Raw genomic sequence first — 54247 nt, forward strand, 5'->3', positions numbered from 1 at the left:
GAAGAAGATGAAGGAGCTGGGGATATTCCAGGAGGCCGTGATGGTCCAGGTGTCCCGCTCCCGCGAGCTGGTGGGCGATATCATGTTCAAGCCGCTCGACCCCGTATTCGTGATCGTAGGAGGAAGGACATGCTGATCGGTATTGGTCTGGGCCCGGGCGACAAGGAATTGTTGACCCTTCGGGCGGTTAGGCTGTTGAAGGAAGCGGACAAGGTCTTCGTTCCCGGGAAGATGGCCAAGGACCTCGTGGCGCCATACACCGAAGCCGAGGTCCTGGAGTTCCCGATGTCCAATGACGAGGATGTGATCCGCGCCGCGCTGGAGCGCAATGCGGAGCGCATAGCTCCCGCCGCCAGGAACGGCACGGCGGTCCTGGGCATGATCGGCGACCCCAGCTTCTACTCCACGTTCTCCCGGCAGGTCGAGATCATGAGGGCGAGCCATCCGGACATCGAAACGGAAGTGGAGCCCGGCATCAGCTCCATCACCGCCTTCGCTTCGAGAGCGAAGCTCGCCATAAACGGAGGGTTCGTCGTTACGGACGGTGAACACCCTGATGCCATGATCATGCTCAAGGTGAAGAAGCCGGGAGAGCTGATGCGCAGCCTTCAGAGGGAAGGATATCGTGAGTTCGTCCTCGCCGAGAGGGTGTTCCAGGATGAGGAGCGCATCTACAGCGGCGAGCAGATCCCGGAACAGAGCGACTATTTCAGCATAATGTACGCGAGGAAGTAAAATGTACAAAGTATTCTTCGTAGGCGCGGGACCCGGGGACCCCGGTCTCATAACCGTCAAGGGAATGGATCTTCTGAAGAACGCCGAGGTGCTGGTATACACCGGCTCCCTGGTGAACCCTGAGCTGGTGGAGAGGTCCCCGGCAGCGGTGAAGCTCAACAGCTGGGGCATGAATCTGGAGGAGACGGGCGACGCCATCGAGTCGGCGGTGAAGCAGGGGAAGAGGGTCGTCCGGCTGCACTCCGGCGACCCCTCGATATTCGGCTCCATCGTGGAGCAGATCGACGACCTCTCCAAGAGGGGCATCGAGGTGGAGATCGTTCCAGGGGTCTCGTCGATGTTCGCCGCCGCGGCAGCGCTGCAGACCCAGCTCACCCTTAAGGGCGTCGCGGACACGCTGGTGATCACCAGGCCCGCCGGGGAGACCCTGGAGGTCGACGAGCTTCCCGAGCTGGCTAAGCCCGGCCGCTCCCTGGTGGTGTTCCTCGGCACCGGTCATCTCGAAAAGGTGATGAGCAGGGTCAGCTACCCCCAGGACACCCCCGCCGCGGTGGTCTATCATGCGTCGTGGCCGGACCAGAAGGTGCTCAAGGGCACTGTCGCGGACATCGCCGCCAAGGCCAAGGCGGCCGGGATCGACAAGACCGCGCTGATCCTGGTCGGCGGCATTGTGGAACCGTTCTCGCGGTACCACAGGTCGGTGCTGTATTCATGAAAGACACGGCCATTATCGCCCTTGATCAGGAGAAGGCAGCAAAGCTGGCCTCATTACTGGACGCCGATCTGCTGCCGTACCGCGAGGGCGTGTTTACGGAGGTGTTCGAGAGCTACCGGCGCATCGTGGCCATCATGGCCATGGGCATCGTCATTCGCGGCATCGCCCCGCTGGTCAAAAGCAAGTGGGAGGATCCGGCAGTGGTGTTGGTGACGCCGGACCTTCGGTTCGCCGTGCCCATGCTGGGCGGCCACCACGGCGCCAACGAACTGGCGAAGGAGCTGGGCGAGAAAGGCCTCGTGCCGGTCCTCTCCACCGCCACCGAGGCGGCCGGGCTGGAATCGGTCGAAGGCATTATGAACGAACGAAAGATGGATGTCCTGAACCGCGACTCCACCAAGGAAGTGAACGCCGCGATACTGAAGGGAACGGTCCCTCTGTATCTCACCAACGGCCCGGGCATGGTGCTCGCCGGCCCCGGCGTCTCGGTCCTGCTTAGGAAAGGCGAGTACACCATCGGTGTAGGCTGCCGGAAGGGAGCGGGCAGGGACGAGATAATCTCCGCGGTGCGGCAGGCGCTGAAGGAATCAGGCCTGCAGGCCAGCTCGGTGCTGGCCTACGCCACCACGGACAAGAAGGTCCAGGAGATCGGGCTGATCGAAGGGATAACGTCGCTCGGAGGGAACTTGGTGTTCCTGCCCGATGAGGAAATCAACGCCCAGGACGCCCCGACCCCGTCGAGGGCGAGCATCTTGGGGCTCAAGGGCGTGGCCGAGCCGGCCGCGCTCGCCATTTCCAGGAAGAAAGAGCTGATAATGAAAAGGAGAGTAATCGGCAATGTCACCGTCGCCATCGCAAGGTAAGGGAAAGCTGTACATAGTTGGCACCGGTCCGGGGCGCTCGGACCAGATGACCATGAGAGCAAGGGACGCGATCGCCTCTTCCACCCACGTGGTGGGGAACCAGATATACTTGGATAATGTCTCTGACCTGCTCGCCGGGAAGGAGATCTTCAACTCTTCAATGGGGCGGGAGGTGCAGAGGGCCAAGAAGGCGGTCGAGCTCGCCCAGGACCACATGGTCTCCATCGTCAGCGGCGGGGACGCCGGCGTGTACGGGATGGCCAGCATCGTCCTGGAGATCGTGGAGAAGTCGTTCCCCGAGACCGCGGTGGAGATCGTACCGGGGGTCACGGCGGCCAGTGCCGCGGCGTCTTTGCTGGGTTCACCCCTCTCCAGCGACTTCATGGTCATCAGCCTCTCCGATCTTCTCACCCCCTGGGTGGAGATCGAGAGGAGATTGGAAGCGGCCTTCGGGGTCGGGGTGCCGGTGGTATTGTACAATCCCAAGAGCCTCCGCCGGCCGGACAACCTGCATACTGCGCTGTCCATTGCGAAGAAGCATCTGCCGGGCACGACCCCCATCGGCGTGGTGAAGGACGCCTACCGCCCCGACGAAACGGTCACCGTGACCAAGCTCGAGGCGCTTGCGGAGAACGACGATTTCGTGGACATGCACTCCACCGTGGTGGTGGGAGGGCTCGACTCGAGAATATGGGCGGAGGGAGAGAGTGTCAGAGGGATCATCACTCCGAGAGGGTACAATCGCAAATATGCATACTGATCCGAGCGCGCACGCCAAGGGAGCGTACGGGGACCTCACGCAGCGAGATCATTGCCGCGTGGAGCGGGACGGACCATGAAGGACCCGGTCTCTGAGTTCGAGTACCCCCCCAGCTGGGTGGAGGCGTGCCCCTATCCTGATCTCCTCGCCCTGGTGGAGAGCGGTCTGGCGGTGCTGACATCGTCCGGCCAGACACTTCGCCGCGGCTTCACCACCGGCACTACCGCCTCGGCCGCCTGCAAGGCCGCGGTCCTCTCTCTCAAAGGCGAGAAGATCGAGTCCGTCCGGATCGATCTCCCCTGCGGGCTGAGGGTCGATGTGCCGGCGGCGGGGAAGCAGGGCCGGGGGTGCTGCGCCAAGTACTCCGGCGACTACCCCTCCGATGTCACCGCCGGCGCCATGTTCGTCGCCGAGGCGGCGGAGAAGGGGAGCGGGGCGAGCATCATCTATGGCAAAGGGATAGGGGTGCTGTCCCGCGACATGGGGCGCTACAAGAAGGGCGAGCCGGCGGTGAGCCCGAGCGCGCGCGGCAGCATCGACAATGCGGTGCGGCAGGCCCTGGAAGAGATGCACCTGAGCGGGGCGGAGGTGCGCCTGGAGATCGTGGGCGGCGACAGGATAGCCCTGAGGACCCTCAACTCCAAGGTGGGAGTTATGGAGGGCATATCGGTGCTCGGCACCACCGGGCTGGTGGAGCCGTGGGACGACCACCTGGAGGAATCGAACCTGGACCGGATCGCCTCCTCCGGCAAAGTGGTCCTCACCACCGGGCGCAGCGGGCTGAAGTTCTCGCGCCTCCTGTTCCCGGAGCACGATACCGTCCTGGTGGGCTCGAAGATCGGCAACGCCGTCCGCGCAGCCAGGGGAGAGGTGATATTGTGCGGGCTTCCGGCCCTCATACTCAAGTTCATCGACCCCGATGTGCTCAAAGGCACCGGCAAGGCCACCGTGGAGGAGCTAGTTAACACGCCGGAGTGGAAGGGGGCCATGGAAAAGGCCTTCGCCCGCTCCAAGAAAGAATGGCCGCGTCTCAGGGTAGTACTGCTGGACCGGCAAGGGAATCTGCTGGGTGATTCAGGATGATCGTGGTAGGAGTGGGCTGCGGCCCGGGCATGCTGACGGAGGAAGCGGTCGAAGTGATCAGGGGAGCGAGGCACATCTATACTTCCAAGAGATCGTTCGAGCTGGTGAGGTCGCATGTCCTCCCCGCGGCGGAGGTACATTTCATCACCGACTACACGAAGCTCAGCAGCCTCCCCGACGACGCGGTGCTCCTGTCGACGGGGGACCCCATGCTGGCCGGTCTGGGGAAGCACGGCGACAGGATCGTGCCGGGCATATCGTCCCTGCAGGTGGCCGCGGCGCGTCTGCACCTCGACATGGCCAAGGTGAGCGTGGTGGACGGCCACGGGAGGAAGGACTACCAGGAGAACGTCATCGACGAGCTGCGAAGGGGGAAAGTGGTGTTCCTCCTGGCCGACCCCGCCACCGACCTGGAGGACCTGGGAAGCAAGCTCACCGTGCTGGACATCGGGGGCAGGATGGCCCTGTGCCAGGACCTGGGGTACCCGCACGAGGAGATAGTCTGCGGGACCATCAGTTCCCCGCCGTCCAAGACCTCTCCTATGTTCTGCGTCGTCATCGGCAACTGGTGATCAGGGGAGCTTGCGGCTCAGCGTCTCGATGGCCTCGTCCACCGTCAGGGGCATCTCGAACTCGCGGCCGGTACGTTTCCTCCAGCCTTCCAATGCCCGGACCAGGGACGGCAGCTCCAGGTTCGCTTCCGTGATCACGTCGGGGCGGGCCATGAGGCCGCGGAAGTCCCCGTCGTAGAGGACCCTTCTCTTCAGAACGATCACCCGGTCGGTCAGCTCGAACGCCACCGACAGGTCGTGCGTGGCGATCACCATGGTCTTGTTCAGAGACAGGAGCACGTTCACGAGGGCCCGCCTCCCCTGGGGGTCGAGGTTCGCGGTGGGCTCGTCCATCAGGAATATCTCCGGGTCCATGGCCAGGATGCCGGCGATGGCGACGCGCTTCTTCTCCCCGAAGCTGAGGTGGTGGGGCACGCGGTCGGCATACTCCGTCACCCCGGCGAGGGACAGCCCTCGCTCCACTCTCCGCGTCACTTCCTCCTCATCGAGCCCCATGTTGATGGGGCCGAACGCCACGTCGTCCCACACCCGGGGCATGAAGATCTGGTCGTCGGGGTCCTGGAATAGGAACCCCGCCCTCCTGGTCGCGTCGGGCGCGGTCTTCTTCGTCACCTTCGCTCCCATGATCTCCAACTCTCCCTCTGTCGGAAGATAGAGAGCGTCGAGGATGTGCAGCAAGGTGCTCTTCCCCGCGCCGTTCGGCCCCACCAGCGCCACTCTCTCCCCCGCTTCTATGCACAGATCGACGCCGTCGAGCGCCCTCGTCCCGTCCTCGTAGGAGTACACGACCCCGTTCAATCTCAGAGCGTTGATGACAGCACACCCCATTGCATCAGTGTAATGATCGCGGCCATGCCGGCGAAGCAGGCCATGTACGCCGCGTCCCTCGCCCGCACTTTCGGCTTCCGTATCGTCCTTATCTCCCCGCGGTACCCGCGGGATACCAGCCCGTCGTAGATGTCCTGCCCCCTCTTGTACGAGCGTACCAGGACCATGCCCGCGGTGTACGATATGGTCTTGAACACTTCCCTGGACAGCAGGCTTCCCCTGTTGGAGAACCCGCGGGCCTTGCGGGCCATGCTCATCCTCTCCATCTCGTCGAGCATGACGAAGATGTACCGGTAGGTGAACAGCAGCAGGGCGCAGATGATGTACGGCACCCTGAACCATCTCAGGGCCCACAGCACGTCGAAGAACGGCGTGGTGGTCACCAGCAGCAGAAGGGCCATCACGGACGCGGATATCCTCAGGAACATGGCCAGGGCGGCCCCCGGCGTTGACGTCAGCAACATCGCCACCGCCGCCAGGGCGATGAGCGGCAGCGCCAGGGCGAAGGTCCCGGCGAAATGGCGCAGGGGAACGCGGGACACCGCGAGGACGGCAAGAAGGAATATGATGGCAAGGACCAGCGCGGCGATGTCCCGGACGAACGACAGCGCCACCACCAAGGCGATCGACCCCACCAGCTTGACGCGGGGGTCGAACCCGTACAGGGTGCTGTTCCTGGAATAACGGTCCACGTCCGCGGCGCGCATGTCCTCCTCCGGTGAGCGGATGAGCGATATAAAACGGAATGGGTTTGGAAAAGGAAGGGGGCTTACTCTTCCCCCGGGGCCTTGATCGACTTCCTGAGCTTGAAGAAGCCCAGCGCCACCACCAGGGTGACGGCGAAGCCGACGATGCCCATGATCAGCGAGGACAGGTAATCATCGCCGTAGTCCAGGGGCGCGGTGAACAGCGGGTCCCCCGGGTCCACCCCGGACTCCTCCATGGTCCGGTCCAGGCCGTCCGGCAGATCGGCCGAGAAGGCGAAGAAGCCCACCAGGCCTATGGCGAACGCCACCAGGATGCCGACGCTGGCTATGAGGTACTTCCTCTCCATGCTCAGGCCTCCGGGGCCGCCGCCTTGTTGGCCGCGGGCGACTTCCTAATCCACAGCATCTCCGGCGCCACCTTGGACAGGTACAGTATCACTCCGCTGGTGATGATCGCTTCCCCGATGGCGATGAGCACATGGAAGCCGACCATGGTGGGGAACGCCACCACTCCGTTGATGCCGAACGCTCCGCCGGACAGGGCGAAGCTGGCGGCGAGCTGGGCCGCGCACACGGTGGAGGCGACGAACACGGAAGCCCATGCTGCCACGGGGGTGCTGGCCCGGCGGTGCTTGGCGCCGGCGACGGCAACGACGGCCCAGGTCACCGCGGATGCGATGACGGCCATGTTCAGGATGTTCAGCCCCATGGTGGTGATGCCTCCATCGCCGAACAGCAGGGCCTGAATGATCAGTATTACAGTAATGATGATGATCGACGCCCACGGCCCCACCAGGAGCGTAGCGAGGGCCGCCCCGATGAGATGCCCGCTGACCCCTCCCCCGATGGGGAAGTTAAGCCTCTGGGCGATGAAGATGCCCGCCGCCAGAACGGCCATCAACGGTATCTTCCTCTCGTCCAGGTTCTTGCCGACCCTAAGGACCGCTATGCCGATGACCACCAAGGCGATGATCCATCCGGCCGCCCATACCGCAGGGTCCATCACACCGTCTGGAAGATGCATGTTCCTTATCCCCTTAACACGAACGAACGATTCGTGCTACAGGATTGGGACCGCCGTATATAATAACTGCGTGTTACTATCGAATATTTCATGCTACGGCGGAATAATCCGGCGGTGAAAAGGCCCTCAGCCCGCGGCGGTCATCTGCCTGTGGCTTCCTTTAGCGAGCGGACCAGGGCGCTGACCCGCTCGGGGCTTTCGCCGTCGATGACCTTCTGCAGGATCGCGCTGCCGACAATGGCGGCGTTCGCGCCGGTGGCGAGGACCTCCCTGACGTGCTCGGGGCGGGATATCCCGAAGCCCACGGACACGGGGAGCGGGCCGGCCGCCTTCTTGGCCCGGGCCACCAATCCTCCGACCGAGGAGGGGACGTCCCCCCTCGCGCCGGTGGTCCCCAGTGAGCTCACCACGTACAGGAACCCGGACGACCTCGCGGCGATGCGTTTCATCCTCTCCTCAGAGGTGGTCGGGCCCACAAGCTGTATGAGGTCCACGCCCTCGGCGGAGCAGGACCGTTCCAGCGAAGCGGACTCCTCCATGGGCAGGTCGGGAACGATGAACCCGTCCGCCCCGGCCGCCTTCGCTCCCCTCACGTACCGCTCCTCGCCGATGCGGAAGATGGGATTGTAGTAGCCCATGATCGCTATGGGGACGTCGCTCCTCTCCCTGACCTTTCTCACGAGATCGAACACCTTGGCCGGGGTGGTGCCGTTCTCCAGGGCCTTCTGGGAAGTGTACTGTATCACCTTCCCGTCGGCCACGGGATCGGAGAACGGCGCCCCGATCTCCACCACGTCCGCTCCGCCCTCCACGCAGGCCAGGACGTAGTCGAGGTCCCTGCCCTCGGAGGGGAACCCGGCGGTGAGGTAGCATACCAGTCCGCCGCCGTTGCTCAGGCGTTGAGAGATGCGGCTCATCTCGCTCCCTCCATCAGCCCTATGACGGTCTCCAGGTCCTTGTCCCCGCGGCCGGAGACGGTAATGACCACGATCTGGTCATTCCTCATCCCCTTCGCCCTCTCCATCCCCGCGTGCACGGCGTGCGACGATTCGAGCGCGGGGATGATTCCCTCCACCTCGCTGAGGGTGTGGAACGCGGCAAGGGCCTCATCGTCGGTAACGCCGACATACTCGGCCCGGCCGATGTCCTTGAGCATGGAGTGCTCCGGCCCCACTCCCGGGTAGTCGAGCCCGGCGGAGATGGAATGGGTGTTCTTGATCAAGCCGTTCTCGTCCTGGAGCAGATAGGACTTGCAGCCGTGCAGAACGCCTATCTTCCCGCCGCTCAGGGAGGCGGCGTGCTTGCCGGTGGGGATGCCGGCGCCCGCGGCCTCGGCGCCGAGGAAGCCCACGCCCTTGTCGTCGATGAACGGATGGAACGTCCCGATGGCGTTGGAGCCGCCGCCCACGCAGGCCACCAGGAGATCGGGCAGCCTGCCCTCGAGCTCGTTGAGATCGGAGCGTATCTCGTTGCCGATAACGCTCTGGAAATCGCAGACCATCCGGGGGTAGGGATGCGGTCCCGCCGCCGTGCCCAGCAGATAATAGGTGGTCTCCACCGAAGCGGCCCAGTCTCGGAACGCTTCGTTGAGCGCGTCCTTGAGGGTCTTGGAGCCTGACTCGACGGGATGTACCTTCGCTCCCATGAGCTTCATGCGGAACACGTTCATCTCCTGCCGCTTGATGTCCTCGCTGCCCATGTAGATCTCGGCCTTGAGGCCGAGGACCGCGCAGGCCATCGCGGTGGCGGTGCCATGCTGCCCCGCTCCGGTCTCGGCGATCACGCGCTCCTTGCCCATGCGCTTGCACAGCAGCGCCTGGCCCATGACGTTGTTGAACTTGTGCGCGCCGCCGTGGCAGAGGTCCTCCCTCTTGAGGTAGATCTTGGCACCCCCGCATCTCTCGGTGAGGCGCCGGGCGTAGTAAAGGGGCGTGGGCCTCCCGCCGTAGTAGCGCATGTACCACCGAAGCTCGTCGTGGAACGTCCTGTCCCTCTTCACCGCCTCGTACGCTTCCTCCAGCTCTTCCAGGGCGGGCATGAGTATCTCCGGGACGTACTGTCCCCCGAACTCCCCGAACCTGGTCCTGTCCTCTTTTACTGACATAGTCTCACCACGTCGATGAACTTCCTGACCCGTTCCGGGTCCTTGGCGCCGCCGACCTCGACACCGCTGGACACGTCCACCGCGAACGGCCCCACAGCTCTGACGGCGTATTCAACATTATCGCTGTCCAACCCTCCCGCCAGGATGATAGGCGCGGGGTCGGCCAGTTCCTTCAGCCTGGAGCTGGCGCTCCAGTCGTGGGAGAGGCCCGCTCCCCCGCCGGCGGGGGAGTAGGTATCGAGCATCACCGCGTCGGCGATCCCCTTGATCATCCTGACCCTTGGTCCCTCGTCCCCGCTGCCGACATGCGCCACTGCCCACAGCTCGCACCCCGCGCCCGCCTTGACAGCGGCCAGCGTCCCATCGCCGACGGGGGCGCTGATCTGCAGCACCTCCGGCTCCAGGGAGGAAGCGAGGTCGATGAGCATGCTCGCATCCCTGAAGTTGGTCACCACCACTCTGGAGCGGGAGCAGACGGACATGAGATCCCTCGCTTTCTCCACAGTAAGAGAGCGCCTGGTGCCGGCGTTCACCACGAACCCGTTGTAATCGGCGCCGGAGGACATCTCCACGTCCTGGGGGCGCATCATGCCGCATATCTTCACCTTGGTCATCTCGGCACCGCCATCGATCGGAGCTTGGCCCCGGGGTCGGGGGAGGATGACAGAGAGGTGCCGACGAGCACGGCATCGGCCCCGGAGTCCTTCAGGGCCACCACCTGCTCGCGCGAGCCGATCCCGCTCATCACCACCACCGGCCGGCCGTCCTTCTTTAGCCGGGGAAGGTTCCTCGCCCCCGCTCCCGGGTCGATGGTCAGCGTTCGCAGGTCCCTCTGGTTGAATCCCAGGACGTCCGCCTCGCTGCTCATGATCCCGTTGATCTCCTCGGCCCTGCCCGCTTCCAGGACCACCTCGACCCCTAACTCGTGCGCGTAGGCGACGAGATCGTCCCGGTCCTTTCGGCCGGTGGCGCCGAACGCGCCCTCGATCAGCAGCAACGCGCTCGCCCCTCTGGTGGCGCCGGCCCGTATCTGCTCCCGGGACACGATGATATCTTTCATCAGTACAGGCGCGTTCTCCGCCGAAGCGAGCAGCAGGGAGTCCAGCGAGCCCTTGAAACGGTTCGGCTCCGTGAGCACGGACAGCGCGGCGGCCCCCGCCCCCATGTAGTCGCGCACCAGCTTCCGCGGGGAGTGGGAGGAGATGTCCCCCTGCGACGGCGAGGACAGCTTGACCTCGGCGATGATGGGGAACGAGGCCGAGGAGCGCAGCGCCCTGCTCAGCGAGGGACCCGGGGACGACGGGCCCACGAAGTCGTAATATCCGCCTGCCGCCAGGCCGCGGGCGTTCTCCACCAGCTGCTCCAAGTGATCAGCCATCGTATCAGCTCGTTACGGCGTTGCTGCGGGAGATGTATTCCTCCAGCTTGGCCAGCGCCTTGCCGGAGTCGATGGCCCTCTCGCACTTCCTTATCGCCACGTTGAGGTCGTCCGCCGCGCCGTACGCAATGAGGCCGCAGGCCGCGTTCATGACCACCATGTCACGCCTCGCCCCCCTCACGCCGCTGAGCACTTCACGGGTGGCCCGCGCCGCCTGGGCCGGGGGCAGGTCCCGGACCTCCGCCGCGCAGGGGTGGTACATGCCCATCACCCGGGGGTCGATGACGTATTTGTCGACGCTGCCGCGGTCGATCTCGACCACCCTGGTCTGGTCCAGGACCGATATCTCGTCCATGCCGGGGCGCCCGTGGACGATGAGGGCTTTCTCCACGCCGATGGCGTCCAGCACCGGGGGCAGGAGTTCCAGGAGATCGGCCGAGTACACTCCGATGAGCTGCCTGCGCTTGGCCCGCACCGGGTTCAGCAGAGGTCCGAGCATGTTGAAAACCGTCCGGGAGCGCAGCTGCTTCCGAACCGGGGCGGCGTTGCGCATCGCCGGATGATATACTTGGGCGAACAGGAAGGTGAAGCCGATCTCGTCGAGGATGGCCCCGGCCGCTCCCGGACCCAGGGCAATATTGGCGCCCAGGGCCTCGAGCACATCGGCACTCCCGCACGGCCCCCGGTTGGAGCGGTTGCCGTGCTTCGCCACCGGGACTCCCAGCGACGCCACCACGAACGAGGAAGTGGTGGAGACATTGAAGGTGCGGAACGGAGCGCCTCCGGTGCCGCAGAGGTCCAGGACCGCATCGTGGCAGGTGTACACCGGTATGGCGGCGTCGCGGAAGGCGTTCACCATGGCGGTCACCTCCCCGGGGGTCTCCCCTCGGCTGGCCATGCGCGTAAGGGTCTCGGCCATTGCCGAGGGCTCGAAATCCCCGGCCACCAGGCGGTGGGCCAGCGCGTCGGGGTGTTCGGTGATCATCATGCCTCTGCCTCCCTCAGGAAGTTCATCAGCAGCTTCTTGCCGAGAGGAGTGAGCACCGACTCGGGGTGGAACTGCACCCCCACGATGGGATACTCCTTGTGGCGCAGGCCCATTATGATGCCGTCCTCGGTGCGGGCCGTCACCTCGAGGCAGGAGGGCAGCTCCGGCGCGACCATGAATGAGTGGTAGCGGCCGGCCACGAAGGGGTCGGGAAGTCCGGAGAACGGTCCCTCTCCGTTGTGATGCACCAGGGAGGCCTTGCCGTGAACGAGGGACGGCGCCCTGACCACATGCCCGCCGTAGAAGTGGGCGATGCCCTGGTGGCCCAGGCACACTCCCAGGGTCGGGATATCGTGGGACAGGGTCTGCAGCACCTCGCCGCAGATGCCGAAGTCTCGGGGTACGGAAGGCATGCCCGGTCCGGGGGAGATGACGATGGCGCCGGGGTCCAGCGCCTTAACGCCTTCGACGTCGACGGCATCGTTGCGGAACACCGCGCACTTCGCGCCCAGCTCCTCCAGGGCGTCCTTGAGGTTGTACACGAACGAATCGTAGTTGTCGATCAGGACCACCTTCATGCCATCCCCTCCCCGGCCTGGCGGAGGGCGGACCTGAGCGCGCCGAGCTTCTGCTCGGTTTCCTGAAACTCCTTGGCGGGGTCGGAATCGGCGACGATGCCCGCTCCCGCTTGAAAGTACAGCTTGCCCCCGGTGGCGAAGGCCGAGCGGATCGTTATCGCCGAGTCGAGGTTGCCGTTCATGGAGATGTAGCCCACGCCGCCGGCGTACGGCCCCCTGCTGACGCCCTCGACCTCGCCGATGATCTCCATGGCGCGGGGTTTGGGCGCGCCGGACACCGTCCCGGCGGGGAAGACCGAGCACAGCGCGTCCACCGGCTCGCAGCCCTTGGCCAGGGTGCCCTGGACCTTCGATACGATGTGCTGCACGTGGGAGAACTCCTCCACCCTCATGTACTCCGGGACCCCCACCGAACCGCCCTCGCACACCCGGCCCAGATCGTTGCGGGCCAGGTCCACCAGCATGGCGTGCTCGGCCCTCTCTTTCTCATCGTGCAGGAGGTCCTCGCGGTACCTCTTCCTCTCCCGGAGGCCGCTGCCCAGCGGCCTGGTCCCGGCGATGGGGAAGGTGGTGGCCTCCCTCCCGCGCACGGTCAGCAGCGTCTCCGGGCTGGAGCCGAGCACGGTCCTCTCCCCGAAGTCTAGGTAGAACATGTAGGGGGACGGGTTCAGGGTCCTGAGCGCCTCATACAGGTTCAGGAGGTCGCCCCGGTAGCCGGAGGCGAGCCTCCGGGAGATGACGGTCTGGAACGTCTCTCCGTCGGTGATCCTAGACTTCACCGTCTGCACCCCCTCCTCGAACGCCTCCTGCGTCGTCTCGGACCTGGGAGCATCGGCCTTGAAGCCCCTGGGATCCGGTTCTCGCAGCGCTGCCACGTGCTCCAGGAGCGCTCCCTCCTCCTTGCCGATCCCCAAGTAGTATGCCTGGAAGTTGGAATGGTCGTAGATCAGGCACTCCCGGTACAGCCCGAGCTCGAACTCCGGGAACTCGGAGGGGAACGGCCGCACCGAGGCGGGCTCGGCCTGCCTGGCGAACTCGTAGGAGAAGTAGCCGACCAGCCCGCCGGCGAAGGGGAACATGGTGATGGGGAGGGTGAAGTCCTTGCATGTCGCCCGGAGGAAGTCCACCGGCCTCTCCCTCAGATGGTCCAGGCCGATGCCGCCGCTCACCTTCCCGTCCTTGCAGGAGATGATCTCGGAGGGACCGAACCCCATGAACGAGTACGCCACGGTCTTGGCGCCTCCCACGGCGGACTCGAGCATGAAGGAGCTCTTGAAGCCGGGGCGCAGGCGCCTGTAAGCTTCGAAGGGAGGGAGAGCGAGATCGAGCCTCTGGAGCTTGATATCGATGGGTTCCATGATTCTCCCGTACAACATTACACATATATAATCAATATTGAACGTATTAGTACACTTTAACATTTGAACGCATGAGCAGGGCCGATATACCCGGAACGCCGTTGGCGGGAACATGAAGGTCGTCGCGTTCAACGGGAGCCCCCGCCGGACCGGGAACACCAACCGGGCGCTGGAGATCGCGCTGGAAGAGCTGAGGAACGAGGGCATCGGGACCGAACTCGTTCAAATGGGCAGCGAGGACTTCGCCCCCTGCCAGGCCTGCTACGCTTGCCAGGCCAACAAGAACCGCCGGTGCAAGATTAAGACCGACAAGGTCAACGAGTGGGTGGAAAAGATCGCCGCGGCGGACGGCGTCATCATCGGCTCCCCGGTGTACTTCGGCAGCATGAACGGGCAGACCAAGGCCTTCATCGACCGGGTCGGGCTGGTCGGACGGGTCAACGGCGACCTCTTCGCCAGGAAGGTGGGGGCGGCGGTGGCGGTGAACCGCCGGGCCGGATCTCTCGCCACTTTCCACGAGATCAACGACTTCTTCTTGATCGGCCACATGGTCGTCATCGGTTCGAGCTACTGGAACGTGATCAACGCTCACAAGCCCGGGGACACGGACGCGGACACCGAGGGACAGGAGATCATGAGGAACCTGGGGAAGAACATGGCGTGGGTGCTAAAGAAGCTGAATGGGTAAATCGCATGAAATGTCAGCGGATTACACTTCTGCTTGACGGCGATCTGGGGATGCCAGGAGAGGATAAATTCAATTCGTAGTCGCCAATCCAACACCTCAGAAGGATCTAGGGACTGATCTGGAATGCATTGGTTATAAATCTAGGAATTCCAAAATCTTAAATATTTAAAACAAGTTTGTATTCTTCTGAGAATACGGGGTAATGAAGTATTCTCTAATAATTAACGAAAGGAGGTGGATGAATGGCGAAAAAGATTGAATTGGGCCTTGAGCTTTCTGGACAGGATGCCAAGGATTTCCATGAATACATTAAAAATCCAAAATATCCACCACATGGTGTGCAAATGTTAAAACGTGCCTTGGAGTTATCCAAGGAGCGTGCAGGAAAGAAGAAGTGAACTGCCAATCGCCGAAGTTTTAACAGGCGCTCACAACCTTGGTGATTTTTCTTCAGAAAACAACGAGCTTACTGCTTATTTAAAAGAGAACGCTCTCGAAGAGCAGCGAGAGAAGACCTCTACTACTCATGTTCTCCTCGATGATAGCAGAGATATAATCGGCTACTTTACATTACTGAACGATTCAATCCGGGTCGCCAATATCAACGAAGAAGATAAGGTTGAAGGCTATTCTTACGGAGCATATCCCGCAGTGAAAATTGGACGACTAGCTGTACACAAGGATTATGCAAGGAAGGGCCTGGGCACTTTCATGCTCTCACTATCTGTCAGCTACATTTTTGACATTCACAGGTACTCAGGTTGTAGGATGGTGACCGTCGACGCAAAGAAAGGGGCTGAGGGTTTTTACGAAAAGTTTGGCTTTAGGAAGACGACCGTAAAAGGCAAAGACAACGAGACTGTAAAAATGTATATGGACATCGCGGCCTTCCTAATGGCTCACGATAACGGGTGATTCATGGGCAGTGTGCTCAACACAAACCGCAAGTCTATTTTCTTGATGGGACATTACTTCAATGGATCATAATGTCCGACCGCCGAGAGACTATCAGGGAGAAGCTGGGCCTGGTGCATGTGTACACCGGCGACGGGAAGGGGAAGACCACCGCTGCTCTGGGATTGGCGATGAGGGCCATCGGCAACGGCCTGAACGTCGCCATGGTGCAGTTCATGAAGTCACCGGAGCAGTACGGGGAGTGGGAGATGTCCGACCACATCGATAACTTTCTATTGCTGCCGATGGGCCGTTCCTGCCTGGTCGAGCCGGGAAAGCCCGAGAAGGACGATGTCGAGGCGGCCGAGGCCGCACTGAGGAAGGCCGAGGAGATCCTGTGCTCCGGTAAGTACGACCTGGTGATACTTGACGAGGTCAATGTAGCCTCCGCCTGGAAGCTCATCCGGAAGGAAGATGTGGTCAGCCTCGTGAAAGGTCGCCCGCCCAACGTCGAGATCGTACTGACCGGCCGCTACGCTCCGGAGGAGTTCATCGACCTCGCCGACCTGGTCACCGAGATGCGGCTCGTAAAGCACCCCTTCCAGAGAGGGATCCCGGCCCGGGCCGGAATAGAACGTTGATCAGCGGAACAGCGTGAGCAGGAACACCAGATCCTCCACCGCGTCCACGGCGTGGCGCTGCTCCTTCGGCATGTAGATCCACAGCCCCGGGCCGCCCTCGTGCTTTTCATCCCCAAGATGAACGACCGCCTTCCCCTGCAGCACGTGTATGGCCGCCGGCATCCCCGAGGTATGCTCCGAAAGGCTCTGCCCCTCGGACATGCAGAACAGCACCATCTTGACGTCCGGGCGCTCCAGGAAGGTCTTGGACACGATTCCTCCCTCGGCGAACTCCACCAGCTTGCTCAGGTCCTTGACCGCGGGCCCCTCGCCCCTCTCCACTTCGATCATGGTCAGGGGAACGGTCGTCCAGGCTAATAAGCGAGGCGCTGGGTTTCTGCCCCGACAAGTTATTTATCGTTAATTACCGTTGGACGCCGGGAGCGGAATGGAGCCGTTGTTGCTTCTGCTGATATATTCGATCGCGATCATAGCGGTGTCGCTGATAGGCGCGGCCCTGCCCCTGTCCAGGAGCTGGACCTCGGTACAGCTCCATCTTCTCACCGCTCTCAGCGCCGGTGTGTTCATCGGGGCCACTTTCATCATCCTGATCCCGGACGCCGTGGAGGCCATGGACCCCGCCGGCGCGCTCATGCTGGTGATGATCGGCTTCGTGGCCATCCTTCTGGTGGAGGTGTACCTCAAGGCACGCCACGAGGACGAGTGCGACGAGCACACCGACGAGCACAAGCACGCCCTTACATCCATGACCGCGTTCATCGGGCTCAGCGTCCACTCCGCCCTGGACGGGTTCGCGCTCGGAGTGGCGGTCGTGGTCGACCAGGAGATCGGGCTCGTGGTGTTCCTGGCCGTGCTCGCCCACAAGGCCATCGACCTCTTCTCCCTCTCCACCACCTTCTGCCTCGCCAACATGCCGCGCAAGAGGGCGATGCGCGTCCTGGCCCTGTTCTCGCTCATCACCCCGGCGGCCGCGGCGGTGGCCTTCCCCCTGCTGGAGGTCCTGCAGGGTATGTCGGTCGGCATCCCCCTGGCGCTGGCGGGAGGCACCTTCATGTATGTGGGCATCTACGACCTCCTGCCGGAGGCGTTCCACGAGGAGCACAACGACTTCAAGGCCTATGCCCTGGTGATACTGGGGATAGCCCTCATGTATATCGTCGGCACCGTTCTGGGCTCGGCCGGGATCTGAGGCCCGACCGACAAACGATTATGAACGCGTGGTTGCAAATATCATCGACATGCGAGCCTCGCTGCGCCTGGGCAGGCTGTATGGCATCCCCATAATGGTCCATGTCACCTTCCTGCTGATCCTCCCGCTGTTCGGACTTTCCTTCGCCTTCGCCGACTTCAACTATTTCGGCTTCCAACTGGGGTTCGGGGCGCTCCCCATTGGCGACCTGGAGAAGCTGGCCCTCGGCCTCTTCGCCGCGGCGCTGTTCTTCATCGCGGTGCTGCTGCACGAGCTTGCCCACTCCATCGTGGCGTTGCGCAACGGCTACGTGATCTCCGGCATCACCCTGTTCTTCTTCGGCGGGGTGTCGGAGATAGAGAAGACCCCGCCCAATGCCCCGGGCGAGGCGTTCATGGCCTTCGTCGGCCCGGCCACCAGCTTCGCCATCGGCCTGGTGCTGCTGCCGTTCTGGTACGTCGCCAACAACTTCGTGGACGGCCTGGGCGGCGAGATACTCACCGTCATGCTGGGCCTGATGAGCTTCTACAACCTTCTGCTGGGCGCGTTCAACATAATACCGGCGTTCCCCATGGACGGCGGCCGGGTGCTCCGGTCGGTCCTGGCCAAGAGGGTCGGGTTCATGCGCGCCACCAGGATCGCGGTGAACGTGGGCAAGGTCATCGCCGTGGTCATGGCCCTAGTGGGGTTCCTGTTCCTCAACCTCTGGCTCGTCATCATCGCCTTCTTCATCTACATGGGGGCGGGCGAGGAGGGTCGGGGGACCGAGATCTCTCACGCCATGGAAGGGGTGAGCGTCCGGGAAATCATGACCTCTGAGGTCTCCACCGTCATGCCAAACATGAACGTGGCCGCGTTCATGGAGAAGATGATGGCGGAGCGCCATCTCGGCTACCCCGTCATGGACGGCGGCCGCCTGGTGGGCATGGTCACCCTGCAGGACGCTCAGAAGGTGCCCCTTTCCGAGCAGCCCACGGTGTCAGTCGGCCAGATCATGAGCCCGCAGGTGATCACGGTATCGTCCGCCACTCCGGCCATGGATGCCATCCAGCTGATATCTTCCAAGAAGATCGGTCGCCTGGTGGTGGTCGATGACGACCGCGTGGTAGGCATCATCTCCCGCTCCGACCTGCTGAGGGCGATGGAGATCAGGGCCGCCGAGAAGGCGGGGGTGGAGGTCCGCACCAGGAGCTAACATCCAGCCGCTCACGAACGAGTTCGTGAGCTTGCAACTGAGCTCGGCCTCATCGATCGCCGCGTTCGGCTCGCTGACACGGAGCCTGCTGCTCACGGAGATAATGGGAATGGCGATGTTCGGGACCAGAGTATCGGAACTTCAGCCGTTTTGCTCTCAGGGAGAGTGTCTCCCCCCTCCTGCGAGACATCCGATGGTCCCGCGTGTCCAGTGCAATGCTGTTCTGCAAATATGTTGATTGTATTCAATCCACGATTTAGAAGGCGGTTTTCCGACGATGCTTTTTATAAGTGGCCGCCTGGATACTCCTCTCCAATGAGGTTCGGAGTGGTCATCCACGGCGCCGAGGTCATCGACTCCGGAACGGCGGCCCGGGCGTTGGACGCTCTGGGGGAGAGGGGCGAGGTCATCGCCACCCTGGGGGGCGCGATGGGCGCCACCGCCGTCCTCGACGCTGGCCTGGAGGACCGCGTGGCCATCGTGCCGGGACAGCTCGTGTCCGACGCCCTTCTGGACCTGGCCTCGGGATGCGACGCCCTTTTGCTGCTGAACCATGCGAAGAGCCGCGCCTCCGGCCTGGCCCTCGGCGGCATGGTGGCGCGCAAGGTCTCCAGCAGGATAAGGGTACCCATGGTGCACCTGGACGACGGCTTCTTCGTGGTGTGGTCCGGCCGGCCCCCCGAGGGCCTGATGAAGGTGGTGCGCGAGCTTGCCCCCTCGGAGGCGAGCGCTCCCGCTCTCGGGACGGCGGATGAGGGAACAAGGCCCGTTTACGGCGTCATTCCGGGCGAGAACGTGTGGATCAACGGGACGGTGGTGGGAAGGGCCACATCCTCGAAAGTGGTGATATCCTCCCGCGGCGGCCTGCTGTCCTTCGAGGGCTTGGAGATCAAGCAGCACGGCCTGGGCAAGCTCGGTGAAGTGGACCTTTTCCGGGCCATCATACGCTCCGGCTCGGTGCGCAGGACCTCATCGAGGCCCCTGACGGCGCCGCGCGGCACCGGCACTAAAGTCATCCTGGTGGACCATCGCGCGGAAAGCTCGGCGTTCCGCTGGGAGGGCGTCAGGGCCGCGGTGTCGGTGGGCGACGACACCACCCGCATCACCACCGCCCTGCTGGCCCGGAGGGGCATCCCCGTCATCGGCATCACCGACGGCGACGAGGACGGGATATGCTCCGACCGAACCGCGGCGGAGGGCTCGGCGGCGCTGAGGCTCCGGCCGGGCAACGACGATCAGCTGGGAGCGCTGGTGCGCCGGGAGGTCTTCCGCGGCCGGGACAGCGTGGAATACGAGGGCACCCTGGACGACCTGATCGGCTCCATAAAAGAACTGGCAGGGGACAAGCTATTGAGCGTCGAGAGGAAAGAGGTTTGAAAAAGGCATCGGCCCGAACTCTTGACCTCAGCCCTTCTTTCCCATCTCGATCAAAGACCCGCTGAGGGTGCCTATGTCGGCGTCCAGCTGGACCACGTCGGAGAAGATCTTCACGCGGCTCGTGGGGATCCTGACCTTGGAGGACCTAAGGGCGTGCTTCTTCACCGCCAGCTCCTCGACGGCCCTCTTGTCCAGCTCGATCACCAGGTCCGACACCGTCCAGTTGGACGGGTCGATCCATCCGCCCAGCAGGTTGCCGATGACCCTCCCGTCGGTCGTGAGGACCTCTCGGGGCTCCATGCATCCAAGTTCCAAGTATCGAGTGGCGCTCGTTGTCTCGGTTCGAGCCATTTTGATATCACCTTAGATAATTATTACCAGGCACCATTCATAATCCTTTGCCAATTCAGGCCTCCTTCTTCAGTATCTTGACCAGGATCTCCTTGTCCTCCTTGTTCAGCGCCCCCACCGCCAGCATGAGGGCGAAGTACACGACGACGCCGACTATGATCCAAGGGATGAAGCCGAGCCCCGGGAACAGGCCCGGGAGCACCACCAGCACCAGCCCCATGCCCAGCCCTGCCACGGACGGTTTTATCAAGATGTCCAGCAGGTCGACCTTGAACACGTTCTTGGTGAGGAAGTGCAGCCCCGTGATGGTGAGGGCGAGGAAGGATATCGTGAAGGCGAGGGCCGCCCCTATCGCCCCCAGGAACGGTATTAGGACCAGGCACAGGACGAGGTTCACCGTCGCCCCCACCCCCGAGGCCATGGTATTGAGCCTGATCAGCTTGGCCGACGCCAGCACGCTCCCTATCCCGGTGCCGAAGTAGCTGATGGCGATGACCGGAACAAGGTACTGGAACACCCGGGCGGACTCCCAGAACTCCGGCGCGTAGAAGAACTGGATGATGCCATCCGCCAGGATGATGCCCCCTATGCTCATCGGCAGCCCCAGGGAGAACATGTACTTCATGACCTTCTGCTGGGTCAGCTTGGTCATTTCCGTGGAGGTCTTGTACATCCTCGATATCACCGGCAGCAGGGCGGTGATGAGGATGGTCGGAACCGCTATCAGCGCCACCACCAGGTTGAAGCTCAGGTTGTACAGCGCGGTGGCGTGGGCTGCCATGTAGCTGCCCTGCCCGGTCCACATGATCACGTTCCACACCAGGACGGCGTTCAGGGAGTACAGGGAGGTGGTCAGCACCCCGGTGAGGGCGTAAGGCACCCCCGTCCTGATCTGGTGCTTCGACTGCGCCAGATCGGGCCGGCGGGCCGGCTTGGTGATGTACTTGGAAGTGGTGAGCCAGCTCAGCACCACGTTGAGCATCGAACCGGTGAGCACGACCAGGACGATGGCCTCCAGCCCGAAGCCCAGGGTCAGCAGCGCGATGGCCACGCTGACGGTGAATACGCGCTCCACCAGATTGGTGTACAGCACATAATGCATGCGCTCGAACGCGGTCATCATGGACGTGAAGGTGAGCGATATCCAGTTGAATGCGGTGGACAGCGCGATGATCATGATGGCCAGGGACACGTCCTGCGGCAGGGCCGATATGATAACGATGACCAGGGTGATGATCATGCTCGCCCCGCCCAAGAGGGCTCTCAGGAACAGGGTATTGGTCAGGTACTGGGAGGAGATCTTGTGGTTGGGGGACACGTCCACCACCATCTGGAACCCCAGGCCGAAGTCCGCCAGGATGAAGACGAGGGACGCCAGGGAGAAGGCGTAGGAGTAGACGCCGTACGCATTGCCCAGGTGGTACTGGAGGAAGATCGACAGAATGAAGGTGGAAATCTGACTGGCCAACTGCACCGAGCCCATGGCAAGAGTGTTCTTGGCGACGCTTCTTACGAGACCCATGATACAGCCTGACCTCTAGTGAATCTTGATACTATTGCGAACCCCCGGTATATAACGGGAAGCGGAGCGGAAAAAAGGGACCGGCGGGACGGGGCCCGGCCCGTCAGCGCCTGGCCAGCTTGACCAGGACGGCCACGATGATGAACGCGATGACCGCGTAGAGGAAGTTGCCGCCGCTGAGCAGCCACACGATCACTGCCACGATGGTGGCGGGGAGCAGGAACAGCAACGCCCCCACGATCAGTGCCAGGATGAAAATCACTATTACAATGAACACGACAAGAGCGATAAGGCCAAGTCCTATCCCGCTGATCAGCGTCCCGCATCCCTCCTGACCCAAATAAGGAGCGGTCCTTAATCATACTTTTGACGGTGTTGTCCCGCGCGTCCATCGAAAGCGTTTTTATCAGCATCGCTCCATATGCAGGCTCCGTGAACGTTCTGGTCACGGGGGGATCGGGCCAGCTGAGCTCGTACGTCTTCGAGGAGCTGGCAGGGAAGCATGATGCATGGGGCGTGGACACCAGGCCCGCGGTGCACAAGAGCGCGATGGGGAAGGTAGAGGTTGCGGACATCCGGGACACCGAGGCGATGCGCAGGGCCATGAAAGGGGCCGACGCGGTCATCCACACCGCCGCGCAGGTATCGGTGCAGCGCTCCACTGAGGACCCCGCCTTCGATGCCGATCAGAACGTTATGGGGACCATAAGCGTGCTCAGGGCCGCCAGGGACTCGGGGGTCAAGAAGTTCATATATATCTCCAGCGCGGCGGTGTACGGGAACCCCCTATACATCCCGGTGGACGAGAAGCACCCCGCCGCCCCGCTGTCGTTCTATGGCACCAGCAAGCTTTCCGCTGAGGCGTACACCCGGGCGTTCGGGTCGTCATTCGGGATGAAGGGCACGGTGGTCAGGCCGTTCAACTTCTACTCCTCGCGGGCCGATCCCTCCAGCCCATATTCCGGAGTGATAACCAAGTTCACCGAGAGGGCCAAGAGCGGCGAGGCCCTGCGTATCGAGGGAGAAGGGGATCAGACCCGTGACTTCCTGCACGCCTCGGACGTGGCCAGGATGCTCCGCCTCATACTCGAGTCGAACGTGGACGGCCTCACCCTCAATTGCGGCTCGGGAGCGGGGACCACCATCAGCGAGCTGGCGGAGACGGTGAAGAGAATAGCGCCGGGAGAGGTGCGGATAGAGCACGTGGCCCCCCGCACCGCCGACATCAAGCACTCCGTGGCGGAAGTTTCACTGGCAGAGAAAGAACTGGGGTTCCGGACCCGCGTCACCCTGGAGGACGGGCTCCGGACCTTCTTCCAATGAACGATCTCAGATATCGACCACGCTGGAGGTGCCTGGCTTCACGAAGACGTTCATGTCTATGTTGTAGTTGTAGTCCTCGGTGGTGCCGTCGATCATCTCGATCTTGGCCTTTATCTTGTTCTTCTCGAAGGTGATCTGCGCGTTCTTCACCCGAGCCTTGTACAGGTTGATCCGCTTGCCCGCGCGGGTCAGCTTGCGCTCGTCGCAGTAGATCAGGCCGGCCGATTCCAGCAGGTTGATCTTGCGGTAGCATGCCGCTATCGGTATTCCCAGCTTCTCAGAGAGCTCGAAAGCGCTCTTGGCCTTGCCCATGGTCGCCAGAAGGATCTTGGCGGAATATTCTTCTGTCAGGAGTCTGGAGGTTTCTAGTGCGTGCATCCCATTACACCTGCGGCCTGAATCCCGTTATATGAATATATAAGCTATCAGGGTTGATTATCAAAAGTGAATTTTCCTTTGGAGCTCATGCCAGACGTGCTAGCTCGCCCTGTTTTTCACCCTCAGTCTCGATATCAATATCAAGAACCGGCTATCATCATCAGGGAGAAACGCTCCCGCGGCGGGAGGAGGGGGGATGCATATGTTTTATAAATCCAGGATGATATAATGTCCCGAGGTTCTTCAATGGCTTGCGCCTCTAAGGCTGCCGAAAAGAAGAAGGACGAGAAGAAGGGCAAGAAGAAATAATTCTTCCGATGCCTTGCCCGCTCGGCGTAAACCCCTTTTTTTCTACCTCTCGCCAGGCCGCGCCGTCGGTCCGCGGGGGCGGTAGGCCACCAGGAATATGGCCGCGAAGACCAGGACCGCACCGGCTATGGTATGGAGATCGGCCGGCTCCCCCAGCAGGATGATGCCAAAGATCACGGCGAAGACCGACTCGGACAGCAGCACCGTCGCCGAGGTGGCCATGGTGATGGAGCGGAGGCCGCGGGCCCACAGCATAGTGGGCAGGGAGGTGCACAGCAGGCCGACGTACAGCGCCGCCAAGGCCACCCCCTGGTCCGCCCCGTAGCTCCCGCCGGCCAGGAGCGACAGCGCCAGGAGGGGGGCGATCGACAGCAGGTGGAAGGCCATGATCCACTCGTCGTACCCCATGTGGCGGACCGCCAGCTTGGTCATGGGATAGTTGGCGGCGATGCAGAACGACGCCACCAGCAGGAGGAGGTCGCCCATGAACATGCCGGTATCGAGGCTATCGGCGTCCCATCCGGTGGTGATGGTGACGAGTCCGAGCAGGCCCAGCGCCAGGCCTATTGCCCTTCCCCGCCCCAGGGGCTCCCGGAACAGGACCACCGACAGCGGCACCACGAAGATGATGTTGCTCCCCACGATGAGGCCGCCCACCGACGCCGAGGTCATGGTCAGGCCGATGTACTGGCAGGAGATCATGACCACCGAGATCAGGGCGCCCGCCCACACCTCCCAGTGCCTGAAGATCCGCCGGTCCACGCCCCTGCGCCGATGCACCACGAGGAATGCCAGGAGGCCTCCCACGGTCATGGTCATGGCCCCGAACATCAGGGGGTCGAAGGACCCCAGCCCGGTCTTTATGACCACGTACTGGGAGGCGAACAGCAGGCTCGCCAGGAGCGTCGCGGCCACCGCGCCCCTCTCGCTCTTCCGGATGCCCTCGCCGGCCGGCTCTCCCGCCCTCATCCTCCCCCTCCGATGGAGCTTAGCAATAGCTTGATGGACATAGTCTTTTCGAACGCTTTCCCGCCGTCCGGCCTCTGAGCTAAGAAATCTATATGGCCTCCCGATTCCCAAGCTCGTTCGGTCCCATGTCGAAGATGCCGAGGAGCGAACCACTGGAAGCTGGCCGCGCCGCATCGCCGGCGCTCCAGCCTGAGCGCCGGGAGGGGCCGTCCTGTCGCTGAGATCGCTGTACCTGCTGCTCGCGGCGTCCCTGGCATCCCTGGCCTGGGCCGCGTGGACCTCCCGCGTGGAGTGGGAGTTCCTCGCCGTCCTGTCCCTCGCTCTGGCCGTCGCGTGGGTCCGGGAAAGGAGGGACCCCGGCGCCGCGATCTCGTTCATAGTGGCGGCCATGCTGGCCCTGCCGGCACTGGGCCTCCTGGGGCTGGGGGACGACATCCTGTCGCCGCTGGCGGTCCTGGCGGGGGTGGCGGTCCTTTACCTCGTGTGCCTCTCCTTCATGGTCCTGATCGGCCTGAGGGGGGCCTTCCGCGTTGAGCCCCACGGGTTGCTGGTGATCGCCCTTTTAGCCTCGGTCTCGGTGGCCACCCTGTTCCAGCTCGGGGGATACTATTCCGACCTGATCCTGGGCACTTCGTTCATAAACGGCAGCGGCGGCCTCATGTGGCCGCTGTTCTTCAACCTGTGGGGCTCCCTCCTCATCACCATTTCCCTGGCGTGGTCGGAGCCGGCCCTGCGCCTGCTCGATCTTCCGGAGGCGGGCTGATGAGCGAGGAGGACAATGAGCTGTGGTGCCTGGTGTTCTTCGGCACCCTGATGGCCGCGAACTTCGTCCTCAGCGTGGCGTTCATGAAGCCGTACCCGGCGTTCTTTTCTCTCGTCGGGATAGGCATGACCGCGATCCCATGGGCGCTGCGGAGGCGCCGCCTCCTCACCCTCCCGTGGTCGCTGACGGCCATAACCGGGCTGGTGAACATACTGCACGTGTCCGGCATCCTTCTCCACATGTACGACCTGGTGTGGTGGTGGGACATCATGACCCACATGCTGGCGTCCATGGTCATCGCCGCCGTAATCGTGATCGGATTACTGCTGGTGGAGGACCACTATTCGTTCCTCCGCCTCCCTCCGCGAGCGTTCCCGGCCCTGGTAGTGGGGACGGTCGTATTCGCCGGGGTGATCTGGGAGGTGCTGGAGTTCTCCTTCGACATGATCCTGAACATGACCATGCAGTACTCCCTCGACGACAGCGCCACGGACCTGTCGTTCGACATACTGGGGGGAGCGGTCGTCGCGCTGATGGCGCCGTTCTACCTTCCGAAGCTGCGCGAGGGCCTGGAGAACGGCCGGTGGGCCCAGCGGGCCTGAGCAGTCTCAATACTTTTTCATCAGCTCGGCGACGTACGGCCGGAGCTGCGGCCCCAGTTCGGGATCCTGCAGCGCCAGATCAATGGTGGCCCTCAGCCACCCTGGCTTGTCGCCGACATCGTACCTGGTGCCCTCGAAGACGTAGCCGTAGATGGGGTCGGTGGTGTTCAGCAGCCGCAGGGCGTCGGTGAGCTGTATCTCGCCCCCGCGGCCAGGCGGGGTCCTCTCCAAGCAGTCAAAGATCTTGGGCGTGAGAACATAGGTGCCGGTGATGCCGAGATTGGACATGGCCTCCTCCGGCCCGGGCTTCTCGATGAGGTCCAGGACCTGGTACAGGCGGTCGGATATCTTCTTGGCCTTGATGTTGCCGTAATCCTTGAGCTTCTCCTGGGGGACCGCCTCCACCGAGATCACGGACCCGCCGACCTGCTCGTGCACATCTATCAGCTGCTTCACCACGGGGACCTCGGAGCGGTGGATGTTATCGCCCAGCATCACCGCGAACGGCTCGTTCCCCACGTGCCGCCGGGCCAAGTGGATGGCGTCGCCGAGCCCGTTGGGGTTCTTCTGGCGGATGTAATGGATGTCGGCCATGTTGGAGATCTTCCGGATCATGTCCAGCTCCTTCGTCCTCCCCTGCCGCTCCAGCAGCATCTCCAGGTCCAGGGAGCGGTCGAAGTGGTCCTCCAAGGAGCGCTTTCCCCGGCCGGTTATTACCAATATATCGGTGATGCCCGCTGCCACCGCCTCTTCCACCACGTACTGGATGGTGGGCTTGTGCACCACCGGCAGCATTTCCTTGGGCTGGTCCTTGGTAAGGGGGAGGAACCTCACCCCGAACCCGGCTGCAGGTATCACCGCTTTCATCTAATCACCAACAGATGCCTTCGTAGTTCTTCGTCCTCACTACCCCCCTTCCGTCCACGACCAGTACATTGCCGTAAAGGGAGGGGTCCTCGAACTCCCTCCATTCAGTCACGATGAGGATGGCGTCGGCGCCCCTGACGCATTCGGAGGGGGAAGAGCAATAAGTGGGCGCGTCGAATTCCCTGCGGAAGTTGTCCATGGCCTTGGGGTCATAGCACCGCACCTCCGCGCCGCGGTCCAGCAGCCCCTTCACGATCCTCAGGGAGCTGGCCTCCCTGATGTCGTCGGTCATGGGCTTGAACGCCAGACCGAGGACCGCCACGCGCTTGCCTCTGACGTCCATGTTCTTGTCCAGGAGGGACAGCATGACCTCGGGCTGTCTCTCGTTGACCTCCAGGGCAGCGCGCATGAGGACGGGGTCGTAGCCCCTCCTCCCGGCCTCAGCCACCAGGCCGGCCACGTCCTTGGGGAAGCACGAGCCGCCGAACCCGCACCCCGCCCGCAGGAAGTGCGGCCCGATGCGCTTGTCCATGCCCATCCCTTTCGCCACGTCGCGGACGTCGATGCCCATGAGCTTGCAGATGTTGCCGAGCTCATTGACGAACGAGATCTTCGTGGCCAGGAAGGAGTTGGAGGCGACCTTGACCATCTCCGCCGTAGAAGGCGTGGTCAGAAGGAACGGGCAGTCGAAGCTGGCGTACAGCGACCTCACTGCCTCGGCGGCCCTCTCGTCGACCGCACCGATGACCACTCGGTCGGGGTTCATGAAGTCGTCCACGGCCATCCCCTCCTTCAGGAACTCTGGGTTGACGGCCACGCCGAGGTCCCGCCCCGCTCTCCTGCCGGAGGCGCGCTCCAGCGTGGGGATGACCAGGCACTCGGTGGTGGTCGGGGTCACCGTGCTCTTCACCACGACGACATGATATCCGTCCTTCCTCGACAGCACCCCGCCGATGCCCTCGGCGGCCTTCTCCACGTACCGGAGGTCCAGGGACCCGTCATCTTTGGAGGGCGTACCGACGGCGATGAACGTCACGTCCGTCCCCGCGATCTCCTTGATATCCAGGGTGGCGCGGAAATCCCCTCTCTCCAGGTGCTTCACCAGGAGGCCGTCCAGCTGGGGCTCGAATATGGGCGAACGGCCGGCCTTGATGGCGGCCACCTTCTCCGGCACCACGTCTACGCACACCACGTCGTGCCCCAGCTCCGCCAGGCAGACCCCTGTCACCAGGCCCACGTATCCAGTTCCGAGGACGGACACCTTCAGGTTCAGCACCCCGATATATCGTGGTCTCGCAAAGAATATCGGCCATATTAACATTTCCAGCTTTCTGCCGTCAAGGCAAGGATTAAGAAGGTGAGGGTGATTGGCTCGGGTGTCATGTTCAGGAAGATGCTCGGGTCATTGAACGCCGAGGGGATGGGCGGCCCCGCGTTCATCATGCTCGTAGCCACGGTCGTGGGGGGCGGGTGCAACTTCCTGTTCCAGATAAGCATGCAGAACTACGCCTTTCCCTACGTTTCCGAGATAAACACCCTTCTGGCGATCCTGTACATAGTCTCCGTCCCCTCCAGCGCGATAGCCAACGTCATGATCCGGTACGTTTCCAAGTACAAGGCGGAGGGGCAGGAGGGAGCGATCTCCTGGCTCATGCGGCGCACTATGGTGGTGGCGACGGTGGCGGGGACGGCCCTCGGACTGATCATCGTCCTGATGCTCACCATCCCCCAGGTGCGCGAGGCGCTGATGCTGACCTCCTATCTGCCCAGCGTTCTCATCGGCATCGGCGTCCTGGTGTCCCTGATGTCGCCGGTGGGGGCCGGCCCCCTCCAGGGGCTGCAGTGGTTCACCCGATACGGCCTGCAGAGCGTGGTGAACTACGTCCTCAAGCTCACCGTGGGCCTGGGCCTGGTCCTCATGGGATACGGCGTCTCCGGCGCGGTGGGCGGCGTGGTCATCGGCCTGGCCTTCGGGGCGGGGCTGTCGTTCATCATGGTACGCAAGTACCTCCGGGCGCCGGGCACCGCCGTGGAGACGAAGGAGATCTGGCGGTTCACCGTGCCCTCGATGATCGGCGTGCTGTGCTTCACCATCCTCACCCAAGTGGACGTGATATTCGCGGCCCTGCTCTTCGACAAGGACGTCGCGAACATATACACCGGGGCGTCCATGCTCGCCAAGATCGTGCTGTTCCTGCCCCAGGCCATCGCGGCGGTGATGTTCCCCAAGATCGCCAAGGCCCACGCCGAGAAGGGGTTCACCCACAGCATCCTGAAGAGCGCCGTCCTGCTGACCCTGGTGCTGTCCAGCATCGTAACGCTGGCCTACCTCCTGGCCCCCGAGTTCATCCTGGGCATCCTAGTGCCGGGCAAGTACCCTCTGGACCTGACCATCCCGGTGCTGCAGATACTCGCGGTGGCCATGATGCTCCTGGGCCTGGCGAACCTGTTCATGCTGTACGGCCTCGCTACTGACGGCCACGCCTACATAGTCATCATGGGCCTCACGGTCGTCTTCATGGGCGCGCTGATGGCGATAACGGCGGGAGCGGTGAGCCCGTACACCCCCGAGGTACTGGCCGGCGTCATGGTCGCCACCGGTGCGTTCAATATCATCCTGAGCGTGTTCTATCTGTTCCTGGTGGAGCGGGAGAGGACTCTGAGGCTGCCTCTCTGATCCTCTTGGGCAGGACGATGTGGACCACGCTGCCCTGAGTGTGGTCGCCGGGAACGCGGTTCTCCACCCAGATGCGGCCGCCGTGCCTTTCCACCAATGCCCGGGCCAGCGCCAGGCCCAGCCCGCTGCCCCGTATCTTCTTCTGCTTGTCCAGGCGGTCAAAGCGCAGGAACACGAACTCTTTCTTGTCGTCCGGTATGCCCCGGCCGTTGTCCTCGAACCTCAGATGCCACTTCGCCCCGTCGTCATCCGCCTCCACCGCGATCTCGGGGGCGTCGGAGTAGCGGATGGCATTGTCCAGGACGATGGTGAAGGCCTGGGGGAGCGCCGTCTCCGCGTCGATCACGTGCTCTCCGGGAGGCATCCGCACCTCCACGGCGGCGCCCTTGCCCCGGTTGGCCTCCCGGGCCGCCCCCACGCTCCTGGCGATGGCCTCGTCCAGGTCCAGGGGCCCCACCTCCTTCAGGGGTGAGGTCTCCAGCTGGCGCAGCGTCCTGGCGGTGTCGATCAGCTGGTTGAGCGCCTCGGTCTGCTCTATCGAAGCATCCACGTACCTGCGGAGCTTTTCCGGCGGGAGGTCCTGGGACTGCATCATCTGGAGGTAGCCGTACACCGCAGTGATGTAGTTCGGGGCGTCGTGCGTCAATAGCTCGTGATATACGTCCAGGCGGTCGTTCCGTCTGGCCGCGGTCTCCGCTGCCGCCAGGAAGGCGCAGAACAGCCGGACGTAGTCCTCGGCGCCGGCCCGCCCGTCGGCCGGGCACAGCAGCATGGAGCCGCCCCTCAGGCCCAGGAGCACCATTCCCTCCGGCGCGGGGGGCGAGGATATAACTGCCACTCGGCCGCGCTGGAGCGGAAGTTCGATGCCGGGGGCCGCCAGAACGGTCTCGGCGCCGCCCCGCCGATCCAGCCACTCCTGCCCGGGCGCGTTGGCGGCCGCGACCTTCCTGTCCTTGTCCAGGATGGCCGCGGGAAACTTCGCCTCGGAAAATGCCTTGCGCCACGCTTCCCTCAGGGCCCCGACAAGCTCCCCGGTCATGATCTCACCGACCGGTATAGTAGACCCCTCGGGGGGTCTTATCTTTTGCCCACGGACCTCGGTTTCCCCGGGAATGTTTATCTTCATTGAGAGCGGTCGAACGTTCGGAGCGCTGGACATGCCTTTCATGAACGAGGAGACCTACGAGAGGGAGGCCTCGGAGGGCGGGGAGGCCGCCTTCCACACCGCGTACGAGCGCGCCGCAGAGGAGGTTCTTTCCTCCGGCGGCACCGAACATCCCAACCACATCGGAGGCAGGGCGGCACGCGGGAAGATGTTCAAGGACCTCAGCCCCACTGACGAGAGCAGGGTGGTGGGGACCTTCGGCCTGGGCAATGCCGATGAGGCCAGGGAAGCGGTGCGGTCCTGCAGGGAAGCCTTCCCCTCCTGGTCTGGCACGGACTGGATGGAGCGGGTGAGGATATTCGAGCGGGCCGCCGGCATAATGCGGGAGCGCAAGTACGAGCTGGCGGCGTCCCTGACCCTGGACAACGGCAAGAACCGCCATGAGGCCATGGGCGAGGTGGACGAGGCCATCGACTTCATGGAGTACTACGGCAGGGAGATGCGGCGGAACGACGGGTACGAGGTGGCCAGGGATGCCCCCTATCCCGATGAGGAGGTGCGCCTGAAGCTTCGCCCCTATGGCGTATGGGCGGTCATCTGCCCGTTCAACTTCCCGCTGTCTATCACCGCGGGGATGACCACCGCGGCGCTGATCACCGGCAACACCGTCGTGCTGAAGCCCACCTCGTCCGCCCCGCTCCCGGCCTGCCAGTTCTTCGACGTAATGGTCGAGGCGGGCATGCCGCCGGGAGCGCTGAACCTGGTGGCCGGCCCGGGGGAGGGAGTGGGGGACGCTCTGGTAGGCAACAAGGATGTGGACGGGGTGGTGTTCACCGGCTCCCAATCGGTAGGGGAAAGCATCATGCGCAACCCGCCCCGCCCGGGGCAGAGGCCCGTGATCGCCGAGATGGGCAGCAAGAACCCCATCATCGTGACGGCATCGGCGGACCTGGAGGCCGCGGCGGACGGGGTGGCGGCGTCGGCGTTCGGCTACTCCGGGCAGAAGTGCTCGGCATGCTCCCGCGTGTACGTGGAGTCGTCGGTAAAGGACCGGTTCACGGACATGCTGGTAGAGAGGGCCGAGGAAATGGCGGTAGGCGACCCCTTCGACAAGGGCACCTACATGGGGCCGGTGATCACCCGCAAGGCCATGGACGACTTCGTAAAATGGTCCGAGCTGGGCAGGCGGGACGGTCGCGTCAGGGTCGGGGGGAGGAGGGTCGAGGGGGGCCTCTCCCATGGCTACTACGTCGCGCCGACCATCATCGACGGTCTGCCGGAAGGCCACGAGCTGATGAGACGGGAGCTGTTCGTCCCCATACTGTGCGTCCAGGGGTTCGGGTCCCTCGATGACGCAATAAGGAGAGCGAACGATACTGAGTTCGGCCTTACCGCCGGCATCTTCACCGGCAGCGAGGCCGAGGCGGAGAGCTTCTTCGACCGGGCCGACTTTGGGGTGGTGTACGCCAACCGCCGGAGGGGCGGGACCACCGGGGCCATGGTGGGAGGGCAGTCCTTCGTGGGATGGAAGGCCTCCGGCTCCACTGGCAAGGGCACGGGAGGTCCTCACTACCTCCCGCAGTTCATGAGGGAGCAGAGCCGGACCATGGTGCGCTGAGCAGCGGGATCGCGGCGCCCCGGCCAGCTTCGTGCGGGTCATCTGCGAAACCATTTTTAGGGCGGAGGCCCCGTAATAACGCCGATGCTGGGGCTGGAGGAGATAATCGGACTGGAGGTGATCAGCTCCGATGCCAGGGTCGTGGGCACCGTAGAGGGGGTGGGAGTGGACCTCCTCCAGTGGAAGGTGCCAGCGCTATCCGTAGGTCTGCGGCGGGGGGTCGAGGACCTTGCCGGCATCAAGAAGCGCCCGTTCTCCGTGGAGAAGGTGTACATGCGGACCCAGGACCTCGAGGCCATCTCCGACACCGTCATCATGAAGCTGCCCCTGTCCTCGGTGGGCGAGACGATCTACCAGGAGCAGGAAACGGTGACCCCGGCCGGCTCCCTGATGGGGATGCGGGTGATCCTCCGAAACGCCCGCTACATCGGGATGGTCGACAACATGCTCTTCGACCCCGCCGGCGACTGGAGCGTTCCGTACCTCCAGGTGAAACCGGACCGCTCCACCGTTGAAGAGCTGAACATGTCGCGCTCCTTCATGACCTCTCCCCTGGTCCCCGTGCGCACCGCGGACATACGGGCCATCGGGGACATGGTGATGATGGGCATAGATATGGGCGAGCTCAAGGAGTCGCTGAGGAACCGGGGCGCTCCCTCTGGCGGGCCCCCTCCCCCGCCCCCCGGCCCACCCCAGGAAGAGCGCTGGGAGCCCCCGGAGCAGTACCGGGACCAGTACCGTCAGGGTCCCTGAGCCAGCCAGGTCCCCCGGATCGCACGATGGTGCGATACTTTTAATTCTCTCTTTTCGATGTGCGAAGCATGCTGTTCAATGAGAGGACCTGCTCTCACTGCCTGCGGACCTTCAAGCCCCGGGCCTTCGGCATCAACCTGCTGGTCAAGCGCTACGAGATATGCCCGTCCTGCCACCGGCTCACCGAGGTCCATTTCGCCCCTCCGGCCGCCGCCGAGGCGCTGAAGGAGGAGCACGGGGCGCCCCTCTCCGAAGAGGAGGCTCTCAGGAAGCGGCTGAACGACAGCAAGTACGAGGAGATGTAAGGGAATGATCGAGACCTCCGGCCTCACCAGGCGCTTCGGCAACATCACCGCCGTGGACGGCGTGGACCTATGCATACGGGACGGCGAGGTATTCGGGTTCATCGGGCCCAACGGCGCCGGGAAGACCACCACCATCAGGATGCTGACCTGCCTCATCGCGCCGACCAGCGGGACCGCCTACGTGGGCGGGCTGGATGTCGCCAGTCCGGAGAACGCCATCACCATACGGTCCAAGATAGGCCTGCTGCCGGAGATGCCCGGGCTGTACGACACCCTGTCGGCGAACCAGAACCTGGAGTTCTACGCCAAGCTGTACGGCGTCCCCGAGGCCAAAAGGGCCGAGCGCATCAGGAGCCTGCTGACCACCCTGGGCATCTGGGACCGCCGGGACGACATCGTGGGCAAGTTCTCCAAGGGGATGAGGCAGAAGATCGCCATCTCCCGGGCCCTGGTCCACGAGCCGGAGTACCTGTTCCTGGACGAGCCGACCTCGGGGCTCGATCCCGAGGCCTCCCTGACGGTACGGAACTACCTGCTGGATCTGAAGAAGGAGGGGCGGACCATATTCATCAACACCCACAACCTCGATGACGCGGAGAGGCTGTGCGACAAGATCGGGGTCATGAAGACCCGCATGCTCGCCACCGGCTCCCCGGAGGAGCTGTCCAGGATGTTCTGGGGCAGGACCACCGTCCTGCACCTCCGGTCCGTCACCCCGTCCATGGTAGCGGCGGTGCGGTCCATCAGCGGGGTCACCGACGTGAAGCAGATCGACAACAAGCTGCTGGTGGAGGTCACCGACCCCGAGACGGTGAACCCCGTGATAGTGGCCGAGATCGTCCGGCAGGGCGGGCAGGTGGAATTCGTGAACGAGCTCAAGCGCGGGCTCGAGGACGTGTACCTCCGTCTCCTGGGGGGAAGGCAATGAGGTGGGACAAGGTCTGGACGGTGGCGAGGAAGGACCTCGCGGAGTTCAGGAAGAACAAGTACATCATGTATACGATACTCCTCATGCCCATGCTCATGGGCATAGTGCTGCCCCTGATCTACATGACCCCCTTCGCCATGGTCACTCCCGAGACCGAGCCTCACGACCTGGGGCTGAATACCCAGTTCACCATGACGGGGGAGAACGTTACCGGCACCTATTCCAACACCACCTTCGTGAACTGCAATATCACCAATGCCGTGATCACGGGATCGGTCATCGAGGGCGGGAACGTCGGATCGACGCTGGTCCGCAACTCCTACCTGGGCAATACCACGCTGACGGACAGCGCGATGTTCCATTCCAATCTCAACAACGTGACGTACATAGGCAGCGCCGCCTCGGACGTGGTGGTCCTGGGACAGGAGCCCCCGGACCTGGAGTTCCTGGGGCAGTTCATCGATTTCCTGCTCATGTTCTTCATCATCATACCGGTGACCATCCCCACGGTGATAGCCTCGTACAGCTTCGTCGGCGAGAAGGTCAGCAAGAGCCTGGAGCCTCTGCTGGCGACGCCGACCAGCGACTCCGAGCTGCTGGTCGGGAAATCGCTGTCCATATTCCTGCCGTGCATGGCCGCCACCTGGCTGTCGTTCATTCCCTTCGCGGCGATCGTGACCGTCATGGCCTCTCCGGTCCTCGGCTACACGCCGATACTGAGCCCGGTCTGGCTCGTCGGGGTGATCCTGCTGGCGCCGCTGTTCTGCGTCATGAGCATCGCCCTGAACGTGATCGTCTCCTCCAAGGTGAGCGACGTGAGGGCCTCGCAGCAGATCGGCTCCCTGATCGTGCTGCCGGTAGTGCTGATCTTCGTCGTCGTCCTGCTCGGCGGGCTGCAGCTCACCGTCCTCAATATGCTCCTGGTGACGGCGCTGGTGCTGATCATCGATATCGGCATACTCCTCCTGGCGGTGAAGACCTTCCGCAGGGAGAGCATACTGGTGAACTGGAAGTGAGAGGCCCCCGCGAGCGGCCGTCTCAGTACGTCCAAAGGTCGTGAGCAGCGCCCACCATGGCCCTGACATGGTCCAGGGGCATCCCGCGGTGGAGGGAGCAGGAGGGCATGAGAACGAACCCTCCTCCCGGCGCGCAGCCGCGCAGGCACTCCTCCACCTCGCGGCGGATGCGCTCCTCCGGGCCGAACAGCAGGGTAGTGAAGGTATCGATCCCTCCCAGTACGCACACCCCATCGCCCCAGCGCTGCTTTGCCGCTGCCAGATCGTTGTCCTCAGCGAACTGGAACCCTCTTACCCCCTGCGCGAGGGCCTCGTCCACCAGGTCGTGGAAGGATGGATCGGTGAAGTTGCCGTGAGGGTGGAAGATGGTGGGCAGCTCCCAGGGCCGTCCCGCTTCGGTAAGGCGGCGCAGGCCGGGGAGGGTCAGTTCCCGGAACCACTGCGGGCCGATGAGGTCGGGGTTGTCGGTCGCGGCGGCCAGGAACGTCGCGCAGTTCACTCCGTTGAGGGCCAGGGCCCCGATGAGGTCCGTTCCCAGCCGGGTGGCGAACTCTACGGTCTTCCGGCCCAGGGCGGGCTCTTCCATGAGGTCCATGAGCAGGCGGTCCAGCCCCCTCAGGACGCCCGCCTTGGTGACCGGACCTTCTATGTTCCCCAGGATGGCGACCTCCCTGCCTAGGCGGTCCGCGGTCAGCCGGTACGCGCGCACCACGTTGCAGAGCGGCGCGTCCGTGAGAGGATCGGGCAGCTCCGCCTCCTCCACGTCCCAGGGGGTCTTGAAGGCCGGTTCCGCCACCGAGGGGACCCCCCACTGGGGGAATTTCAACTTCCCGCCCAGCATCTCCGTTTCCAGCCCCACGAACTGGACGCTCCCCACCATCGCGTCATGTCCCAAAGCCCGCTGGGCCGCCACCATGGCTTGAGACGAGGCCTCGGCATCGAAGTCCCCGGCGCAGACCTGGGGAGTGGGGACCCCCGTAACGTTCAACCCCAGGGTGAGGTCCCGGGGGAACACCGGCACCCGGTCGGGGATGCCGCCTTCAAGGGCACCGCGCATGCGCTCAAGAGCGGTCATCGCCTTCATCCTAATCCCACCTCAGCGGTCTCCCTTGGCGGCCCGGAGGAAGGTCATGTCAGTGCTGGCCACAACGTCGGGCAGGACGTTGATCTTCCCCGCGCCGAGCAGGAACTCGGCGGTGATGTTCAGGCTCTCCAGGTCCGTCGCGTTCAGTCCGAGATGGTAGTCCAGCGACGAGAGGCACTTCTCCTCGTTCGCCGCGCTTATGCCGATGATCTCGGCACACATCTCCACCGCCTGGGACGGGTTCGCCTCCATATACTCGATGGCGCGGTCGATGGCCTTGAGCACCGCGGTTATGGCCTCGGGCTTCTCCGCCACCGCCTTCTGGGACGCCATTATGGACAGCGGGTAGGTGCTGCCCAGCCCTGCGGAGGTGGCGATCTCATGCACTTCGCTTCCGCAGTAGTTCTCCACGTTGAGCGGCCAAGGTTCGCTCCCCATGACGGCGTCGACCTGGTCGGTCTTGACCGCCGCGGGCATGTCGGCGGGGGCAAGAGGCACGATCATATTCTCTATCTGGGACTGATCGAACCCGTTGGTCTCCAGCAGCCTTATCAGCGCGCCTTCCGAGCTCGATCCCGCCTGCACCCCTACCTTCTTTCCCGCCAGGGAGGCCACGTCCGGTATGGTCGCATTGCCCACCAGGCGATGCATTCCTTCGCCTCCCCCGTAGCTCGCTACCAGCCTGGCGCCGGGGAGGGTGGACATCATCGTCACCGCGGGAGCGTCGCCCATGGCCGCGAGGTCCGCGGAACCGGTGGCGATGGCCTCGGCGGACTGCACCCCTCCGCTGACTATCAGCGGAGTGACGTTCAATCCCTCGTCCTCGAAACAGCCCAGAGCGCTCGCGATGATGAACGGTTCGTAGTCCACCTTGTTGGAGTAGGTGATCCTTATGTCCATGCCATCGTCCTCCGAAGGCGCCAGCACGAACGCCGCGGCGAACAGCGAAGCCACTATCACCACCACGGCCAATGCCGCGACGGCCAATTTCCTCTTCATTCCTGGATCTTCCATCTTTCTTCACCTGGTATCGTTCTTTCAAGCCCCGGCACGATGGGCGCGTAGGTCTCCGACCGCTTGCACCCGCACTCCTCCAGGACGGCCTGGAGGGCCCGGGACAGTTCCATCTTCAGATCGGTCACTTCTTTCTGGAAGGGGTCACGGGGGCGGGGGATGCCTACCTTCCACTCCCGGACGATCCGGCCGGGGTGGGCGTCCATCAGGACTATCCGGGTGCTCAACATGACCGCCTCCTCGATGTTGTGGGTGACGAACAGCACCGTCCGGCGTTCCTTCTCCCAGATCTTCAGCAGTTCCAGGTCCATATGCTTCCTGGCCTGCTCGTCGAGGGCCCCGAAGGGCTCATCCATGAGGATGATCTCCGGCTCCAGCACCAGGGCGCGCGCCAGCGCCGCCTTCTGGCGCATCCCTCCCGAGAGATCGGTGGGGCGGGCGTCCCTGAAGTCCGCCAGGCCGACCATCTCCAGCATCCCCAGGGCCTTCTCCCTCCGCTGTCCCTTCGGCAGCCCCTTCCCCTTCAGCCCGAACTCGACGTTGCCGAGCACCGACAGCCACGGGAACAGGCCGGGCTCCTGGAACACCATCCCCACCCGGGGGTCCGGCCCGGTTATGTCGGTCCCGTCGATGCTGGCCTGCCCCCTGGAGGGACGGACCAGGCCCGCGGCGATGTTCAGCAGGGTGGACTTGCCGCACCCGCTGGGCCCGATGAGGCACACGAACTCGTTCTCCCCTACCTCCAGGTCCACATCCCGGACCGCCAGGACCCCCGCGCCCCTTCCCCGGTCGATGAACGCTTTCGTCACATCGGTGAAGCGGAGCATTCAATCACCTTTCTCCAGGCCGAGCCTTTCCCGGACCCGCCGCTCGATGGCGCTGAACAGGCATTTCTCGATGAACAGGCCCATGATGCAAATCACCATGATGGAGACGAAGGCCGCCTCGAAGTCCAGGGACCACCGGGCCTGGATCAGCACGTAGCCGAGCCCCAGGGCCGCCCCCACCACCATCTCCGCGGCGATGAGCACCTTCCAGCCGCTGGCCATCCCCACGCGCAGGCCGTCGATCACCTGCAGGGACGCCGCGGGGACCAGGACGCGGAAGAAGGTGGCGGCCCTTCCCACGTTCATCATCCTCGCCGACCTCAGGTAGATCTCCGGCACCGACCTGATGGCGCCCGCGGTGCAGATGATGATGGTGGGCAGGACGGTCATGAAGATCATGAACACGGTGGCTGACTCCCCTAGCCCGAAGATCAACAGGGCCACGGGTATCCAGGCCAGGCCCGGGATGAGCTGGAGTATCGATGCGGGGACCATCATGATGTCGTGCACCGTGGCGTTCGTCCCCATGGCCGCCCCTATGAGGATGCCCAGGACCACCGCGAGGGAATAGCCGGAGATCCACCTGACCAGGCTGTTGTAGAGGTGGTCGAATATGGTGTACCTGTACAGCTTGTCCCCTGACAGGAGGTCCGCCAGCCGGGAGACCGTGTCGAGCGGCGTCGGGAAGGTGACCCCTTTTATCGCGAACACCAGCATTGACACCGCCTGCCATACCAACAAGAGCAGCAGCAAGCCGGCCGCCCCCACCAGCACCCTGCGCAGGAGCGAGGATTTGGCATCCCCCTCGAACGTGAAATGGACCGCATCATCGGCGATAGCCCGGTCCAGGACGGCGGATTCCTTGGCAAGGGAGCCAGTCGGCATCATTGTCGCACCATCGGCGTGAGAATACGGTGCGAAAGAGGGGCGATCTCGGCGCGCGGCGTCCCGCCGTCGCAGGGTCTTTCTGTGCTCATCCGCAACCCCACTTTGATTCGAGAGTATAATAATTGCGTACGAATTCAAGACCTTTCTGGCTATTTAACGATGGTGAATCGTAACAATAGTGAAAAAAATGTCCCGCGGCGGCCGAGCAACCTCTAGGCATGCCCGGCAAGGGGCACCGGCGCCGCTGGGCGCCGGCGGCCTCGCCGCCTGAAGGGTAGCTTTACTTCTCCTTCCAATTGGTGAGGTACACCGCCGCGGCCATGAACACGACCATCAGGACCGTCAGTATCAGCAGGTTGTCGATGGCGCCGGCGCTGTTGCCGAATATCATGGCGTCGCGGAGCCCCTCGTTGACATAGGTCAGGGGCAGTACCGTCGCCAGGGACTGCAGGAAGCTCGGCATCTGCTCCAGGGGGAAGAAGCTTCCCGACAGGAACATCATGGGGAAGGTGATGGCCCCCGCGGCCGCCCCGGCCGCCTCTTCGTCCTTGATGAAGCGGGCGATTATCAGCCCTATGGCCGAGAACAGCATCGTGGCGACCACCATGATGGCCACCGAGATGATGTCGAGGTTCACGTGAATGCCGAACGCCAGCACGCCCACGATCAGACAGGTCGCCACCGAGATGGCCACCACGACCAGCTGGAACACCGCCTGGGATATCAGCCACTCGAACTGGGTGAGGGGGGTGGTGGCAAGCTTGTGGAATATACCGTTGGTGCGGTACCGGGTCTGGGTGCCTATCACGAAATTGACGGCGTCCTGCATGACCATGATGGCGATGACCCCGGGCAGGAAGAAGTCGATGTAGTTAAGCTGGCTGGACACGATGTTCTCGGTATCCACGGTGAGCAGCGGCGAGCCGCCCGCCATCTCCAAGTTCACGCCGTCGGCCACCGCGCTGACGATGGAGAAGATAACGTTCGCCGAGCTGCTGGACTGATCCATCCGGAGCTCCAGTGCGGCGGGGTCATGATTGATCAGCTTGTCAATGGAGCCTTGAGGGATGATGAGGAGCGCGGACACCGAATTGTCCTTGATGTACTGCTCCACGTCCGTGGAGGTGTCGACCTCCACTATCTTCAGCGCCCCGGTCTGTTCCAGGGCGTCTATGAATTGCTGGGACCCAACGGCCTCCTCGTCGAGGTTCTGCACGTACAGCGTATAGGTGGACCCGCCGCTGTCCGAAAAGATGGCCCCGAACAGCAGTATGAGCACCACGGGGAAGAACACGGTCCAGAACACCGAGCTCTTGGAACGGAAGAACATCTTCGCCTGGCTTTTTATGTTGACAATGATGCGGTTGGCCATGCTCACTCCTCCAGGATGCGCTTGCCGGTGAGCCCCAGGAACACGTCCTCGAGGGTGGACTTCTTGAGCTGGATCTCGTCATAGTACGCCCTGCTCGCCTCCAGCCTCTTGATGATCTCGGGAAGGACGTCCCTTCCGCTCACGTGGATGAAGACGTCGTTCTCCCGCAGCTCGGCGCCGGAGTTGATGTCCTTGAGCGCGGCGTGCGCCGGCGCCCCTCCTCCCCTGACGACGCACACCGTCCCGGTGCCATACTCATCTATCAGCTGCCTGGGCGTTCCCAAAGCGATGAACTTGCCGGAGTCCATGATGGCGACGCGGTCCGAGAGCACTTCGGCCTCCTCCATGTAATGGGTGGTCAGGATGACCGTCTTCCCTTTGTTCCGGAGGCCCTTTACGACGTCCCAAACTTCCCTCCGGGCCTTGGGGTCCAGCCCCGTGGTCGGCTCGTCCAGGAATACGATGTCAGGGTCGTTGACCATGGAGATGGCCACGCCGACCCTCTGCTTCAGCCCCCCGGACAGGTTCTTGAAGTACTCGTCCTTCTTCTTCCCGAGCTCGACGAGATCTATCAGCTCGTCCACGTCCAGGCGGCGATCGTACATGTCGCCGAAGAACTGCAGGTTCTCCTTGACCGTGAGGAGATCGAAGGAGTTGAAGGCCTGGGGGAGCACCCCGATCCTCTTCTTGATCTCCCTGACCTGGGTGTCGATGCTCATCCCCAGTATCTCCACGGTGCCGGACGTCTTGGTCTTCAGGCACTCCAGTATCTCCACGGTGGTGGTCTTCCCCGCGCCGTTGGGGCCGAGTATGGAGAACACCTCTCCCCTCTGGACGCTGAAATCGATGCTGTTGACGGCGGCGAGATCATCGTACCTTTTGACGAGATCATGAACAACGATTACCTGCTCGGACAATCCTGGTACCCTGGCCCCAATCTCGGGATTGCTATATATAGAATTCCGACATAGAAACCCGGTTGGTTCGCCCCCTCCCACTGGACGGGGCCTCGGCCCACCGGCCTCCGGACGCCGAGAGGGCGCCGGCAAGAGCGTACGGTAAATGTCAGCGGCCCTTTTTGCCGTCGGCGTCCTCATACTTGTAGCTCAGTATGTTCTGGATGTTCTGCAGGCCCGCCTGAACCTGCTGGATCGCCTGCATCAGCATGTCATTTCCCAGGGGAGTAATATGGTAGACCCGCTGCCTCCCGTCGACGCTGAGATGGATAAGACCGTTGTCCTGGAGGCTCTGCAGCGCCGGGTACACCGACCCGGGGCTGGGCTTCCAGCCGCTCCCGGTGATCCGCTCTATCTCCCTGATGAGCGCATAGCCGTGCAGCGGCCTCTCGGACAGTATCCGGAGGATGGAAAGCTTCAGGAACCCCGCCCTGAACGTCTGGGTCCCGAAAGCTTTTCTTAGATCGTCTTGGGCATCGTCCCAGCTGATCAACCGGAACCCTCAGATGAAGTAGAAGCGCGCGCCGTGCTTTGCACAGAGGTCTGCCAGGACTTCCAGTCTGTCGACGACCCCGCCATACCGGTGCGCGGGCCCCTTTCCCTCCTCGGGAAGCTTCGCCTTGAGGACCTTGCACTCCTCGGCCAGCTTCTTGGCGTCCTCAACGCCCAGCTTCTCCCGGCTCTTGGCCAGCTCAGGGATCCGGGCCACGATGGCGCAATTGTGCTTCTTGGCGATCTCGGGCAGCTGGGAGTTGTCGGGGCCGAACGACCCGATACAGCCGCGGCCCTTGTCCCAGGACATCTGGCACTTTCCGCAGATGACATTGGTCTCATCGAGAGGAACGGTGTCCCACTCAGTCATGATGTTGTCGGGGCCGGCCTTCTTTACTACTTCGACGGCCTTGTCCTCGGGCAGCTTGGTAAGGGAGATCCACCCGGTGTACTCCCTCTGCACGAACGGCCTAAGTTTGGAGATGTCCTCGTCCTTCTTCACCTTGCTCAGAAGGAAGCTCTCCCTCTCCGCGTCCAGGCGGTTCCTCTTTAGGAAGCCCTCCCAGTCTGACTCGAAGGCTTTCTTGGCATCGGCGGTCTTTATCACCTCGTCGAAGTCGGCGGCGGCCTCATACCCCTCGATGGAGCCGAGCCTCGCTTTCAGAATGGTCTGCTTCCCCTTCTTGCATAGGGAATCGTCGGTGTCAAGCTCGCAGATAGCCATGCTTATACCCATAACCAAGCACCTTTGGCCTCCGTCTAGTTCGGGAAAGGTATATAGCTGTTTTCTTGAAAGATACCAAGACCTATTATATGGGGCGAGAAAGAGGACCGACGTTTCAGGGGGCTGCCGCTCCTCCGCCCGCTCCCCCGACGGCTGCCGGAGCGGCCTCTTTCGGAGCGAGCCACTCCTTCCGGTACGAGGACATCTCCGCCACATAGTACAGCCCTTTCAGAGCCGCCCCCGCCAGGAGCAGGTAGATGAAGCCGGAGAAGTCGACGGTCGCCCCCGCCTCTCCCAGGTCGATGGTCAGCAGCCCTCCTTGCGTGACCAGCCACAGCCACAGGCCCGTGAGCGCGGCCACCCCAACGCCCATAATGGCCCGGGGGATCGATCCTTTCGGATAGAATCCCCGGAAGAAGCTCAGGACGGCAATGGGAATGCCGGCCATCAGGACGGAGCTCATCACGGCATTCAGGCCGAGGCGCTCTGCCATCTCGACCGCCTCGGAACCGGCCACCATGGGGATGATGAGGAGCACTGCCGCCGGTATCACCACGAACTTCACCCCATCCGCCACCGCGGCGGCGATCCCCCTGCCCACCGATCCTCTCTTCGGAGAGAATTCGCTCAATGCTGTCCCGGTCAAAGTAGCACCCCCATCATCCCGATATCCCTCCCCAATAGATCTGGTACTCCCGGTGGAGCGTCATGCCCGCGAACGTCATGTCAAGTCCCACCGTCAGCTGCTGGCCTGGGTTCGCCATAAGCTCCTGCGCCGTGGTCCCATCTATGATGAATGACAGCATGCCCTGGTACCGCCCTTCGGGGAGCGTAATGCTCATGTCGGAGCAGGATAGCTCAGAGGTCGCGTTGCTCAGGGTGGCGTTCACCTCCACGGTGCTGCCCTGGATCATGGATGATGCCTGGAATGAGAACGGTACCCGGATGTTGATATCGGGGCCCTCCTGGCAAAACTGGGCGGCATCGGTGTTCACTTGAAAATCACCTACCAAGGGCTCCCACTCCATCTCCCCGGCGATCCTGAGGGATGCGCTGGCCAGTCCGAGCGCGTAGCCCGCCTCCACCGTGATGTTCCGTTCCAGATCGGCGCTCTCGAAAACCAGCCTCTCCCAATCCTCCTGGCTCATCCTGCTGAGGTCTATCGTCATCGTCAAGATAACACGCTGGTCCGCCCCTGCCGCGATGGTCGTTGGCACGGAGGAGGATTCCACGATGGTCCGGCCGTCCTTGCCCACCGTCATGTGGAGCCGGAGGTCCTGGATGGCGAAGAACCCCCCGTTGCTGATGTCCAGCGGAATGGACACCGTGATCACGCCGTCCTGGTAGGACGGCTCTATGCCATCGCCCCCATCGTCGGAATCGGGCACCTCTACCTCGAGCCCTCCCGAAGCAAGTGGCATTATGCTGAGAATGACCATTGCCACCACGAATGTGGATATGACCGCGATGCCGGCCCGGACCGCCAAGAGGCTCCAACGCATGAGGCGATATTCTTTATTTTGATTATATACTTTGGTTTCAGATGAATTTTCCCGGGCTGGGAATGGCGGGTTTTCAAGTATGAGGACATTATTCTCGTCCTCGTGCTAGCGAGCGAGGGATCACGAATGCGCGCAGTATTATCAGGACGAGTATTGGAGGGGCCCGCCCCGCACGCGGCCCCTTGCCTGGCTGGAGGTCCCTGATATGGTGGACCTGTCCTTCCTTGACTTCGTGGTGTTCGGAGACATCACGGCCATGCAGCTCATCGAGTTCATTCTCATACTTACTCTGTTCATCGCCATCGGCAGGGCCGCGTACATGCTCATCCGCAGGTATCTGGACGACCTGACCGGAAAGAGGCAGTCCAAGAGCGTGGCCAGGGCTGTCCAGTACATAATATTCGCCTTCGGCATCTATGCCAGCTTCGGGTGGATACTGAACATCGACTTCACCGGGTTCGTACTGTCCCTGGGGATCGTCGGTATCGCGATCGCGTTCGCGTCGCAGCAGATAGTGCAGAACGTGCTGTCCGGCATACTCATCTCCATCATCCGGCCGGTCCAGCTGGAGGATTGGGTGGACGTGGGCGGCGTGCCGACCACCGGAGTGACCAGAGTGAAGGATATCACCCTCATGAACACCGTCCTCAGGGAGGATGACGGGAGGATTGTAATAGTTCCGAACTCCTCCATCATGAACGGCAAATTGGTAAATTATACCCGGGCCGGCTTCGTGGCGGTGTCCGCGCCGATGTGGGTGGGTCCGGGGGTGAACATGGACAAGATACGCCGGATCGTGCACGAGGAAGCTGACCGGGACCCCCATATCCTTCCAGAGGTGACCGGCGACGAGAAGAAGGCCGTGGAGAGGTTGATCGAGCGGAGGTCGCTTTCCAACCTGTTCGAGCGCGGTGACGATCTCACGTCGCTCAACCCCCAGGTCAACCTCCTGGACATCCAGGGCAGCAAGATCAAGGTCGAGATCAAAGTGTGGATACGGGAGATCCAACGGAAGGACGAGATCATGGGGGACTTCCTGGAGGCCATCAGGGCCCGCTTCACCGCGGAAGGCGTCGAGCTCAGGGACTCCTGAGCGCACCCGGGCCTGCTCTTTCGAGGGTCCGGCCCGGAAAGACTTTATTATTGCATTCAGGGATGGCTAGAGCATGAGCGAGATCAGGATCCGGAAACGCCATCGCCTCAGGGAGAAGGAGATCAAGGTCCTGGACGATGAGATCCGGGAGCGCCTGGGGGCCGAGGCCTTTAGCCCGGGAGAAGCAGTGGACCGGGCAGAGAGCTCGGAATATGACGTCCTGTTCATCGGCAACCAGGTTCAGGGGATCGTATACCAAGGAAAGGCCTTCCTGACCGTGAGGGGGCTGCTGAAGCACCCCGCCACCAAGGCCTGGGTCACCGTGGACATGGGAGCGGTGCCGTTCGTCACCAAGGGAGCGGACGTCATGGGGCCAGGGATAGTGGACGCCGACCCCGCGCTGAAGGCGGGCGACCTGGTGTGGATCAGGGACATCAAGAACGGCCGGCCTCTGGCGATCGGCGAGGCCCTGGTCCCCGGCTCGGAGCTGGGCACCAAGGTCCCGGGCAAGGCGATAAAGAGCATCCATTACGTCGCCGACAAGCTTTGGAAGCTGGACGAGGAGTGAAGGGGCCCCGGCGATGGCTTCACCGCCATCGTCGAAAACATAAAAATAAACCAGGCCCATTCTCCCCGAGGGAAGACGTTGCCGTACTGCATCCACTGCGGGAACCCGGTCAGACCTGAGGATAGCTTTTGCATCAGCTGCGGGGCCAAGTTGAATGTCGTGCCCCCGTCGCCGGCGCCGCAAGACAAATGGGGCAAGGCGCACAAGGCGAGGAAAAACCCCGCGCCCGCCGTGCCGCCCGAACCGGTGGAAGGGCCTGAGGAAATGCGGAAGAGGGTTGGATCGTCCTCGCCGAGGATCGATGAAGCGAAGGTACCGGACAAGCAGTTCCTCTTCGTTATATGGGCGCTGAGAGCGCTTTTCGTCTACATTGTAGGGATGTTCTTGTTCGCGGGCGATGCCATGCTGGCGAACTCCGTGTGGCAGCAAATCGTCATGATCGCTTTCGTTACGGTCCTGTCAATATCCGGGTCAGAGTACTTCTACTGGCTGATGAGGTCCCGCATGGCCGGAGCACGCCTCACCCCGGAAGGGCTGGACGTGCAGCCTATCAAAATGTACGGCGACCTGCTCCGCCGCAAGGGCTATTTCATCAACAAGGACCTAATCGAAAGGGTGGATATTGTCAGGACCAGGGACGCCCCGCCCGGGACCTTGAAGGCGTCCCCGACCGAAGGGGTGCCCTCCTCCCTGGCCGTGTATCTCAAAGGAGGGAAGGTGCGCAGTTTCGTCAGGAGGTCCCCCGAACAGCTCCTGGCCGCCAGGGAATATGCGGAAGCGATGTGGGGGGCCAAAGCTACGGACGAGGGCGACCGTAAGGAGCTGTTGCCGGAGGAATTGTACAAGACCTTTTTCAACGTGCATAACTCCAATCACTTCAGGTCCTCTGCGCTGCTGTTCATCGGCCTCACCGTGATGTTCGGGTACCTGATCGTGGACATGAACCTGTCCAGGATCTCCACAGTCAATATCGTCCTGTCCCTGGTGCTGGGAGGGCTGATCGCTTACGTGTGGTCGATCGGCTACCTGATCTATCGCCAGACCTACGGCGTCAAGGAGGTCAGGGTCACCAGGGAAGGGTTCGAGCTCATGTTCAAGAACAAGAGCAGGTTCTACGACTGGTCCAAGGTCAAAGCGCTCAACATGGCCAAGTCGGATCAGATAAACAACAAGAACGAAAGGATCGCCTCGGTGAGCCTCGTCCCCCGCGGATCATACCTCGTGAGCTGCGATATCGGCCGGGCGCTGGAACAGGCTTATGCGGAGAACGCCGGGAAACCTGCTCCCAACGGCTACAACGCCATCCCGAAAAAGGGAGCTTACAGCACGGAGGAGATGAACTCCCTCAAGTACGAGCGCCCTGACCTCTACAGGAAGAACATTTTGGTGTCCGTTGCCTTTTTCGTTCTTGGCATACTGCTGCTGATCAACGTCGCCCTTCATATTCGTCTGGTCACGCTGGTCGGCCTCGTGGCGATCATAGTGCTGATGTTCCTCCGGCTGCAGCTGTCCAAGGAGATGAAAGAGCACATCAGGAACGGAAGGTCCGGGGGCTTTCCCCCCGTGAATTAAGGGCAAATGGAAGAGGACATGGCATGCGATACAAGCTAAAGAGGCAGGCTACAACAGGGGACATAGCTCGCCTGTCTTTCCTGATCCTTTGTGCCTGTGTCATGCTGTGGGCCGCCACTGCCTTCGTTATGTACCGGCCAGAAGCGTTCATGTTCACCTCGATCCTGCTCCTTGAGCAGATGGCCATCGTCGGCATCTTCGCTCTGAGGGGCAGCATCTTCGATTTCACCGACGCCCCCCAGGAGCCCAAAGGCTGGGTGGCGTCCACATTCTTAGAAAGAAAGTGATCCCGATCTCGCTGTCGTCGCGACCGATATTAGAATACAGTAGTGATAAATATCCAACACTTTATACCCAGGAGGGAGGGATGCAATTTGCCTTTGCTCAGGAAGCCTTTTGCCCGGAACAGGGAGGACGTTCAGACCGTTGAGACAGACCAGTACATCGACCTCGGCGCCATGCACTTCGATGACGACAGCATCGCCGGGACCAGGGGGGCTGTCAAGCTGGCCGAGATCTACCGGTACGAGGACATCTCCGAGATCACTCAGCCCGTGTACGACGGAAGCACCGTGATCATCGACTACGCCGCCGTCGCCAATGACACCGACACCCTGAGGCGCGTCACCAGCGAACTCAAGGCGGTGGCCAGGGACTGCAACGGTGACGTGGCCGCTATCGGGCATGATCTGATCGTCGTCACCCCTCGGGGCCTCAAGATAGATCGGAACAAGATCAAGGGCGGTTTCCACTAACCGTGCCAAACCCCTTTCTTTAGGTTTTCTTGCGCTAACAGGGGTCAGCCGCCCACTATTGAACTCATGGGCTTGCAACTGAGCTCGGCCTCGATTGTCCAATGACCTTCGGCCTCGTCGATCACTGCGTTCGGCTCGCTGACGCGGAGCCTGCCGCCTTCCCGCGTGAAGAAGGCGGCGATGTTCATCGAGGCGTTCGAGCCAGCGTCAGAGCGAGCCCGCACTAAACGCGGCTGAATGCTGTCCCGTTCTATCGATCCAAGACACGCCGATGCGCCTCGCTGACACGCTGACCGTCTCGACGATCTCGGCGGCGCGTTCCAAAATGTGTCGTGATGGTGCGGAACATCTGAATAGGGGTTGGATCTGGCGATTTGATACGTTTGGCTGCATGTAGTTACTTCCCTTGAGAAGGTGGGGCTTTCTGGCGATAATTAATATAATCTGCTGGCCATTTTGTGCCTGTGCCCGGCTTCAAGGTCATACACGACAGCGTCCACGGCAGCGTCAAGGTCGATGGGCTGTTCCTTGATCTTCTGGAGCGTCCGGAGATGCAGCGGTTGCACGGCGTGCACCAGCTCGGCCTTGCCCATCTGGTCTTCCCGGGAGCGAACCACACCCGCCTGGAGCATTCCTTGGGCACCTACCACCTCGCCAGGACCATGAGCGGGGCCCTGGAGCTGGACGACCAAGACCGGTCAACGGTGCTGGCCGCGGCGCTCCTGCACGACCTCGGCCACTCGCCTTATTCTCATACCCTCGAAGAGGTCATCCACAACCGTACCGGAAAGGACCATACTGGCATCACCCGGGACATCATCATGGGCTCCCTTCCGATAATGAGCGAGGCCTCCGCCGAGGTGCTCGGCCGCTTCAACCCCATCGCCGAGGTGCTGGAAGGGGAAGGCATCTCCCCACAGGACGTCACCGGTCTCATCTCCGCATCTCACCTCGCCAAGGACTCAAGGCAGCGCACCCTCGACGTGGACGCGGGGCAGGCTCACTTCGGCCAGAAGAACTACCTAAAGCAGATCATCTCCGGACCGCTGGACGTCGACCAGATGGACTATCTCCAGAGGGACGCCTATTACACCGGGGTGGCGCACGGCACCATCGACATCGACCGCCTCATGCAGACCGTGGCGGTGTTCCATGGGGACCTCGTGATCAGCAAAGGCGGGATGGTGGCGGTGGAAGGCCTCATGGTAGCCCGCTCCCTGATGTACACCTCGGTGTACTTCCACAAGACCGCGCGCATAGCGGAGATGATGCTGTGCAAGGCCGTGGAGATGGCACCCCCGTCGGTGCTGGACGACATCCACATGGCTACTGACTGCGAGCTCGACTCCAAGCTCACCGAGGCGGGGGGCGACGCCGCGCGCCTGATGACCCTGCTGCGGTTCCGCAAGCTGTACAAGAAGGCGGTGATGCTCCCGGTGTCCGGTCTCGACGAGCATCAGATCGAGCATCTCATCGAGCTGTCCGATTACAATAGGCGCAAGGCCGCCGAGAGGGAGATCGCCGACCGCGCCGGGCTCAAGGAGTCGGAGGTCCTGGTGGACATCCCGGACCGCGCCCTGCTCCTCGGCGAGCCGCGCATCGGAAAGACCGACGTGGCCATCCTCGACGGCGACAGGGTCAGGCCGCTGTCCCGTTACAGCCCCCTGGCCAAGGCCATCCAGTCCCGCGGCGTGCACGACTGGGCGGTCATGGTCTCCACCCCCGCCAAGAACCGCGAGGAAGTGGAGAAGGCCACCCTCAAGACGCTGTTCGCCTAGCCCTTCATGACGCCCAGCGGAGTGAGGCGGGCCACCCTCCGGGAGAGCCCCGCGCCGGCCACCACGTCGATGACCTGCTCTATGTTCTTGTACGCCTCCGGGGCCTCTTCGAGGATGCCGTCCTTGGTGGCCGACTTCAGGAATATGCCGCGGTGCTCCATGTCCTGCTTGATCCCCTGGACGGTGAACTTCCTGAGGGCCTCGGTCCTCGACATCATGCGCCCGGCGCCGTGGCAGGTGGAGCCGAACGACTCGGCCATGCCCCGCTCCGTGCCGACCAGGACGTAGCTGCCGGAGCCCATGTCCCCGGGGATGAGGACGGGCTGCCCCACTGAGCTGTACTGCCTCGGTATCTCGGGGTGCTCGCGGGGGAACGCTCTCGTAGCACCTTTGCGGTGAACATACACCTCCCGGCGCCTCCCGTCCACCTGGTGCTCCTCCACCTTGGCGATGTTGTGGGCCACGTCGTACACCTGGTGTAGCCCCATGCTCTCGGCGTCGCGCTTGAAGTGCTCCTCGAACGACTCTCTGATCCAGTGGAGGATCATCTGCCGGTTGGCCCAGGCATAGTTGGCGCCGCAGGCCATGGCCTTGAAGTAATCCTCACCCTCCTTGGAGTGCACGGGGGCGCAGGCCAGCTGGCGGTCGGGCAGGTTCATGTCCCGCTGCCGCATGGCCTTCTCCATCACCTGAAGGTAGTCGGTGGCGATCTGGTGCCCGCAGCCGCGGGAGCCGCAGTGGACCATCACGGTCACCTGCCCCTCCCTCAGCCCGAAGGCCCTGGCCGCTTCCTCATCGAAGATCTCGTCCACCACGTCCACCTCCAGGAAGTGGTTGCCCGAGCCAAGGGAGCCGACCTGCGGAACGCCTCTCTGCTTGGCCTTGCCGCTCACCTTGGTCGGGTCGGCGTTCTTCATCCGGCCGCCCTCCTCGGTGACAGTGAGGTCCTCATCCCACCCGTACCCGCTGCGCACGGCCCACTCCGCGCCCTCCACCAGTATGTTGTCTATCTGACCCTCCACCGCTCCCACGATGCCCTTGGAGCCCACTCCGGCGGGCACGTTCTTGAACAGCGTGGAGATCAGGTCCTTGATGCCGGGCTGGACGTCCTTGGCCTCCAGCTCGGTGCGGACCAGGCGCACCCCGCAGTTGGACACGATCATCCCGTCGGCGACGAAGTTGTGGGTCTCCGGTACGGTGAAATCATAGACGAAGCCCTTGTAAGGCACCTCCTTCACGGCCGTGACCCGGTCGTACAGGAACCCGGTGGCCTTCAGCATGTCAAGCTCCTGGTCTAGGAACTCGCTGAACGAGGTGAAGTCGACGGACGGCCTCTGCCCTTCCCCGTTGTACTGTTTCTCCACGAAGCGCGGGGTGATGCCGTAGCCGACCAGGAGGGTCTGCACCTCCTTGAGCTTCAGTCCCTTCTTCTTCAGCTTCCTGGCCCTCTCCGCCGCCTTGACCCTGCTGTCGTTCAGCTCCTTCTTGAGCAGCATGTACTTTACGGCGGCCTCGGCCATCTTGCTCTTCATCTCGGAGTACTCGAACCCGATGATGCGGTACAGCCTGATCAGGTTGTCCTCGTTGGCGCAGATGCTCATGGTGAGGCGCGAGATGCTCCCGTTCCTGTGGCGGAGGTCCTTCCTTTCACATATCTGGGTCTTCTCCACCCCCAGGTCCTCCAGGAGCATCATCACGTCGATGTAGAACATCCTGGCATCGTCCAGTCGCGCGTCGTCCAGCTTCTGCACCAGCATGGGGGGGTCAAAGGTGGTCTTGGTGTCGGCCTTGGGCATGGTCAGCTCGGCGCCGAACAGCCCGGCCAGGAACGCCCTCTTGATCGCCGGGGCCGCCTTGGTGACCCACTCCGGGACCCGCTGGTCGGAGATGGTCTTGCTTCCCACCGGCATGCCCCTCTCCACGAGCAGATCGGAGAACTCCCGCGAACTCACCCGGATCTCCGGTCCGGCGACGGTCGAGTCATATCCCAGATCGGCGAGGTCCCTCTTCATCTTCTCCAGGTCGGTCCTCTGGCCGCAGACGCTGGCGATGATGCCCCCCTCTTTCAGGTCCAGCGAGCCGGCCCCCAGCATGTAGCCGAAGAGCTTGGCCAGGACGACCTCCCTCCGGTCCACGTTCTGGTCCACTTCGACGCCCTGGAAATAGGTCACCGCCACCTGGTCCCCAGGCGCGATGAGCGCCGCATTCTTCATGCCGATGCTGGTGAGCACCGGGTGGTCCTCGGAGGCCCGGAGCTCGATGCCGGTCCTGGTGGTGATCAGGAACACCCTCTTGTCGCTCTCCTTCCTTATGAAAGCGGCGGGCTTCCTGGCGACCAGCCCCCTCTCCAGCGTCATCACGGAGGTCGTTCCGCCCATCATTCCCACGGTGAACCCGTCGTTCGTCTGTATGGTGGTCCCGAACTCCTCCTCGAAGTCCTCTATCCTCATCCACCCGCCCAGGTCGGTGCTGATCCTGGAGCCCTCGCAAAGGCAGTTGATGTCGAACCCGATGCCTCCGGGGGAGATCACCCCCTCCTCGGCATCAAGGGCGGCCACGCCCCCGATGGGGAACCCATACCCCCAGTGGATGTCCGGCATGGCCAAGGAGTTGCCCACGATCCCGGGGAGGAAGGCGACGTTGGCCGCCTGCTCGGGCGCATTGTCCTCCTTCAGCTTAGGTACCATGCCCTCGTCGGCGAACACGATGGCATCGGTGCGCATACCGCTCTTATATGTCCGCGGGATCTTCCAGCGAAAGTCGTCGACCTTCTCGAGGGGTCCATTATATGTCATTACTCCACCGGATTCGCCTATGGGGTGTCTGGGATATAATCTCTTTCAGCGGTCACAACGTCCTCTCGGATACGAACGTTCGTAGGCCAGACCGCTCCGGCGTGCGTTGTTATTCCGCCCATCGTTATTCTGTCCGTCGCATTTATTATATATAATATTTTTCGGAGAATCGGGTCGTTATGGACGGGATCTTGATGGGGGTGATGCCGCTGGCGGCGGGCGCGATAGTCCTCGCTCTGGGCACTGCCAGCCTGGTCCGGAACCCCGGGCTGAGGGTCTCTCGGACCTTCTTTGCCAGCATGTTCTTCGCGGGGGCCTTCAACATCGCTCTGTTCGCCCTCCTGGCTCTGTCGGATCCATCGTCCGCGCCGGTGCTGTCGAAGGTCCTGATGTTCATGGCCGTGCTGGCGGCGGGCGCGAACATATTCCTGGCCTCATCTTTGTCCACATGGAAGGGGGAGAGCTGGACCAGGGACCACCCCGTCGTCGTCCTGCTCGCGGTCCTGGCGATGGCCTCCGCCGCGGGCGTCCTGGGCAGCGCCGCCGCGGCCCCCGGGGCGCTTGCGTCCCCCGTCGGGACATGGTGGTTCCCGGTGCTGCTGGGAGCGGCCCTGGCAGGGGCCAGCGTATGGGCGGTGTATTCGGCCAGGAGGACCTCCACCGACCAGTACTTCAGGCGCGCCACCACCTGGCTGGGGGCGGCGTTCATGCTGCCCGCCATCTCCCTGTCGGCAGTGTTCGGCGGGGGCGGCGGCATCGCCTCCACACTGGTGGTCTCCTTCGCCCCCCTCCTCTCCGCGATGGTGTTCGTATACGTGGCCGTCCGCTACAGGACCTTCACCCAGGTCCCCGCTGCGGCCAAGGACTCCGCCCGCGCCCTCCTGGACAGCATGTCGCCGGGCAGCTCCATCCTGGTGGAAGGGAAGAGCACCGACGCCGCCTTCTCCATGTTCATGTCCGAAATAGGGCGGGGAGGCGACGGCCTGGTGATATCTAGGAAGCATCCCGGGCAGGTCAGGGAGGTGGTGGGACTGGAAAGCGCCTCGGTCCTGTGGCTGTGCAGCCAGCCTGGTCCGGGGAGGATCGACCCGGCGTCCCTCTCCCTGCTGCAGAGCACCATGTCGGACTTCCTGAGGAGGGGGAAGCGATCAGTGGTGCTGCTGGATGGGCTGGAGTACCTGGTCTCGGAGAACCGCCCGGACAAGATCCTGCGCCTGGTCTACAGCGTAAAGGACGTGGTGACGATGTCCGGCTCCAAGCTCATAGTCCCCCTGGACCCCGAGACCCTTGGGTCGAAGGACCTCGCTTTCTTCGAGAGGGAGTTCAAGGTGCTCAGGCCGGAACCGGGTCAGGCCGGCTAATTTACAGATTATGATGCAATGACCATCGCACCATCCGAGAACGCCCGGGGAGCGAGCGGTCCGTCAGAACAGTCAAAGGGGCCGGGCCCGAGATTTGAACTCGAGTCTAGGGATCCACAGTCCCACAGGATACCAGGCTACCCCAACCCGGCCATGATGGGAACTCCACAATACATGGCTGTAAATAAACCTTCCGACGGCTCCCGGCACAGACTGGCTATGCCCTCGCCGGGCATTCTCCGAACGGTCATCTCTCCCGTCGTGCTCCTCAGGTCAACGCTTCCGCAATCATCTTAACCTCCC

Annotated in this window: 62 protein-coding genes and 1 tRNA gene (1 of these 63 running past the window's edge); 30 read left to right on the forward strand and 33 right to left on the reverse strand. The window is 62.9% G+C overall.

Going from position 1 to position 54247, the window contains the following annotated elements; genetic code table 11:
* The 7 genes from WYS_RS03100 to WYS_RS03130 form a co-directional block, all read left to right on the forward strand.
* Nucleotides 1-136: the 3' portion of a bifunctional cobalt-precorrin-7 (C(5))-methyltransferase/cobalt-precorrin-6B (C(15))-methyltransferase gene (locus tag WYS_RS03100; protein WP_026068752.1), read on the forward strand. The gene continues 398 nt to the left of window position 1, outside the view; only the last 136 of its 534 coding nucleotides appear in the window; the start codon falls outside the window, past its left edge; the stop codon is at nt 134-136.
* On the forward strand, nt 130-735 hold the full coding sequence (locus WYS_RS03105) for a cobalt-factor II C(20)-methyltransferase (RefSeq protein WP_019176697.1): 606 nt from the start codon (nt 130-132) through the stop codon (nt 733-735). Before WYS_RS03100 ends, WYS_RS03105 begins: the two co-directional genes overlap by 7 nt.
* A gap of 1 nt (nt 736) precedes the next feature.
* Entirely contained in the window at nt 737-1450 is a 714-nt protein-coding gene (locus WYS_RS03110; protein ID WP_019176698.1) for a cobalt-precorrin-4/precorrin-4 C(11)-methyltransferase, read from the forward strand.
* Entirely contained in the window at nt 1447-2313 is an 867-nt protein-coding gene (cbiG, locus tag WYS_RS03115) for a cobalt-precorrin 5A hydrolase (protein WP_019176699.1), read from the forward strand. Before WYS_RS03110 ends, cbiG begins: the two co-directional genes overlap by 4 nt.
* Entirely contained in the window at nt 2288-3073 is a 786-nt protein-coding gene (cobJ, locus tag WYS_RS03120; RefSeq protein WP_026068753.1) for a precorrin-3B C(17)-methyltransferase, read from the forward strand. Before cbiG ends, cobJ begins: the two co-directional genes overlap by 26 nt.
* Before the next feature lie 75 nt (nt 3074-3148).
* Nucleotides 3149-4156 carry a cobalt-precorrin-5B (C(1))-methyltransferase gene (locus tag WYS_RS03125; protein WP_019176701.1) on the forward strand — a complete coding sequence of 336 codons (1008 nt, stop codon included), beginning with the start codon at nt 3149-3151 and terminating at the stop codon, nt 4154-4156.
* Complete coding sequence (locus tag WYS_RS03130) at nt 4153-4728, forward strand: cobalt-precorrin-7 (C(5))-methyltransferase (protein WP_019176702.1); 576 nt, start codon at nt 4153-4155, stop codon at nt 4726-4728. Before WYS_RS03125 ends, WYS_RS03130 begins: the two co-directional genes overlap by 4 nt.
* Here the strand turns inward: WYS_RS03130 and WYS_RS03135 are convergent, their stop codons facing one another.
* From WYS_RS03135 to WYS_RS03185, 11 genes are all read right to left on the reverse strand, one after another.
* The gene (locus tag WYS_RS03135; RefSeq protein ID WP_147654400.1) at nt 4729-5556 is read right to left on the reverse strand and encodes an energy-coupling factor ABC transporter ATP-binding protein; all 828 of its coding nucleotides are present in this window, start codon (nt 5554-5556) and stop codon (nt 4729-4731) included.
* A complete protein-coding gene (cbiQ, locus tag WYS_RS14155; RefSeq protein ID WP_019176704.1) occupies nt 5529-6263 on the reverse strand; it encodes a cobalt ECF transporter T component CbiQ in 735 nt (244 codons plus the stop codon). Before cbiQ ends, WYS_RS03135 begins: the two co-directional genes overlap by 28 nt.
* Nucleotides 6264-6325: 62 nt before the next feature.
* Nucleotides 6326-6610, reverse strand: a complete 285-nt coding sequence (locus tag WYS_RS14160; RefSeq protein WP_019176705.1) for a hypothetical protein — start codon at nt 6608-6610, stop codon at nt 6326-6328.
* A gap of 2 nt (nt 6611-6612) precedes the next feature.
* Entirely contained in the window at nt 6613-7287 is a 675-nt protein-coding gene (locus WYS_RS03150) for an energy-coupling factor ABC transporter permease (protein ID WP_026068754.1), read from the reverse strand.
* Between the two features lie 140 nt (nt 7288-7427).
* Entirely contained in the window at nt 7428-8204 is a 777-nt protein-coding gene (trpA, locus tag WYS_RS03155; RefSeq protein WP_019176707.1) for a tryptophan synthase subunit alpha, read from the reverse strand.
* The gene (gene trpB, locus WYS_RS03160; protein WP_019176708.1) at nt 8201-9391 is read right to left on the reverse strand and encodes a tryptophan synthase subunit beta; all 1191 of its coding nucleotides are present in this window, start codon (nt 9389-9391) and stop codon (nt 8201-8203) included. The genes trpA and trpB overlap by 4 nt, the downstream gene beginning before the upstream one ends.
* Nucleotides 9382-10005: a phosphoribosylanthranilate isomerase gene (locus WYS_RS03165; protein ID WP_019176709.1), complete on the reverse strand. Its 624-nt coding sequence runs from the start codon at nt 10003-10005 to the stop codon at nt 9382-9384. Before WYS_RS03165 ends, trpB begins: the two co-directional genes overlap by 10 nt.
* Entirely contained in the window at nt 10002-10769 is a 768-nt protein-coding gene (locus WYS_RS14165; RefSeq protein ID WP_019176710.1) for an indole-3-glycerol-phosphate synthase, read from the reverse strand. Before WYS_RS14165 ends, WYS_RS03165 begins: the two co-directional genes overlap by 4 nt.
* Nucleotides 10770-10773: 4 nt before the next feature.
* Nucleotides 10774-11757, reverse strand: a complete 984-nt coding sequence (trpD, locus tag WYS_RS14170) for an anthranilate phosphoribosyltransferase (RefSeq protein ID WP_019176711.1) — start codon at nt 11755-11757, stop codon at nt 10774-10776.
* The gene (locus WYS_RS03180) at nt 11754-12335 is read right to left on the reverse strand and encodes an anthranilate synthase component II (RefSeq protein ID WP_019176712.1); all 582 of its coding nucleotides are present in this window, start codon (nt 12333-12335) and stop codon (nt 11754-11756) included. The genes trpD and WYS_RS03180 overlap by 4 nt, the downstream gene beginning before the upstream one ends.
* Nucleotides 12332-13693 carry an anthranilate synthase component I family protein gene (locus WYS_RS03185; protein ID WP_162137690.1) on the reverse strand — a complete coding sequence of 454 codons (1362 nt, stop codon included), beginning with the start codon at nt 13691-13693 and terminating at the stop codon, nt 12332-12334. Before WYS_RS03185 ends, WYS_RS03180 begins: the two co-directional genes overlap by 4 nt.
* Nucleotides 13694-13805: 112 nt before the next feature.
* Here WYS_RS03185 and WYS_RS03190 point away from each other — a divergent pair, with 112 nt between their 5' ends.
* The 4 genes from WYS_RS03190 to cobO all read left to right on the forward strand — a co-directional run bounded on the left by WYS_RS03190 (nt 13806) and on the right by cobO (nt 15916).
* On the forward strand, nt 13806-14381 hold the full coding sequence (locus WYS_RS03190; RefSeq protein ID WP_019176714.1) for a flavodoxin family protein: 576 nt from the start codon (nt 13806-13808) through the stop codon (nt 14379-14381).
* Nucleotides 14382-14623: 242 nt separating this feature from the next.
* Nucleotides 14624-14779: a hypothetical protein gene (locus WYS_RS16290; protein WP_187120191.1), complete on the forward strand. Its 156-nt coding sequence runs from the start codon at nt 14624-14626 to the stop codon at nt 14777-14779.
* A complete protein-coding gene (locus WYS_RS03195; RefSeq protein ID WP_019176715.1) occupies nt 14760-15296 on the forward strand; it encodes a GNAT family N-acetyltransferase in 537 nt (178 codons plus the stop codon). The genes WYS_RS16290 and WYS_RS03195 overlap by 20 nt, the downstream gene beginning before the upstream one ends.
* Nucleotides 15297-15367: 71 nt before the next feature.
* Nucleotides 15368-15916: a cob(I)yrinic acid a,c-diamide adenosyltransferase gene (cobO, locus tag WYS_RS03200; RefSeq protein WP_019176716.1), complete on the forward strand. Its 549-nt coding sequence runs from the start codon at nt 15368-15370 to the stop codon at nt 15914-15916.
* Here cobO and WYS_RS14175 read toward each other — a convergent pair whose 3' ends face one another.
* Nucleotides 15917-16246: a cupin domain-containing protein gene (locus tag WYS_RS14175; protein ID WP_019176717.1), complete on the reverse strand. Its 330-nt coding sequence runs from the start codon at nt 16244-16246 to the stop codon at nt 15917-15919.
* 97 nt (nt 16247-16343) lie between these two features.
* Between WYS_RS14175 and WYS_RS03210 the strand changes: the two genes are divergently transcribed.
* The 3 genes from WYS_RS03210 (at nt 16344) to WYS_RS03220 (ending at nt 19677) form a co-directional block, all read left to right on the forward strand.
* A complete protein-coding gene (locus tag WYS_RS03210) occupies nt 16344-17105 on the forward strand; it encodes a ZIP family metal transporter (protein ID WP_019176718.1) in 762 nt (253 codons plus the stop codon).
* Between the two features lie 49 nt (nt 17106-17154).
* Nucleotides 17155-18300, forward strand: coding sequence for a site-2 protease family protein (locus WYS_RS03215; RefSeq protein WP_019176719.1), 1146 nt, complete (start codon nt 17155-17157; stop codon nt 18298-18300).
* A gap of 315 nt (nt 18301-18615) precedes the next feature.
* Entirely contained in the window at nt 18616-19677 is a 1062-nt protein-coding gene (locus tag WYS_RS03220; protein WP_019176720.1) for a DUF2117 domain-containing protein, read from the forward strand.
* Nucleotides 19678-19704: 27 nt separating this feature from the next.
* Here the strand turns inward: WYS_RS03220 and WYS_RS03225 are convergent, their stop codons facing one another.
* From WYS_RS03225 to WYS_RS03235, 3 genes are all read right to left on the reverse strand, one after another.
* Nucleotides 19705-20028, reverse strand: a complete 324-nt coding sequence (locus tag WYS_RS03225) for a hypothetical protein (RefSeq protein ID WP_147654401.1) — start codon at nt 20026-20028, stop codon at nt 19705-19707.
* 55 nt (nt 20029-20083) lie between these two features.
* On the reverse strand, nt 20084-21550 hold the full coding sequence (locus tag WYS_RS03230; RefSeq protein WP_019176722.1) for a flippase: 1467 nt from the start codon (nt 21548-21550) through the stop codon (nt 20084-20086).
* Nucleotides 21551-21653: 103 nt separating this feature from the next.
* On the reverse strand, nt 21654-21890 hold the full coding sequence (locus WYS_RS03235; protein WP_019176723.1) for a hypothetical protein: 237 nt from the start codon (nt 21888-21890) through the stop codon (nt 21654-21656).
* Nucleotides 21891-21982: 92 nt separating this feature from the next.
* Between WYS_RS03235 and WYS_RS03240 the strand changes: the two genes are divergently transcribed.
* Nucleotides 21983-22873, forward strand: coding sequence for an NAD-dependent epimerase/dehydratase family protein (locus tag WYS_RS03240; protein WP_019176724.1), 891 nt, complete (start codon nt 21983-21985; stop codon nt 22871-22873).
* A 6-nt stretch (nt 22874-22879) separates the two neighbouring features.
* On the opposite strand, the gene WYS_RS14180 is transcribed toward WYS_RS03240, so the two are convergent.
* Together WYS_RS14180 and WYS_RS03255 are read right to left on the reverse strand one after the other, a co-directional pair.
* The gene (locus WYS_RS14180; RefSeq protein WP_019176725.1) at nt 22880-23251 is read right to left on the reverse strand and encodes a winged helix-turn-helix domain-containing protein; all 372 of its coding nucleotides are present in this window, start codon (nt 23249-23251) and stop codon (nt 22880-22882) included.
* 351 nt (nt 23252-23602) lie between these two features.
* A complete protein-coding gene (locus tag WYS_RS03255; protein WP_019176726.1) occupies nt 23603-24529 on the reverse strand; it encodes a DMT family transporter in 927 nt (308 codons plus the stop codon).
* Nucleotides 24530-24815: 286 nt separating this feature from the next.
* On the opposite strand from WYS_RS03255, the gene WYS_RS03260 reads away from it, so the two are divergent.
* Both WYS_RS03260 and WYS_RS03265 read left to right on the forward strand, forming a co-directional pair.
* Nucleotides 24816-25292, forward strand: a complete 477-nt coding sequence (locus WYS_RS03260; RefSeq protein WP_019176727.1) for a hypothetical protein — start codon at nt 24816-24818, stop codon at nt 25290-25292.
* Nucleotides 25292-25894, forward strand: a complete 603-nt coding sequence (locus WYS_RS03265) for a hypothetical protein (protein WP_019176728.1) — start codon at nt 25292-25294, stop codon at nt 25892-25894. The genes WYS_RS03260 and WYS_RS03265 overlap by 1 nt, the downstream gene beginning before the upstream one ends.
* Nucleotides 25895-25900: 6 nt before the next feature.
* Here the strand turns inward: WYS_RS03265 and galU are convergent, their stop codons facing one another.
* Nucleotides 25901-26761, reverse strand: coding sequence for a UTP--glucose-1-phosphate uridylyltransferase GalU (gene galU / locus WYS_RS03270; RefSeq protein ID WP_019176729.1), 861 nt, complete (start codon nt 26759-26761; stop codon nt 25901-25903).
* Between the two features lie 4 nt (nt 26762-26765).
* On the reverse strand, nt 26766-28028 hold the full coding sequence (locus tag WYS_RS03275) for a UDP-glucose dehydrogenase family protein (RefSeq protein ID WP_026068756.1): 1263 nt from the start codon (nt 28026-28028) through the stop codon (nt 26766-26768).
* Between the two features lie 114 nt (nt 28029-28142).
* Between WYS_RS03275 and WYS_RS03280 the strand changes: the two genes are divergently transcribed.
* Nucleotides 28143-29438, forward strand: coding sequence for an oligosaccharide flippase family protein (locus WYS_RS03280; RefSeq protein ID WP_019176731.1), 1296 nt, complete (start codon nt 28143-28145; stop codon nt 29436-29438).
* Here WYS_RS03280 and WYS_RS03285 read toward each other — a convergent pair.
* Nucleotides 29374-30477 carry a sensor histidine kinase gene (locus WYS_RS03285; RefSeq protein WP_019176732.1) on the reverse strand — a complete coding sequence of 368 codons (1104 nt, stop codon included), beginning with the start codon at nt 30475-30477 and terminating at the stop codon, nt 29374-29376. The genes WYS_RS03280 and WYS_RS03285 overlap by 65 nt on opposite strands.
* 73 nt (nt 30478-30550) lie before the next feature.
* Here WYS_RS03285 and WYS_RS03290 point away from each other — a divergent pair, with 73 nt between their 5' ends.
* The 5 genes from WYS_RS03290 (at nt 30551) to WYS_RS03310 (ending at nt 35163) form a co-directional block, all read left to right on the forward strand.
* Nucleotides 30551-32161, forward strand: a complete 1611-nt coding sequence (locus WYS_RS03290) for an aldehyde dehydrogenase family protein (RefSeq protein ID WP_019176733.1) — start codon at nt 30551-30553, stop codon at nt 32159-32161.
* Between the two features lie 84 nt (nt 32162-32245).
* Entirely contained in the window at nt 32246-32914 is a 669-nt protein-coding gene (locus WYS_RS03295) for a PRC-barrel domain-containing protein (protein ID WP_019176734.1), read from the forward strand.
* A 68-nt stretch (nt 32915-32982) separates the two neighbouring features.
* Nucleotides 32983-33219 (forward strand): hypothetical protein, encoded by a 237-nt coding sequence (locus tag WYS_RS03300; RefSeq protein ID WP_019176735.1) that lies wholly within the window; start codon nt 32983-32985, stop codon nt 33217-33219.
* Between the two features lie 4 nt (nt 33220-33223).
* Nucleotides 33224-34147, forward strand: coding sequence for an ABC transporter ATP-binding protein (locus WYS_RS03305; protein ID WP_019176736.1), 924 nt, complete (start codon nt 33224-33226; stop codon nt 34145-34147).
* A complete protein-coding gene (locus WYS_RS03310) occupies nt 34144-35163 on the forward strand; it encodes an ABC transporter permease subunit (RefSeq protein WP_019176737.1) in 1020 nt (339 codons plus the stop codon). Before WYS_RS03305 ends, WYS_RS03310 begins: the two co-directional genes overlap by 4 nt.
* 22 nt (nt 35164-35185) lie before the next feature.
* Here the strand turns inward: WYS_RS03310 and WYS_RS03315 are convergent, their stop codons facing one another.
* The 10 genes from WYS_RS03315 to WYS_RS03360 all read right to left on the reverse strand — a co-directional run bounded on the left by WYS_RS03315 (nt 35186) and on the right by WYS_RS03360 (nt 44022).
* Nucleotides 35186-36247 (reverse strand): uroporphyrinogen decarboxylase family protein, encoded by a 1062-nt coding sequence (locus WYS_RS03315; protein ID WP_019176738.1) that lies wholly within the window; start codon nt 36245-36247, stop codon nt 35186-35188.
* 12 nt (nt 36248-36259) lie between these two features.
* Nucleotides 36260-37246: an ABC transporter substrate-binding protein gene (locus WYS_RS03320; protein WP_019176739.1), complete on the reverse strand. Its 987-nt coding sequence runs from the start codon at nt 37244-37246 to the stop codon at nt 36260-36262.
* Complete coding sequence (locus WYS_RS03325) at nt 37243-38088, reverse strand: ABC transporter ATP-binding protein (protein ID WP_019176740.1); 846 nt, start codon at nt 38086-38088, stop codon at nt 37243-37245. Before WYS_RS03325 ends, WYS_RS03320 begins: the two co-directional genes overlap by 4 nt.
* Nucleotides 38089-38976, reverse strand: a complete 888-nt coding sequence (locus tag WYS_RS03330; RefSeq protein ID WP_019176741.1) for an ABC transporter permease — start codon at nt 38974-38976, stop codon at nt 38089-38091.
* 280 nt (nt 38977-39256) lie between these two features.
* Nucleotides 39257-40348, reverse strand: coding sequence for an ABC transporter permease (locus tag WYS_RS03335; protein WP_049796235.1), 1092 nt, complete (start codon nt 40346-40348; stop codon nt 39257-39259).
* Between the two features lie 2 nt (nt 40349-40350).
* Complete coding sequence (locus WYS_RS03340; protein ID WP_019176743.1) at nt 40351-41265, reverse strand: ABC transporter ATP-binding protein; 915 nt, start codon at nt 41263-41265, stop codon at nt 40351-40353.
* A gap of 148 nt (nt 41266-41413) precedes the next feature.
* Complete coding sequence (locus tag WYS_RS14185; protein ID WP_019176744.1) at nt 41414-41797, reverse strand: PadR family transcriptional regulator; 384 nt, start codon at nt 41795-41797, stop codon at nt 41414-41416.
* A 9-nt stretch (nt 41798-41806) separates the two neighbouring features.
* Complete coding sequence (locus WYS_RS03350; protein ID WP_019176745.1) at nt 41807-42520, reverse strand: hypothetical protein; 714 nt, start codon at nt 42518-42520, stop codon at nt 41807-41809.
* Between the two features lie 115 nt (nt 42521-42635).
* Complete coding sequence (locus tag WYS_RS03355; RefSeq protein ID WP_147654405.1) at nt 42636-43166, reverse strand: hypothetical protein; 531 nt, start codon at nt 43164-43166, stop codon at nt 42636-42638.
* A 13-nt stretch (nt 43167-43179) separates the two neighbouring features.
* Entirely contained in the window at nt 43180-44022 is an 843-nt protein-coding gene (locus WYS_RS03360) for a hypothetical protein (RefSeq protein ID WP_026068759.1), read from the reverse strand.
* Between the two features lie 205 nt (nt 44023-44227).
* Here WYS_RS03360 and WYS_RS03365 point away from each other — a divergent pair, with 205 nt between their 5' ends.
* The 5 genes from WYS_RS03365 to WYS_RS14190 all read left to right on the forward strand — a co-directional run bounded on the left by WYS_RS03365 (nt 44228) and on the right by WYS_RS14190 (nt 48010).
* On the forward strand, nt 44228-45115 hold the full coding sequence (locus WYS_RS03365) for a mechanosensitive ion channel family protein (protein WP_081579802.1): 888 nt from the start codon (nt 44228-44230) through the stop codon (nt 45113-45115).
* Nucleotides 45116-45188: 73 nt separating this feature from the next.
* Nucleotides 45189-45683, forward strand: coding sequence for a PUA domain-containing protein (locus WYS_RS03370; protein ID WP_019176749.1), 495 nt, complete (start codon nt 45189-45191; stop codon nt 45681-45683).
* Between the two features lie 78 nt (nt 45684-45761).
* The gene (locus WYS_RS03375) at nt 45762-47255 is read left to right on the forward strand and encodes a zinc ribbon domain-containing protein (RefSeq protein WP_019176750.1); all 1494 of its coding nucleotides are present in this window, start codon (nt 45762-45764) and stop codon (nt 47253-47255) included.
* Between the two features lie 23 nt (nt 47256-47278).
* Nucleotides 47279-47542, forward strand: a complete 264-nt coding sequence (locus WYS_RS03380; RefSeq protein WP_019176751.1) for a hypothetical protein — start codon at nt 47279-47281, stop codon at nt 47540-47542.
* Between the two features lie 93 nt (nt 47543-47635).
* Nucleotides 47636-48010, forward strand: a complete 375-nt coding sequence (locus WYS_RS14190) for a cell division protein SepF (protein WP_019176752.1) — start codon at nt 47636-47638, stop codon at nt 48008-48010.
* A gap of 44 nt (nt 48011-48054) precedes the next feature.
* Here WYS_RS14190 and WYS_RS16295 read toward each other — a convergent pair whose 3' ends face one another.
* Entirely contained in the window at nt 48055-48198 is a 144-nt protein-coding gene (locus WYS_RS16295) for a hypothetical protein (protein WP_187120192.1), read from the reverse strand.
* A gap of 276 nt (nt 48199-48474) precedes the next feature.
* Between WYS_RS16295 and WYS_RS03395 the strand changes: the two genes are divergently transcribed.
* Nucleotides 48475-49788 carry an HD domain-containing protein gene (locus WYS_RS03395; RefSeq protein WP_019176754.1) on the forward strand — a complete coding sequence of 438 codons (1314 nt, stop codon included), beginning with the start codon at nt 48475-48477 and terminating at the stop codon, nt 49786-49788.
* Here the strand turns inward: WYS_RS03395 and WYS_RS03400 are convergent.
* On the reverse strand, nt 49785-52583 hold the full coding sequence (locus WYS_RS03400) for an RtcB family protein (RefSeq protein WP_019176755.1): 2799 nt from the start codon (nt 52581-52583) through the stop codon (nt 49785-49787). The genes WYS_RS03395 and WYS_RS03400 overlap by 4 nt on opposite strands.
* A gap of 179 nt (nt 52584-52762) precedes the next feature.
* Between WYS_RS03400 and WYS_RS03405 the strand changes: the two genes are divergently transcribed.
* Entirely contained in the window at nt 52763-53944 is a 1182-nt protein-coding gene (locus WYS_RS03405) for a DUF835 domain-containing protein (protein ID WP_019176756.1), read from the forward strand.
* 79 nt (nt 53945-54023) lie between these two features.
* Here the strand turns inward: WYS_RS03405 and WYS_RS03410 are convergent.
* A tRNA-His gene (locus WYS_RS03410) sits at nt 54024-54096 on the reverse strand.
* Between the last annotated feature and the right edge of the window lie 151 nt (nt 54097-54247).

Origin of the sequence: Methanomassiliicoccus luminyensis B10, assembly GCF_000308215.1 — an archaeon.
Taxonomy (GTDB): domain Archaea; phylum Thermoplasmatota; class Thermoplasmata; order Methanomassiliicoccales; family Methanomassiliicoccaceae; genus Methanomassiliicoccus; species Methanomassiliicoccus luminyensis.

Excerpts from the sequence above, each read along its gene's own strand:
- WYS_RS03215 (WP_019176719.1), top strand. The coding sequence starts at position 17,155 with ATGCGAGCCTCGCTGCGCCTGGGCAGGCTGTATGGCATCCCCATAATG.
- galU (WP_019176729.1), bottom strand. The coding sequence starts at position 26,761 with ATGAAAGCGGTGATACCTGCAGCCGGGTTCGGGGTGAGGTTCCTCCCC.
- WYS_RS03265 (WP_019176728.1), top strand. The coding sequence starts at position 25,292 with ATGAGCGAGGAGGACAATGAGCTGTGGTGCCTGGTGTTCTTCGGCACC.
- WYS_RS03280 (WP_019176731.1), top strand. The coding sequence starts at position 28,143 with ATGTTCAGGAAGATGCTCGGGTCATTGAACGCCGAGGGGATGGGCGGC.
- WYS_RS14160 (WP_019176705.1), bottom strand. The coding sequence starts at position 6,610 with ATGGAGAGGAAGTACCTCATAGCCAGCGTCGGCATCCTGGTGGCGTTC.
- WYS_RS03365 (WP_081579802.1), top strand. The coding sequence starts at position 44,228 with ATGGTGGACCTGTCCTTCCTTGACTTCGTGGTGTTCGGAGACATCACG.
- WYS_RS03230 (WP_019176722.1), bottom strand. The coding sequence starts at position 21,550 with ATGGGTCTCGTAAGAAGCGTCGCCAAGAACACTCTTGCCATGGGCTCG.
- WYS_RS03180 (WP_019176712.1), bottom strand. The coding sequence starts at position 12,335 with ATGAAGGTGGTCCTGATCGACAACTACGATTCGTTCGTGTACAACCTC.
- WYS_RS03255 (WP_019176726.1), bottom strand. The coding sequence starts at position 24,529 with ATGAGGGCGGGAGAGCCGGCCGGCGAGGGCATCCGGAAGAGCGAGAGG.
- WYS_RS03150 (WP_026068754.1), bottom strand. The coding sequence starts at position 7,287 with ATGCATCTTCCAGACGGTGTGATGGACCCTGCGGTATGGGCGGCCGGA.
- WYS_RS03330 (WP_019176741.1), bottom strand. The coding sequence starts at position 38,976 with ATGATGCCGACTGGCTCCCTTGCCAAGGAATCCGCCGTCCTGGACCGG.
- WYS_RS03320 (WP_019176739.1), bottom strand. The coding sequence starts at position 37,246 with ATGAAGAGGAAATTGGCCGTCGCGGCATTGGCCGTGGTGGTGATAGTG.
- WYS_RS14175 (WP_019176717.1), bottom strand. The coding sequence starts at position 16,246 with ATGATCGAAGTGGAGAGGGGCGAGGGGCCCGCGGTCAAGGACCTGAGC.
- WYS_RS03125 (WP_019176701.1), top strand. The coding sequence starts at position 3,149 with ATGAAGGACCCGGTCTCTGAGTTCGAGTACCCCCCCAGCTGGGTGGAG.
- WYS_RS03350 (WP_019176745.1), bottom strand. The coding sequence starts at position 42,520 with ATGGCTATCTGCGAGCTTGACACCGACGATTCCCTATGCAAGAAGGGG.
- cobO (WP_019176716.1), top strand. The coding sequence starts at position 15,368 with ATGTCCGACCGCCGAGAGACTATCAGGGAGAAGCTGGGCCTGGTGCAT.
- WYS_RS14180 (WP_019176725.1), bottom strand. The coding sequence starts at position 23,251 with ATGCACGCACTAGAAACCTCCAGACTCCTGACAGAAGAATATTCCGCC.
- trpA (WP_019176707.1), bottom strand. The coding sequence starts at position 8,204 with ATGAGCCGCATCTCTCAACGCCTGAGCAACGGCGGCGGACTGGTATGC.
- WYS_RS03315 (WP_019176738.1), bottom strand. The coding sequence starts at position 36,247 with ATGAAGGCGATGACCGCTCTTGAGCGCATGCGCGGTGCCCTTGAAGGC.
- WYS_RS03225 (WP_147654401.1), bottom strand. The coding sequence starts at position 20,028 with ATGGCTCGAACCGAGACAACGAGCGCCACTCGATACTTGGAACTTGGA.
- WYS_RS03295 (WP_019176734.1), top strand. The coding sequence starts at position 32,246 with ATGCTGGGGCTGGAGGAGATAATCGGACTGGAGGTGATCAGCTCCGAT.
- WYS_RS03110 (WP_019176698.1), top strand. The coding sequence starts at position 737 with ATGTACAAAGTATTCTTCGTAGGCGCGGGACCCGGGGACCCCGGTCTC.
- WYS_RS03130 (WP_019176702.1), top strand. The coding sequence starts at position 4,153 with ATGATCGTGGTAGGAGTGGGCTGCGGCCCGGGCATGCTGACGGAGGAA.
- WYS_RS03380 (WP_019176751.1), top strand. The coding sequence starts at position 47,279 with ATGCGATACAAGCTAAAGAGGCAGGCTACAACAGGGGACATAGCTCGC.
- trpB (WP_019176708.1), bottom strand. The coding sequence starts at position 9,391 with ATGTCAGTAAAAGAGGACAGGACCAGGTTCGGGGAGTTCGGGGGACAG.
- WYS_RS03220 (WP_019176720.1), top strand. The coding sequence starts at position 18,616 with ATGAGGTTCGGAGTGGTCATCCACGGCGCCGAGGTCATCGACTCCGGA.
- WYS_RS16290 (WP_187120191.1), top strand. The coding sequence starts at position 14,624 with ATGGCGAAAAAGATTGAATTGGGCCTTGAGCTTTCTGGACAGGATGCC.
- WYS_RS03185 (WP_162137690.1), bottom strand. The coding sequence starts at position 13,693 with ATGGAACCCATCGATATCAAGCTCCAGAGGCTCGATCTCGCTCTCCCT.
- WYS_RS03400 (WP_019176755.1), bottom strand. The coding sequence starts at position 52,583 with ATGACATATAATGGACCCCTCGAGAAGGTCGACGACTTTCGCTGGAAG.
- WYS_RS03405 (WP_019176756.1), top strand. The coding sequence starts at position 52,763 with ATGGACGGGATCTTGATGGGGGTGATGCCGCTGGCGGCGGGCGCGATA.
- trpD (WP_019176711.1), bottom strand. The coding sequence starts at position 11,757 with ATGATGATCACCGAACACCCCGACGCGCTGGCCCACCGCCTGGTGGCC.
- WYS_RS16295 (WP_187120192.1), bottom strand. The coding sequence starts at position 48,198 with ATGAACATCGCCGCCTTCTTCACGCGGGAAGGCGGCAGGCTCCGCGTC.
- WYS_RS14165 (WP_019176710.1), bottom strand. The coding sequence starts at position 10,769 with ATGGCTGATCACTTGGAGCAGCTGGTGGAGAACGCCCGCGGCCTGGCG.
- WYS_RS03210 (WP_019176718.1), top strand. The coding sequence starts at position 16,344 with ATGGAGCCGTTGTTGCTTCTGCTGATATATTCGATCGCGATCATAGCG.
- WYS_RS03325 (WP_019176740.1), bottom strand. The coding sequence starts at position 38,088 with ATGCTCCGCTTCACCGATGTGACGAAAGCGTTCATCGACCGGGGAAGG.
- WYS_RS03165 (WP_019176709.1), bottom strand. The coding sequence starts at position 10,005 with ATGACCAAGGTGAAGATATGCGGCATGATGCGCCCCCAGGACGTGGAG.
- cbiG (WP_019176699.1), top strand. The coding sequence starts at position 1,447 with ATGAAAGACACGGCCATTATCGCCCTTGATCAGGAGAAGGCAGCAAAG.
- WYS_RS03305 (WP_019176736.1), top strand. The coding sequence starts at position 33,224 with ATGATCGAGACCTCCGGCCTCACCAGGCGCTTCGGCAACATCACCGCC.
- cobJ (WP_026068753.1), top strand. The coding sequence starts at position 2,288 with ATGTCACCGTCGCCATCGCAAGGTAAGGGAAAGCTGTACATAGTTGGC.
- WYS_RS03335 (WP_049796235.1), bottom strand. The coding sequence starts at position 40,348 with ATGGCCAACCGCATCATTGTCAACATAAAAAGCCAGGCGAAGATGTTC.
- WYS_RS03105 (WP_019176697.1), top strand. The coding sequence starts at position 130 with ATGCTGATCGGTATTGGTCTGGGCCCGGGCGACAAGGAATTGTTGACC.
- WYS_RS03290 (WP_019176733.1), top strand. The coding sequence starts at position 30,551 with ATGTTTATCTTCATTGAGAGCGGTCGAACGTTCGGAGCGCTGGACATG.
- WYS_RS03285 (WP_019176732.1), bottom strand. The coding sequence starts at position 30,477 with ATGACCGGGGAGCTTGTCGGGGCCCTGAGGGAAGCGTGGCGCAAGGCA.
- WYS_RS03360 (WP_026068759.1), bottom strand. The coding sequence starts at position 44,022 with ATGCGTTGGAGCCTCTTGGCGGTCCGGGCCGGCATCGCGGTCATATCC.
- WYS_RS03135 (WP_147654400.1), bottom strand. The coding sequence starts at position 5,556 with ATGGGGTGTGCTGTCATCAACGCTCTGAGATTGAACGGGGTCGTGTAC.
- WYS_RS03310 (WP_019176737.1), top strand. The coding sequence starts at position 34,144 with ATGAGGTGGGACAAGGTCTGGACGGTGGCGAGGAAGGACCTCGCGGAG.
- WYS_RS03300 (WP_019176735.1), top strand. The coding sequence starts at position 32,983 with ATGCTGTTCAATGAGAGGACCTGCTCTCACTGCCTGCGGACCTTCAAG.
- WYS_RS03190 (WP_019176714.1), top strand. The coding sequence starts at position 13,806 with ATGAAGGTCGTCGCGTTCAACGGGAGCCCCCGCCGGACCGGGAACACC.
- cbiQ (WP_019176704.1), bottom strand. The coding sequence starts at position 6,263 with ATGCGCGCCGCGGACGTGGACCGTTATTCCAGGAACAGCACCCTGTAC.
- WYS_RS03370 (WP_019176749.1), top strand. The coding sequence starts at position 45,189 with ATGAGCGAGATCAGGATCCGGAAACGCCATCGCCTCAGGGAGAAGGAG.